This is a genomic window from Synechococcus sp. R50.1 (assembly GCF_047462115.1).
Taxonomy (GTDB): domain Bacteria; phylum Cyanobacteriota; class Cyanobacteriia; order Thermostichales; family Thermostichaceae; genus Thermostichus.
In genome coordinates this window covers 1-57,671 of the sequence record NZ_JANSIN010000006.1, presented here as the reverse complement: position 1 = coordinate 57,671, position 57,671 = coordinate 1, and the positions used below count along the sequence as shown (strand labels likewise).

Annotated in this window: 42 protein-coding genes (1 of these 42 running past the window's edge); 20 read left to right on the top strand and 22 right to left on the bottom strand. The window is 60.1% G+C overall.

All coding sequences use genetic code 11. The features are described 5' to 3' along the window. The 4 genes from NW870_RS03055 to NW870_RS03040 all read right to left on the bottom strand — a co-directional run. Positions 1–1,102, bottom strand: the 5' portion of a protein-coding gene (locus NW870_RS03055) for a M48 family metalloprotease (RefSeq protein WP_414373844.1). The gene continues 1,052 nt to the left of window position 1, outside the view; only the first 1,102 of its 2,154 coding nucleotides appear in the window; its start codon is at positions 1,100–1,102; its stop codon lies beyond the left edge, outside the window. Between the two features lie 102 nt (positions 1,103–1,204). Next, positions 1,205–2,488 carry a competence/damage-inducible protein A gene (locus NW870_RS03050; protein ID WP_414373842.1) on the bottom strand — a complete coding sequence of 428 codons (1,284 nt, stop codon included), beginning with the start codon at positions 2,486–2,488 and terminating at the stop codon, positions 1,205–1,207. A 172-nt stretch (positions 2,489–2,660) separates the two neighbouring features. Then, a complete protein-coding gene (locus tag NW870_RS03045; RefSeq protein ID WP_414373841.1) occupies positions 2,661–3,155 on the bottom strand; it encodes an N-acetyltransferase family protein in 495 nt (164 codons plus the stop codon). 68 nt (positions 3,156–3,223) lie between these two features. Beyond that, complete coding sequence (locus NW870_RS03040) at positions 3,224–3,388, bottom strand: DUF6464 family protein (protein ID WP_238376969.1); 165 nt, start codon at positions 3,386–3,388, stop codon at positions 3,224–3,226. A gap of 296 nt (positions 3,389–3,684) precedes the next feature. Between NW870_RS03040 and NW870_RS03035 the strand changes: the two genes are divergently transcribed. Further along, a complete protein-coding gene (locus NW870_RS03035; RefSeq protein ID WP_414373840.1) occupies positions 3,685–4,767 on the top strand; it encodes an Mrp/NBP35 family ATP-binding protein in 1,083 nt (360 codons plus the stop codon). Here NW870_RS03035 and NW870_RS03030 read toward each other — a convergent pair. From NW870_RS03030 to NW870_RS03015, 4 genes are all read right to left on the bottom strand, one after another. Further along, positions 4,764–5,132 (bottom strand): hypothetical protein, encoded by a 369-nt coding sequence (locus tag NW870_RS03030; protein WP_414373839.1) that lies wholly within the window; start codon positions 5,130–5,132, stop codon positions 4,764–4,766. The two genes, NW870_RS03035 and NW870_RS03030, sit on opposite strands and share 4 nt — an antisense overlap. Before the next feature lie 65 nt (positions 5,133–5,197). Beyond that, positions 5,198–7,129 (bottom strand): BamA/TamA family outer membrane protein, encoded by a 1,932-nt coding sequence (locus NW870_RS03025; protein WP_414373838.1) that lies wholly within the window; start codon positions 7,127–7,129, stop codon positions 5,198–5,200. A gap of 187 nt (positions 7,130–7,316) precedes the next feature. Continuing rightward, complete coding sequence (locus tag NW870_RS03020; protein WP_011432412.1) at positions 7,317–7,661, bottom strand: hypothetical protein; 345 nt, start codon at positions 7,659–7,661, stop codon at positions 7,317–7,319. 242 nt (positions 7,662–7,903) lie between these two features. Further along, a complete protein-coding gene (locus NW870_RS03015) occupies positions 7,904–9,157 on the bottom strand; it encodes an ABC transporter substrate-binding protein (RefSeq protein ID WP_414373836.1) in 1,254 nt (417 codons plus the stop codon). Positions 9,158–9,482: 325 nt separating this feature from the next. On the opposite strand from NW870_RS03015, the gene NW870_RS03010 reads away from it, so the two are divergent. After that, the gene (locus NW870_RS03010) at positions 9,483–10,301 is read left to right on the top strand and encodes an ABC transporter ATP-binding protein (RefSeq protein WP_414373834.1); all 819 of its coding nucleotides are present in this window, start codon (positions 9,483–9,485) and stop codon (positions 10,299–10,301) included. Then, the gene (locus NW870_RS03005) at positions 10,298–11,005 is read left to right on the top strand and encodes an ABC transporter ATP-binding protein (RefSeq protein WP_414373833.1); all 708 of its coding nucleotides are present in this window, start codon (positions 10,298–10,300) and stop codon (positions 11,003–11,005) included. Before NW870_RS03010 ends, NW870_RS03005 begins: the two co-directional genes overlap by 4 nt. A gap of 35 nt (positions 11,006–11,040) precedes the next feature. On the opposite strand, the gene recN is transcribed toward NW870_RS03005, so the two are convergent. From recN to NW870_RS02980, 5 genes are all read right to left on the bottom strand, one after another. Next, positions 11,041–12,771: a DNA repair protein RecN gene (gene recN / locus NW870_RS03000; protein ID WP_414373832.1), complete on the bottom strand. Its 1,731-nt coding sequence runs from the start codon at positions 12,769–12,771 to the stop codon at positions 11,041–11,043. Between the two features lie 195 nt (positions 12,772–12,966). After that, entirely contained in the window at positions 12,967–14,001 is a 1,035-nt protein-coding gene (locus NW870_RS02995; RefSeq protein WP_414350470.1) for a M14 family metallopeptidase, read from the bottom strand. Positions 14,002–14,235: 234 nt separating this feature from the next. Next, entirely contained in the window at positions 14,236–15,705 is a 1,470-nt protein-coding gene (locus tag NW870_RS02990; protein ID WP_414373830.1) for a glutamate-cysteine ligase family protein, read from the bottom strand. Between the two features lie 53 nt (positions 15,706–15,758). Continuing rightward, positions 15,759–17,729, bottom strand: a complete 1,971-nt coding sequence (locus NW870_RS02985; RefSeq protein ID WP_414357914.1) for an alpha-1,4-glucan--maltose-1-phosphate maltosyltransferase — start codon at positions 17,727–17,729, stop codon at positions 15,759–15,761. 123 nt (positions 17,730–17,852) lie between these two features. Beyond that, a complete protein-coding gene (locus NW870_RS02980; RefSeq protein ID WP_414373829.1) occupies positions 17,853–19,205 on the bottom strand; it encodes a TldD/PmbA family protein in 1,353 nt (450 codons plus the stop codon). Between the two features lie 323 nt (positions 19,206–19,528). Between NW870_RS02980 and NW870_RS02975 the strand changes: the two genes are divergently transcribed. Beyond that, positions 19,529–20,854 carry a UbiH/UbiF/VisC/COQ6 family ubiquinone biosynthesis hydroxylase gene (locus tag NW870_RS02975; RefSeq protein WP_414373828.1) on the top strand — a complete coding sequence of 442 codons (1,326 nt, stop codon included), beginning with the start codon at positions 19,529–19,531 and terminating at the stop codon, positions 20,852–20,854. 86 nt (positions 20,855–20,940) lie between these two features. Here the strand turns inward: NW870_RS02975 and NW870_RS02970 are convergent, their stop codons facing one another. Continuing rightward, the gene (locus NW870_RS02970; RefSeq protein ID WP_414329946.1) at positions 20,941–21,291 is read right to left on the bottom strand and encodes a hypothetical protein; all 351 of its coding nucleotides are present in this window, start codon (positions 21,289–21,291) and stop codon (positions 20,941–20,943) included. 238 nt (positions 21,292–21,529) lie between these two features. Between NW870_RS02970 and NW870_RS02965 the strand changes: the two genes are divergently transcribed. From NW870_RS02965 to NW870_RS02955, 3 genes are all read left to right on the top strand, one after another. Beyond that, positions 21,530–21,823 carry a TIGR02450 family Trp-rich protein gene (locus NW870_RS02965; protein WP_414329949.1) on the top strand — a complete coding sequence of 98 codons (294 nt, stop codon included), beginning with the start codon at positions 21,530–21,532 and terminating at the stop codon, positions 21,821–21,823. Between the two features lie 369 nt (positions 21,824–22,192). Then, positions 22,193–22,702 (top strand): 2-C-methyl-D-erythritol 2,4-cyclodiphosphate synthase, encoded by a 510-nt coding sequence (gene ispF / locus NW870_RS02960; protein WP_414373875.1) that lies wholly within the window; start codon positions 22,193–22,195, stop codon positions 22,700–22,702. Positions 22,703–22,918: 216 nt separating this feature from the next. After that, entirely contained in the window at positions 22,919–24,733 is a 1,815-nt protein-coding gene (locus NW870_RS02955; RefSeq protein ID WP_414373827.1) for an ABC transporter substrate-binding protein, read from the top strand. A gap of 129 nt (positions 24,734–24,862) precedes the next feature. Here NW870_RS02955 and NW870_RS02950 read toward each other — a convergent pair whose 3' ends face one another. Both NW870_RS02950 and NW870_RS02945 read right to left on the bottom strand, forming a co-directional pair. Then, positions 24,863–27,028, bottom strand: coding sequence for a glycogen debranching N-terminal domain-containing protein (locus NW870_RS02950; RefSeq protein ID WP_414357002.1), 2,166 nt, complete (start codon positions 27,026–27,028; stop codon positions 24,863–24,865). A 105-nt stretch (positions 27,029–27,133) separates the two neighbouring features. After that, positions 27,134–28,192 (bottom strand): glycosyltransferase family 4 protein, encoded by a 1,059-nt coding sequence (locus tag NW870_RS02945; RefSeq protein ID WP_414373825.1) that lies wholly within the window; start codon positions 28,190–28,192, stop codon positions 27,134–27,136. A 380-nt stretch (positions 28,193–28,572) separates the two neighbouring features. Here NW870_RS02945 and NW870_RS02940 point away from each other — a divergent pair, with 380 nt between their 5' ends. Both NW870_RS02940 and NW870_RS02935 read left to right on the top strand, forming a co-directional pair. After that, positions 28,573–30,288, top strand: coding sequence for a succinate dehydrogenase/fumarate reductase flavoprotein subunit (locus NW870_RS02940; RefSeq protein ID WP_414373874.1), 1,716 nt, complete (start codon positions 28,573–28,575; stop codon positions 30,286–30,288). Positions 30,289–30,583: 295 nt separating this feature from the next. Continuing rightward, entirely contained in the window at positions 30,584–31,981 is a 1,398-nt protein-coding gene (locus NW870_RS02935; protein WP_414373823.1) for an aspartate aminotransferase family protein, read from the top strand. A gap of 35 nt (positions 31,982–32,016) precedes the next feature. Here NW870_RS02935 and NW870_RS02930 read toward each other — a convergent pair whose 3' ends face one another. Then, positions 32,017–32,706, bottom strand: a complete 690-nt coding sequence (locus tag NW870_RS02930; protein WP_414373822.1) for a hypothetical protein — start codon at positions 32,704–32,706, stop codon at positions 32,017–32,019. Between the two features lie 317 nt (positions 32,707–33,023). Here NW870_RS02930 and purF point away from each other — a divergent pair, with 317 nt between their 5' ends. The 9 genes from purF (at position 33,024) to NW870_RS02885 (ending at position 43,625) form a co-directional block, all read left to right on the top strand. Then, positions 33,024–34,652 carry an amidophosphoribosyltransferase gene (gene purF / locus NW870_RS02925; protein ID WP_414356997.1) on the top strand — a complete coding sequence of 543 codons (1,629 nt, stop codon included), beginning with the start codon at positions 33,024–33,026 and terminating at the stop codon, positions 34,650–34,652. A 52-nt stretch (positions 34,653–34,704) separates the two neighbouring features. Further along, complete coding sequence (gene def / locus NW870_RS02920; protein ID WP_414330398.1) at positions 34,705–35,229, top strand: peptide deformylase; 525 nt, start codon at positions 34,705–34,707, stop codon at positions 35,227–35,229. Between the two features lie 11 nt (positions 35,230–35,240). Next, positions 35,241–35,708, top strand: a complete 468-nt coding sequence (locus NW870_RS02915) for a thiol-disulfide oxidoreductase DCC family protein (RefSeq protein WP_414330395.1) — start codon at positions 35,241–35,243, stop codon at positions 35,706–35,708. A gap of 381 nt (positions 35,709–36,089) precedes the next feature. Further along, positions 36,090–38,330: a pentapeptide repeat-containing protein gene (locus NW870_RS02910; protein WP_414373820.1), complete on the top strand. Its 2,241-nt coding sequence runs from the start codon at positions 36,090–36,092 to the stop codon at positions 38,328–38,330. 163 nt (positions 38,331–38,493) lie between these two features. Continuing rightward, on the top strand, positions 38,494–39,690 hold the full coding sequence (locus tag NW870_RS02905; protein WP_414373818.1) for an AAA family ATPase: 1,197 nt from the start codon (positions 38,494–38,496) through the stop codon (positions 39,688–39,690). 333 nt (positions 39,691–40,023) lie between these two features. Continuing rightward, positions 40,024–40,413 (top strand): hypothetical protein, encoded by a 390-nt coding sequence (locus tag NW870_RS02900; RefSeq protein ID WP_414373816.1) that lies wholly within the window; start codon positions 40,024–40,026, stop codon positions 40,411–40,413. 189 nt (positions 40,414–40,602) lie between these two features. Continuing rightward, positions 40,603–40,839 (top strand): gas vesicle protein GvpG, encoded by a 237-nt coding sequence (locus NW870_RS02895; protein WP_011433717.1) that lies wholly within the window; start codon positions 40,603–40,605, stop codon positions 40,837–40,839. Between the two features lie 107 nt (positions 40,840–40,946). Further along, the gene (locus NW870_RS02890) at positions 40,947–41,552 is read left to right on the top strand and encodes a DUF3727 domain-containing protein (RefSeq protein ID WP_414373815.1); all 606 of its coding nucleotides are present in this window, start codon (positions 40,947–40,949) and stop codon (positions 41,550–41,552) included. Positions 41,553–41,795: 243 nt separating this feature from the next. Beyond that, positions 41,796–43,625, top strand: coding sequence for an NFACT family protein (locus NW870_RS02885; RefSeq protein WP_414373813.1), 1,830 nt, complete (start codon positions 41,796–41,798; stop codon positions 43,623–43,625). 47 nt (positions 43,626–43,672) lie between these two features. Here the strand turns inward: NW870_RS02885 and NW870_RS02880 are convergent, their stop codons facing one another. The 5 genes from NW870_RS02880 to NW870_RS02860 form a co-directional block, all read right to left on the bottom strand. Further along, a complete protein-coding gene (locus NW870_RS02880) occupies positions 43,673–48,484 on the bottom strand; it encodes an alpha-2-macroglobulin family protein (RefSeq protein WP_414373812.1) in 4,812 nt (1,603 codons plus the stop codon). Positions 48,485–48,556: 72 nt separating this feature from the next. Next, the gene (locus NW870_RS02875; protein WP_414357726.1) at positions 48,557–49,783 is read right to left on the bottom strand and encodes a type II secretion system F family protein; all 1,227 of its coding nucleotides are present in this window, start codon (positions 49,781–49,783) and stop codon (positions 48,557–48,559) included. 196 nt (positions 49,784–49,979) lie between these two features. After that, positions 49,980–51,122: a type IV pilus twitching motility protein PilT gene (locus NW870_RS02870; RefSeq protein WP_414352159.1), complete on the bottom strand. Its 1,143-nt coding sequence runs from the start codon at positions 51,120–51,122 to the stop codon at positions 49,980–49,982. Between the two features lie 131 nt (positions 51,123–51,253). After that, positions 51,254–53,314: a GspE/PulE family protein gene (locus NW870_RS02865; RefSeq protein WP_414373810.1), complete on the bottom strand. Its 2,061-nt coding sequence runs from the start codon at positions 53,312–53,314 to the stop codon at positions 51,254–51,256. Between the two features lie 156 nt (positions 53,315–53,470). After that, positions 53,471–55,108, bottom strand: a complete 1,638-nt coding sequence (locus NW870_RS02860; protein WP_414373873.1) for an acetolactate synthase large subunit — start codon at positions 55,106–55,108, stop codon at positions 53,471–53,473. Positions 55,109–55,286: 178 nt separating this feature from the next. On the opposite strand from NW870_RS02860, the gene NW870_RS02855 reads away from it, so the two are divergent. Both NW870_RS02855 and NW870_RS02850 read left to right on the top strand, forming a co-directional pair. Then, a complete protein-coding gene (locus NW870_RS02855) occupies positions 55,287–56,339 on the top strand; it encodes a dipeptide epimerase (protein WP_414373808.1) in 1,053 nt (350 codons plus the stop codon). After that, entirely contained in the window at positions 56,339–57,400 is a 1,062-nt protein-coding gene (locus tag NW870_RS02850) for a DUF1611 domain-containing protein (protein ID WP_414373806.1), read from the top strand. The genes NW870_RS02855 and NW870_RS02850 overlap by 1 nt, the downstream gene beginning before the upstream one ends. Positions 57,401–57,671 lie beyond the last annotated feature (271 nt).

Here is a 57,671-nt window from a genome sequence, read left to right as displayed (position 1 = left end):
AGAGCACCGTGTAGATGAGGTAGAGCAGCGGGGCCACATGCCCGATGAGATCCCGCCGTTTGCTTCCCAGTTGGCTCACCTGCTCTAGGGCCAGGTAAACCAGTTGAATCGGGGATCCCAGCAGGGTCATGACCAGGATATCTCCATTAACAATTCGCCCCAGGGCCTGGGCGTAGACGGCGGCAATCTCATCCTCAGAAAGCTGCTGCAACAGGGCTTGGGTGACCACAATGCGGCAGCCATCAGAAAAAGTGCCGTAAACAAAGGCCAGCGGCCCAGCATCCGGGATCACCCCCAGTCGGGGCTGTTTTAGCTGGTTTTGGGCACAGATGCGCTGCAGCAGGCGCGCCGTTTCGGGGCTGTGGCGTTCGATTTCGCCAAGCCTGGCCCAACGCAACTTGTGCAGCCGTTGGTGGAGCTGATCCATCAGCCAGGGGGCAAAAAAGAGAAGGCCTACTCCAAAGTTGACCGCCAGGCTGCCGGCCACCAACCACCGCAGGCCATTGCGCAGCCAGGGCAGCAACCCCTGCAAAAACCAAAGCTGCCGCGGAAAACTCAGCCGGCCAAAATCCAGATGGCTGCCTACCAACACAAAGCTCAGCCACCAAAGGAAGACAATGCCCACCCCCAGGGATCCCCACTTGGCCCAATGCAGGGGGCCGGCCCGCTCCGGCAGGGGGATCTTCATACCCAGTTGGGCGGCCCGTTGACGGGTGGACAGGGATCCCGCTCCAGGAGACGGCTCCTCTGGGGGAGCAGAACGCGGTTCGACAGGTTTGGCGGACGGAGCAGCCAGGGACTCTGTTGCAGTGGGCAGGCGAAGCAAGATCTTCTTGGCCCAGCCTTGCGCCTGGGGGTTGGGGTGTTGCAGCAGCTCTAGGCAGAGGGACCGTGCCTTCTCCGTCTGGCCCAACTGGTGGTAGGCCCGCACCAGGTTCATTTGGGCTTCCAGGGCTTCGCCGTCAGATGAGTCTGCCGGGATCCCTAATGCTTTGTCCTGCTGACGGGATTGGGCCAGGTAGCCTTCAAAAAGTTGGATGGCCTCTTGAAGGCGGCCCTGCCGCAGGGCTTCCTTGCCCGCCTGGACGGCATCGGGGATCATCGGCTTGCTCCTTGCCTGGTAGGGTCTGCTTCTGGAGATCGGTTGGATCCATCTGCTCCCCTAGCTTACTCAGGGATCCAACCCCGAGAGACTGGATCCCCCCTAAAGGGGGTAGCAGAGCAAGCGCCGCCGCAAGCGATCCAGAGCCGTCTGGGCGCTCCACCAACGCACCCCCTCTCTGCCGCGCAGGCTGCCAAACCGGTACTCGTGTACTTCCACCTTCCCTTGCGGATCCGCCAAACCCAGATACACAAGGCCAACCGGCTTGGTGGGTGTCCCCCCATCCGGCCCGGCAATGCCGGTGATGCTCAAGGCCCAGTTGGAGCCCAGGACTTGCTTGGCCCCCAGCGCCATTTGGGCGGCCACCGCCTCGCTCACGGCCCCGTGCTGTCGCAGGGTTTCCGGATTCACCTGTAAAAGCTGCTCCTTGATGCGGTTGTCGTAGGCCACGATCCCCCCCACAAAATAGCGGGAGCTGCCCGGGATCCCGGTCACCAACTGCCCCAGCAGCCCGCCGGTGCAGGATTCTGCCACCGCCAGAGTTTGACCCCGTTGCAGCAACAGCTCCCCCACCACACCGGCCAAGGTGGCGTCATCGCTGCCGAAGTAGTCTTCTCCAGAAATCTGTAAAATCTGCTCCACCACCGGGGCGATCAAGGCTTGGGCCTCTTCACGACTGGGAGCACGTCCGGTAACCCGCAGGCGTACCTCCCCCTGGCTGGCGTAGGGAGCCACCGTAGGGTTTTCCCCCGCCAACAGGGATCCCAGCCGTTCGGCCAGCGTCGATTCGGGAATGCCCCAATAGCGCAGTACCCGGCTGTAGAACACCTCTTTTCCCCAGCCGATGGAGCGTAGATAAGGCACGGCGGTCTCCCGCCACATGTGTTGCATCTCCCGCGGCACCCCAGGGAAGGTGAGAATGTGCAGGTCGGGCCGGGGCTGCCAGATGAGGCCACAGGCGCTGCCAAGCGGGTTGGGCAACACCCTCGCTCCCCGGGGCAGAAAAGCCTGCTTGCGATTGCTCGGCGAGGGCACAAGGCCCCGCTGCCCGTACTTTTGCAGGATCTCTTCCCACACTTGGGGGTGCTCCACCATCTCCGCCCCAAAAAAGGAAGCCAGCGCCTCATGGGTGAGATCGTCCGGCGTCGGCCCCAAACCCCCGGTGATCAGAATCAAGCTGGAACGACCACAGGCCACCTCCAGCGCGTGGTGAATGCGGGCCTCGTTATCCCCCACCACCGTTTGGTAATAGTGGGGGATCCCCAGTTGCGCCAACTCGGCTGCCAAGTACTGGGCATTGGTATTGGTGATCTCTCCCAAAAGCAATTCTGTGCCGATGCAGAGGATCTCAGCCCCTTGGGGAATAGCAGTTTGCGGTGGGATCATGCTTGGCCTCGAGCTCAGCTCAGCCGCAAGAAAAGTATACAAGAGGTCTCGGCCCCCAGATTTCCGGCTGGTCGTCGGCCATTCCCAATTGCGGTGAGACAGCCGGCGGGTTTTCACTTCCCTCTCCCGCTCTGAGAAAATTTCCGCGCCGACTACCCCACAGAAGGCACACTCAAGCTCGACAGGGATCCTCAGCCAGCCGAGCCAAAGCTTCCAAATCAGCACCCACCACGCGGTTGAGAATCCATTCGGGATGTTGCTGGGCACCCATGCGTCGATAGAACTCAATCGCCGGCTGGTTCCAATCCAAAACCATCCACTCCAGCCGCCCATATCCTTTGGCCACCGCCTCCTGAGCCACCCGCGCCAAGAGCGCTTTGCCAATGCCTCTGCCGCGAAACTCCGGCAACACGAACAGATCCTCAAGGTAAATCCCTGGTCGGGTCAGGAACGTGGAAAAATTGCGGAAGTAGAGGGCAAATCCCACCGCTTGCCCCTCCACTTCTGCCAACAACGCCGAGGCCAAAGCCTCTGGGCCAAACAAATAGTGGCGCAACAGATCAGCGGATCCCGTTACCAGGTGGCTCAGCTTCTCGTACTCGGCCAAGGCGCAGATGAGGTCAAACAAAACGGGCACATCTAAAGCGGTGGCAGGACGGATTTCCATACTTTTGCCTGGCTTCACAACCAATTCCTTGAATTTCCTGAGATACCGGCACGAGAACAGACCACAGTTTATTCTTGTTGTGGACAGAACGCCCAGGCAGCATCTTTTGGACGCGCAGCGTGGTGGGGGCAGCGGCAGGGGCCCAGAGGACTCACCGCACAAGGCAGGTAGGGTGACCGAGAAAAGTAACGGCAGAAGGGATCCCAGGCCGAGTCAGAAAAGAGAGTTGGCATGGCCCGGCGCTCGTCCCCGATTGAGAGGCGGCGGGATCCCCTCTTTTCCAGCAGAGGGATCAACTGAGCCCAGAACGTTAGCCCCAACCACAAGCCAACTCCCACTCAGCGCTTGCACAATTGCCCTCCCCCGTCGGCCAACAGCGTTGTCTTCCAACCAGAATCAGCCTCGGCCAGCCTGCTTGCCCAGGACTAGCGTGGCAGCCCGTTTTGGAGCTGTCCTTCCCTGCCGGCAAGAACCCGAGAAAAACCGATTAGAGTGAAATATGGACTGACCCGCTGAGCCTTCCGATTCCATGACCACCTCCACCCTTGATGCTGCTGCCATCCTTGAAGCGTTGCGCCCTGTTCAAGATCCGGAGCTGCGCCGCAGCCTGGTGGAACTGAACATGATCCGGGATATTCGCGTCGAGCCTGGGCGAGTGGCCTTTACCCTGGTGCTGACCACGCCGGCCTGCCCTTTGCGAGAATTCATTGTCGAGGAGTGCAAAGCTGCCATCCGCCAGCTGGCCCCCATCGAAGCCATTGATGTTACGGTAACGGCAGAAACCCCCCGTTCCCCTTCCCTGCCGAATCGCCAGTCCATCCCCGGTGTGCGCAACATCATCGCCATTTCCAGCGGCAAGGGGGGAGTGGGCAAAACTTCGGTGTCGGTAAATGTGGCCGTGGCGCTGGCCCAAAGTGGAGCGCGGGTGGGGCTGCTGGATGCCGATATTTACGGTCCCAATGTGCCGCTGATGCTGGGCCTGCAGGATCGGTCTCTGGTTGTGCAAAAACGGGAGGACGGCGGCGAGGATATCTTCCCCCTGGAAAATTACGGCGTCAAGATGGTGTCGATGGGCCTCTTGGTGGGACGGGATCAGCCGGTGATCTGGCGGGGGCCAATGTTAAACGGGGTGATCCGGCAATTCCTCTATCAGGTGCAGTGGGGAGAGTTGGACTACTTGGTTGTGGATATGCCCCCCGGCACCGGCGATGCCCAATTGACCCTAGTGCAGGCAGTGCCGCTGGCAGGAGCTGTGATCGTCACCACGCCCCAATCGGTGGCCCTGCTGGACAGTCGCAAGGGCTTGAACATGTTTCGGCAGTTGGGGGTGCCCATCCTGGGTATTGTGGAAAACATGAGCTACTTCATCCCGCCCGACCTGCCGGATCGCCAGTACGATATTTTCGGCTCAGAAGGGGGAGAGACCACGGCCCGCGAGCTTGGTGTCCCGCTGCTGGGGCGGATCCCGTTGGAGATTGCCCTGCGCCAAGGGGGGGATGCGGGCCAGCCCATCGTCATCAGCCAGCCTGAGTCAGCCTCGGCCCAGGCGCTGCGGCAAATTGCCAAAACCTTGGCAGGCCGTGTTTCGATGCTGGCTTTGGGGGCAGGCTAGAAGCGCTCTGCTTCCACCAACGAGACCCCGAAGCTGCGTCCTCCCACCACAATCCCCTCTTGGGCTTTACCGCGCACGGTCACTGTGCTGTTCATGGCCGGCAGCCCCTTGTCGGTGATGACCCAAAGGGAACCGCTGTTGTCTTGGAGCTCATACACACCCTGGCCGAACACCCCTATCTGGTTCACCACGCGACCGCGGACATACACATCGGTGTAGCGGGAGGGATTTTGCTCTACGGTGGCGATGGGAGTTGTGCCGATGCCCAGACGCGCCAGTGGCCCACACCCGGCTAGGGCCAGGCTCAAACACAGCAAGAACACCAGGGATCCCTTGGGGAAAGGTAGGCCGAGTCGCTGTTTCATGGGTTGCTTCCATTACGAGCACCTGCTCCCAAGATAGCAAGCCGGCAGGGAAATCCACGGCCAAGTCAGAACTTCTCGCCAATGCCGAAGTGCAGTTGACCTTGGCCGGCTCCGCCTTGCCCAACCGCGTAGTCGATGCGCAACGGCCCCAAGGGAGATTGGATGCGAATGCCGACCCCCAGCCCCAAACCACTGCCCGGCTTGTTGCGCACCGCTGCGGGATTGCCGGCCACGGCAGCTCCACTGCCCAGATCAGTGCCGTAGTCGGCGAAAACCACGGCTCCCACCGGGTCAAAAAGGGGGAAACGCAACTCGGCGGTTGCGGTGGCAAAGCTGCGACCGGAACCGATACCCCCCTCGAAAAAGCCCCGCACCGAGTTGCCCCCACCAATGGCAAAAGCATCGTAGGGAGCCAAGTCGCCGATGGTCGTGCCTGCTCGCACATCAAAGGCCAATACCTGCGGTCGCTCGCTGCGGGTTTCAAACAGGTTGACGGGAATGAACTGGCTGTAGCCGGCCTCGAGGCGGTTGGCATTCAAGCCATTTTGAAACAGACGTACCGACTGTTCTGTGGAGATGCGAAAGACCGAGCCCTGGCTGGGGCTGTTGGGGTTGTCGCGGGCGTCGTTGACAAGGCCGAGGCGCAGGGTGGTGTAGCTGTCTTGGCCGCTCTCGCTGAAGGTAATCGGGTTGCCCAGCACATCGAAGCGCTGCTGCTCCCCGTTGCTGTTGCGAGCTTCTACAAATTGGATGCGGGTGCCCAAGCTGGCCCGCCAATTGCCCCCAATCGGGCGAGAGAAAGTCACCCCGCCGCCAAGACGGTTGATGCGCACGGGATCCCCGTTGGGCAGGGTCAATCCCTCATTGAAGACAAAGCTAGAACTTTGCTGGTTGGAGATGTTGACGTTGTAGGAGGTGGGGATCTCCAGCGTGGCAATCCGCGGGTCGGTGAAGTTCAAATCGAAGAGGGTTTCGTTGGTGCCCACCTGCACGTTGAAGCTGGCACTTTGGTTGTTGCCGCCCAAGTTTTGTTCGGAGACGTTGAGGCCGGCGAAGACCCCTGTGGCGGAGCTAACGCCGATGGTGCCGCCCAAGGTACCGGTGCGACGTTCTTCCACGTTCACCACCACCACCACCTTGTCGGGATCCTGGCCGGGGTTGAGCCCCACATTCACATCTTGAAACAGGTTGAGATTAAAAACCGCCTGCAGGTCTTCCTGGATTTGGTTGCGGTTAAACACATCCCCCGGCTTGGACTTCAACTCGCGGGTGATGATGAAGTCACGGGTTTTGGTGTTGCCCTGAACGCGAATATCCTCGATCACCCCTTCGGCGATTTCCAGGGTGATGGTGCCGTCTTCAGAGGAGCGCACATCCGTCACTTTGGCCAGCACGTAACCCTTATCGGCGTACCACTGCTCGATCTCGGCCACAGCCAGTTGCAGCTCGCCGAAGTTGAGCACCCGCCCTTCCTGGTCGGCAAAGGCGGCCCGCAGCACTTCCGGATCCAGAACTTTCGCCCCTTCCGTGCGCACGGCTTTCAGGATTGGGTTGGGCTTGACCTCAAAGGTGACCCGCACTCCCAAGGGTGTATCGGAAGGCACCGCCCGCACATCGGCAAACAAACCGGTGGCAAACACGGCATTGATGTCTTCCCGCAACTGGGATCGGGTGGAAACCTCGCCGGCGCGGGTGCGGATGACGCTGTAAACCCGGTTGATCAGCTCCGGATCTTCAGTGCCCTCAACCACTACCTCCGCTACCAACACTTCTGGCTCGCCGGCAGTGGGGGGTGGGGTGGGGGAGGGCTGGGCGGGGGTGTCGCCACCGGTGCGCAGGTCGAGGGTGCCGGGCTGAGGAACCGATTGCGCCCAAGCCGGGGATCCCATCAGCAGAGCGCTACGGGACGCTTCAGCAAACGCAAAAGCGGTGCAGAGCACCATCCGGCAGGTGAGAGCTGAAGCCAGCCAAGGGCGAAGTTGCTTGGAACGATTCATGGGGATCCCTCGCACACCAAAAAGCAAGATTGCAAAGCCGGGCCAAGCTTGCGTTAAAACCCGCTGCCGCCCAGCAGCGGACAATTGCCCTGGATTATATCAATCCCCATCCACCCAGATCCGAGCGTGGCCGCGAACCGGATTGCGGACTTGGGCAGTCTGGAGTGCAAAAAGCAGCCTCCCCCGCTCAAGGCAGGCGCAGGGATCCCCTACAGCGCTGGCCGCAAGACCTCGGCTCGACTTCCTCGGCAGCTAGGTTGACTTGGGAGTTGAGGATGACGACGGTGATGGGAGCAGGAGTGGGAGGCAAAGAGCGGCTGCTCCTCCAGCCCCAACTGTCGGCGTACTGTTGTGGGGGAACGTTGGGCAGGATCAGGACGGTGTTTTGCAGGACGTTGCTTTGCAGGGTGGTGGCGTTGCCGTTCAGGATCGCCATCTGCTGGGTGTGGGAAGTCTGAGCCAGGACGGCTGGAGCAAACCCGAAGCCGAGCAGAGCTGCCACTCCGGGGAGGAGGAGTTGGGTGGACAACATCGAGGATTCTCCACAAGACGCCAGGATGCCGACACTTTAGCCTGCTTTGCCCTCCGCTGAGTTGCCGCAAAAAAAGCTACGTGATGGGGAGGGATCCCTGCTGGGGACGTACAGCCGCGCGGCCCAGGCCCACAAAAAAGCCTGCAGAGGGTACTCTGTGCAGGCCCGTCTTGCTCGTCTGGATTGTCTTGATGGAGCTCAGAAGGAGAAACCGACCCCCACTCAGGAGCCGCAGGGGAAAATCAGCTCTCCGGCTCAAACACCTTCAGATCCACCACCTTCCCCCCTTGGAAAGTCCAGTGGGCAAAGGTGCCGGCCACCTCCCCATTCTCATCGAAGTTGATGGATCCAGAGGCGCCGGTGTAGAAGATGTCTTCCCCTTTGCCGATCAGCTCCACCGCCTTGGCCCACTCTCCGGGCAGGATCTCGGTGCCGGGGGGATTGGCCACTTCCCGCAAAGCATCCCGAACAGCAGTGCCATCGGTGCTGCCGGCTTTCTGAATGGCCAGAGCCAGGACAAAAGCGGCATCGTAGGCGGTGTCGATGTAGGGGGTGGGGGGCAGCTCCCCGTAGGCGGCTTTGTAGGCTTCGGCAAAGATTTGGTAAGCCTTGCTATCGGTGAGGGCCTGAGGCGAAACGCCGATGGATCCCTCTAGCTTTTCGGCTCCCACCTGGGCTGCCACATCGGGAGAGCGCATGCCATCGGTGAAGACAAAGCGGTCAAACAGTCCTTCTTCCAAAGCTTGCCGCAAAATGACCACACCGTTTTCGGGGTAGCCAATCAGCACCAACGCCTGGGGATCCCCTTCCTTCAGTTGGGTCAGCTCACTGCGGTAGGAAGCCTTGCCGGGCTCGTAGGGAACCGACTTGGTGATGGTGCCGCCCCGCTTTTCAAAAGCCGTCTTAAAGCTGTCGGCCAGGCCCTGGCCGTAGTCGTTGTTAATGTAAATAATGGCCAGGCGCTCCAGCTTCTCTTCACGGGTGATCTGGGCCAAGGCCACCCCTTGGTAGGCGTCGGAAGGAACCGTGCGAAACAGAAAATCGTTGTCCTCCAGGGTGGTGATGGTGGGGGCGGTGGAAGCGGGGGAAATTTGCGGGATCCGATTGGGAACAGAAACCGTCGTGGCCACCGGAATGGTGATGCCGCTGCCCAAGGCGCCGATGATGCCGGCCACCTTCTCCACGGTGACCAACCGTTGAGCTGCGTCGATAGCCGGCTGAGCCGACGTCTGGTCATCCGCTTCGACCACTTGGGCAGGGGATCCCAAAATGCCACCGGCGGCGTTGATTTGGTCAATCGCCAGCTTGATCCCCTTGAGGCAGTTTTCCCCGAAGGCCTGCAGATCCCCGGTGAGAGACATTAAAGCCCCAATTTTGACCGGCCCTTGAGTTGCCTGCTGAGCCGTGCTGGGCAGCAGAGTGGTGGCAAGAGCAGCAGCCGTCAGGGCAGCCGCCGCTGCAAAGGCCCGTCGGGTGAGTTTATTCATGCGAGACATAGCCGACAACCTCCTGTGAGGGAAGGGAAAGTAGAACTCAGATCCCAAAGGTCAAGTAAAGTCAAGTGTTGAGTCGTAGCAGTCAGACGTTGACTCACCTCAAAGCGTTCCCCACTTCCTCAAGAAAAGATGGCTCCGGGAAACAGGCGGGCCAGACTCAGGATCTCGCCCGTTCCTTGGCTGCTGTAGGGCTGGCTGCGGCCTCCAAAGGCAGTTGCCCCTGTAGGAATCCAGGAAGGATAATGGGCAAACTCGGCCATTGGGCTCATTATATTTTGAGAAATACTGAACTCATCGGTCGGCGGGGTTTTCCCAAGGCAGCGGCGTGATTGTTATCGACGACATCTCCAAGCGGTTTGGCGGCATTAGCGCGGTGGATCACTGTTCCTTCCGCATCGAAACCGGTCGGATTACGGGCTTGATCGGCCCGAATGGGGCAGGGAAGACCACGCTCTTTAACATCATCGCCGGGTTTATTCGGCCCAGCGGCGGGCGCATCTGGCTAGATGGGGAAGACATCACCGGCCTGCCCCCTCACCATCTGTTCCGTCGAGGGCTGGTGCGCACCTTTCAGATCCCGCGGGAGTTTGGCCGCATGACCGTCTTGGAGAACTTGATGGTGGTTCCCCCCAACCAGATAGGGGAAAACCTGTTCGCCACTTGGTTCGGTTGGCGGCGGGTGCAACGACAAGAACGCAACCTGCAAGCTCGGGCCGAAGAGGTTCTGGAACGGCTGAACCTGATCCATCTGCGGGATCAACTGGCCATCACCCTTTCCGGCGGGCAAAAAAAACTCCTGGAACTGGGACGTACCTTGATGACCGATGCGCGGGTGATCCTGCTGGATGAACCGGGGGCCGGCGTCAACCGCACCCTGCTGGCGGATTTGATGCGCTTTATCGAGTATCTCAACCGCGAGCGGGGCTGCACCTTTTGCATCATCGAGCATGACCTGGATCTGGTGACCCGTCTCTGCGACCATGTGGTGGTCATGGCTGCCGGCAAGGTTCTCACCCAGGGATCCATGGAGGAGATCAAACAAAACCCAGCCGTGCGGGAGGCCTATTTGGGATCTGTGGCACTGGCCGACTCCCTAAACCCACCCCAACCCTCCCCTCTGCCTTCGGAGGGATCCCTCTCATGACCCCTTTGCTGGACATCCAAGATCTCTACAGCGGCTACCGGGGGGTGGACATCCTCAAAGGGATCCACCTGAAGGTGAACCCCGGGCAAATGGTGGTGATCATCGGCCCCAATGGAGCCGGCAAATCGACAGTGCTGAAATCCTTATTTGGCTTGGCCACCATCCGCTCAGGCCGAGTGCTGTTTCAGGGATCCGACATCACCCACTTGCCTGCCGAGCAACTGGTGCAGCGGGGAATCGGCTTTGTGCCCCAGACCAACAATGTCTTTCCTTCCCTCACCGTGCAAGAGAACCTGGAGATGGGGGCCTTCATCCGACGCGACAACCCTGCTGCCCAACTGGAGCGGGTTTATGAGCTGTTTCCACCCCTGAAAGAGAAACGACGCCAAGCGGCGGGATCCCTATCGGGTGGACAACGGCAGATGCTGGCCATAGGGCGAGCGTTGATGGTGGAGCCGCAGTTGTTGTTGCTGGATGAGCCGACCGCCGGCCTGTCACCGCTGTACATAGAACAGACCTTCGCCCTCCTGCAAGAGATCAACCGTCTTGGCATCAGCATCCTCATGGTGGAGCAAAATGCCAAGCAGGCCCTGAAGATGGCGGACTGGGGCTATGTCTTGTCCACGGGAGAAAACCGCTTTGAGGATACCGGCCCCAACCTGCTGAGCAATCCTGAGGTGCTGGAGCTGTTCTTGGGTGGTTGAGGCCCTCACCCCCCTCCCCTTTCCCAGAAGGAGAGTCAAGCGGGACTGGCCATTTGCTGCTTGCGCAGTTGAGCTGCTTGGTTGAGAAGAGCCTCCACAAACGTCATCGCTTCTTGGGCAGAGTGACCGGCAGTGAGTTGGGCCAGTTCTTCGCGGCGTTCCCGTTCTCCCAAAAGCTCCACCCGCACAGAAGTTCGTTTTTGGTGCACCACCTTGTGAACCCGCAGGTGGTGATCCGCCAAGGCAGCGATCAGGGGTTGGTGGGTGACGCAGAGGATCTGGTGATCTCGGGCGATGCTGTGCAGCTTGGTGGCGATGGCTTGCGCCACTTTGCCCGACACGCCGGTATCGATCTCGTCGAAAACCATGGTGGCCACCGGATCGATGCGGCTGAATACGGCTTTCAAGGCCAGCAGAAAACGGCTCATCTCGCCGCCGGAGGCGATGCTGGCCAAGGGCTGAAGAGGCTCACCCGGGTTGGGGCTAATCCAAAAACTCACCTGATCCACCCCCTCTGCTGTCGGGGGGCCGGGTTGGATCTGCACCCGGAATTGCACTGCGCTCATCCCCAGCGGGCTGAGCTCTTCTATGAGGGCCTTTTCCAGTTGACAGGCCGCTTGTTGCCGCAGTTGAGAGAGCACCTGGCAATGGCGCTCCAGGTCTTGGGCAGCTTTGTCCAGCCGCACCTGCAATTCCTCTAGGTCGGTGTTGTCTCCTCGCAGTTGGGCCAACTCCGTCTGCACCCGCTCCGCATGGGCCATCACCTCGGCCAAGGTCGGGCCGTATTTGCGGCAGGCTTGTCTGAGTTGCGCCAAGCGCCGTTCAATTTTGTTCAACCGACCGGGATCCGCCTCCAGCGTCTCGCCGTAGCGAACCAGCTCCCGCCCCACCTCCTCCACCTGAATGAGAGCGCTGCTGACCATTTCCGCCAGAGGGGCTAGGTCGGGATCCCGCTGGGTCATGGTCTGGAGCAACCGTTCTACCTGGCCCAACAGATCGGCGATGGCCGGTGAGCCGCTGTCGTTTTGATAGAGCAATTGGTGAGCTTCGTAGCTTTGCTGTTGCAGTTCCACGCGGTGGGCCAGGCGCTCCCGTTCCCGCTCCAGCTTGGCCATTTCGTCGGGATCCTCCAGGCGCAGGGCGGCCAGCTCTTGCGCTTGAAACTCCAGCAGGTCTAGCCGTTGCAGGCGCAGTTGTTGGCTTTGCCGGCGGGATTCCACCTCTGTTTTCAGTTGGTTCCAGGTTTGGTAAAGGGCAGCCACCTCCGCCCGTGTTCGCAACAACTCTTCGCCGCCAAAGTCGTCCAGCCAACGGCGCTGGGTTTGGGGAGATTGGATTTGAACGGTTTGCCCCTGGGCAGTGATCTCTACCAATTTGGCCCGCAGGTTGAGCATCTGGGCTTTGTTCACCAGCACCCCATTCACCCGCAGGCGGCTGGTGAGCTTGCCGTTGCGCAACACCAGCTCGCGACTACAAACCAGGCCCTCCTCTAGGGGTTCGATTTGTTCTTGTTCTAACCAGGCTTGCAGCTCGGGATTGAGATGGAAAATTGCCTCCACCAGACCTCGTTCGCTGCCGGCGCGCAAAGCCAGGACTCCGTCCCGCTGACGCAATCGGGCTGTACCTCCTAGAGCTGCATCCAGAGCATCGAGGATGATGGATTTGCCGGCCCCGGTTTCTCCGGTGAGCACGTTTAGCCCCGCTCGAAAGGGGATCTCCAATTGCTCGATCAGGGCAAAGTTCTCGATCCGCAGCAGGCGCAACATAGGGATCCCGTGGGCTCAGCGTGCCGTTGGCAGTTTTCAGGATAGGGCTTGCAGGGGTCGCTCTGTCCCACGTTAGCGTACTCACCATCCCTCGGCGGACGGGTACAGCGGCCAGCGGGGAGTCTGTTATTGCAGGGGTGGGGAGCACCACCTGTTCTGGTTTGGGGATCCCCTCGGGGAAATTGGCAGCCCGGCTCAGCCGGCCAGGGGGTAGCGCTCCATCAGGTAGCAGAGGCAGTCTTGGCGGATGATGCGGCTATTGAGGGTGAGCATGCCCGGCATGATGGGCACGCTGGTGCGAATTTCTCCATTGCAGGCATAGAAAAAGCGATCCGCCACATTTTGGCCCTGCTCGTCTTGCACCTCCAGGTGGAAGCCGTTGTTCGTCCAGCCAATGGGGGTGTGGGGGGGAAGCTCCCGAAAATTGAGGAGATCCAAATCCGGCGGGAAGCGGATGTGGGAGGGGGATCCCTCTTGGTCGCCATTCTCTTCCCCAAAGCTGAAGCTCACCTGATCCGGGACTTTGACAATGGCGACGCTGTGGAAGAGGTCGATATCTTGGCTGAGGACAGGGCGCTGCGGGATCGCCGACAGGTGAAGGCAGGCTTCCAGAAATTCGTAGGCATGCTGGGTGCCGTGGGGCTGATCCGGCTTGCCGCATTCCAGGGTCACCGCCGGGCAGAAGCGCCCGAAGGCCATGCTCTGCACCCCTTCTGGCTTGGTGAAATAGAGGACGGTGCGCCCAAACAAGGTGGCCAGGTGCAGGGTAGGGGCATCCAGGTGATTGACACAGGCGTAGTGGGGGTTGGTGCCCGTGTTGTTGTGGATATCGACGCTGGCAAAAACGCCCCGCTGCTGCATTTGCTGCAGGACGGCCTGGGCCATGGCATGTTCGGGGGTGGAGCCGGAGCCCCAAATGCGGTTGTAGTCGGGTTGGCCGTCCAGCCGCCGTTGTCCTTGACGGGCTGCCTGAACATTGCCGATGAAGAGGGAAAGGGAGCGGGGCAATTCCCGTTCGCGGCAGCGGTGCAGAGGACTGTAGCGGCGGAGAAGCTGTCGCACCGCCTGCCAGCCGGTGGTTTCGTTGCCGTGCAGCAGGACGGACACAAACAGGGCGGGATCCCGTCGTCCCGGCAGATGGATGAGGGTTGGCCCACCCAATCGGTCGTAAAGCTGATGGGCCTCTAGATCCAGCAGTTGATCCGGTAGATGATCGAGAACGGTGAGCATACTGTTTGGGCTAAGAGGCTCGACTCAAACTTCTGGCTTCTGGCCTCTCTCCCTGGGGTAGGAGGGAGCAGAAGTCCAACGAAGTCCTTGGTCGCGAATGAACCGTTTCGCTGCGGTAGCTCGGGTCGCAACAAGGCCATCTGAGAGAGAGTTTGCCCACTCGAGATGCGGGCCAGGGATCCGTCCTGCCGCCGCGGTGGCCCACCGCTGGTACAACCGGCTGTGGAGAGAGCCCTAGCTGAGATCCCAGGTGTGTACCGGTTGGCCTTGCCGCTGCCGTTCCCAGTAGGCACAGGTTAATTGTTGCATATCTTTACCATGCCGGGCGACATAGCGGCGCTGCCAGGTGGCCCCATTCTGCCCCGACTCGACGCGGGCGCGGAGAATGCCCAGATACACTTGGATATCCTGTTGGGCCAAGTTCAGTTGGGCCAGCCCTCCCTCGGCCAGGGGGAGCAGCTCTTGCAAAAGCAATTGGCGCAGGGATCCCTGCCAACCCTTGAGCCAAGTGATGGGGGCCTCCAGACCCCAGCGGGCCGCCGTGTAGAAATTGGCGCGGCACTGGGCAAAGCTCAGCTCCTGCTCGGGGGGGACGGGCTGGGATCCCAAGGCTTGCACCAGACCAAAGTAGAAGGCCGCATTGGCGATCATATCGGGTAGGGTTGGGCCTGCCGCCGCCACCCGCTGTTCGATGCGCAGATGGGGAACCGGATCCAAGCCGATGAGGGGGCGGTTCCAGCGCCAGATGGTGCCGTTGTGGAGGCGCAGATGGGCCAGCTCCCAGGGAGAGGCGGCCAACGTTTGCGGCAGCACCACCGGGTAGCGATGCACATTTTCCCAAAACAGCTCCATCAGGGATCCCTGTACATAGCCTTGCCCGAAGGTGACGCGGGGGCAGTGGGTGGGGGAGGGCGGGGGTGGCCCATCCAAAGCTTGCTCAAACAAAGGGATGCGGGTTTCTGCCCACAGATCGTGCCCGAACAGGTAGGGGGAATTGGCCGCCAGCGCCACCAAAGGGGCCGAGGCGATGAGAGAAGCGTTGAAGTAGCGGGCTGCCTGGTGGGGGGCCACCTGCAGATGGATTTGGAAAGAGGTGGTTGCCGCTTCCAGCATGATGTCGGGGTGAGCCACCCGCAACAGGGTGGCAGGCCCTTCGATCTCCAGCCCCAGAGACGGGATCCCTGGGGATTGCTCGCGCCGGTGCAAGTTCAGGATTTGCTCATTGAGGGCCAGGTAACGCTTGCGGGGGGAGATCATCTCCAAGGTCAGTTGCTTTTGCTGCACCGTGGGCAAAATCCCGATCATCATCAACCCCGCCTGCAAGTGTTCGGCCACCCGGCAACAGCGATCCCACGTTTGGCCCAGCTCTTGCTGAAACTGCCGCAGAGCCGAGCCGACCAAAACTTGGGGCCGGCTGTTGATCTCCACGTTGAACTGGGCCAGTTCCGGCACCACCAGCGGATCGTTCACCGCTTCCAGGTAGGCTGAGTTTATCGGGGCCGGATCTCCCTGAGGGGTCACCAGCCATGCCTCCAGCTCAAACCCGCCCACCGGGGATCCCTGGGCAAAGGGCTGACAAGCCGGATCCAGCCCCGGCGCACCGGCCAACCAGCGCTCCAGCAAATCCGTCTCTTGCCGGAGTTGAGCGGCGAACTTGGCAAAGTCTTCGGCGCCAAAGCTGAGGCAGGCAATCTCCTGGCCCATCGAGAGAACTCCGCAGAGGGCATGACACCACTGTACTGTCCTTCTCAGGGTCTTCAGCTCTCCAGGAGAAAAATATGGGCAGGCATCGTCCAGGGATCCAACTTGATGTAGTTGGTGGATCCCTGCCAGGAATACTGCTGGCCGTCCAACAGATCGGTCAGCTTAAAGGTTTGCCAATGCTCCAAATCCAGAGCCCCCAAGTTGAGGGTGACCCAGCCGGACTGAATGTGGAAAGGATCCAAATTCACTGCCACCAAAATGCGGTTATCGCCACTGAAGGTGCGCTTGGAATAGCAAATCAGGGCCTCGTTGTCGGTGGGATGAAACACCAAGCTCCAGTCGCTCTGCAGGGCCGGGTTTTGTCGCCGGATCCGGTTCACCTGCTGGATCAAAGGCCGCAAGTTATCCGGGGCATCCAGATCCCAGTGGCGGATTTGATATTTTTCCGAGTCCAGATATTCTTCGCTGCCGGGACGGAGCGGGCGGTTTTCGCAGAGTTCAAAAGCCGGGCCATAGATGCCGTAGCTGGCCCCGAGGGTAGCCGCGAGGATCAAACGCAGCATAAAAGCCGGGCGACCCCCCTTTTGCAAAAACTCGTTCAAAATATCGGGCGTATTGGGCCACAGGTTGGGGCGATAGTACTCCCGCATTGAGCTTTGGGTGAGCTCGGTGAAATACTCGGTCAGGCCCCACTTGTCGTTGCGCCAAGTGAAATAGGTGTAGGACTGGGTAAAGCCCAGCTTGGCCAGCGATTTCATCAGTTTTGGGCGAGTGAACGCTTCGGACAGAAAGATCGTCTCCGGGTGCTTGGCTTTGATCTGACCAATACACCACTCCCAAAAGCCGAATGCCTTGGTGTGGGGGTTATCCACCCGGAAGATCTTGACCCCCTGGTCAATCCAGTATTCGATCACACCTTTCAATTCTTCCCAAAGGGCTTGCCAGTTTTCTGTTTCAAAGTTGAGGGGATAGATATCCTGATACTTTTTGGGCGGGTTCTCCGCATATTGAATGCTGCCATCGGGCCGCTTTTTAAACCATTCCGGGTGCTCTTTTACATAGGGGTGATCCGGAGAGCATTGAAAGGCAATATCCAGGGCGATGTCGATGTGGAACCGTTTGGCTTCCGCCACCAGATGATGAAAGTCGGCCAGGGATCCCAATTGGGGGTGAATGGCTTTGTGCCCGCCTTCCAGCCCGCCGATGGCCCAGGGAGAACCCACGTCCTCTGGCTCGGCGGTCATGGCATTGTTTTTGCCCTTGCGAAAGGTGCGCCCAATGGGATGGATGGGGGGCAGGTAAAGCACATCAAAGCCCATTTCCGCAATCAGCGGCAGCCGCGCGACCACATCTCGGAAGGTGCCGTGGGTGTGTTCGTTGGGGCCACAGGAGCGGGGAAACAGCTCGTACCAGGCACTGAAGCGGGCTTTGACCGGATCCACCCAAACCCGCCGCTCTGGGTAGGTGCTGACAAAAGGGCGCTCGCCGTAAACCTGCATCAGGGATCCCAACGTGGGGGATAGGGCTGCTTCTATGGCGGGATCCCCCCCTTGGCGGAGTGTTTGGGCGTAGTTGCGCAGCTTTGCCTGCAGAGAGTGCTCCGCGCCGCCACCGCGATCGCCGCTTTGCTGTTGGGCGGCCCGCTCGATCAGCTCGGCCCCGATCAGCAGCTCCACAGAAACATCCTGCTCGGCCTCCACCCGCTTGTACAGATCCTGCTGCCAGGTTTTGAAGGGATCCACCCAGGCCAAAATCCGGTAAGAAGCTTGGCCGATCTGAGTGACCTGAAATTGGGCCCGCCAGCGGTCGTTGCCGATGGGATCCATGAAGATCTCCTGCCAACCCTCTGCACCGGCCTCGCGAAAACAGAGCACCGCCGAGAGCTGATCGTGGCCGTCGGCGAAGATGTCCGCTTCCACCACCACATACTCTCCCACCGTCCGCTTGATGGCGTAGCGCCCGCCGTCGATTTCCGGTGTCACCGCCTCGATGATGACGCGCTGCCGACCCTCTACTGGCCACATAGGATCCACCCTCTGTTTGTCTCCTGCCTGTTCGCAGACTGGCTACTCTCCACCCTCTGGTCAGGAAGGCTTGTCCGCCCCCCACGATACCCAGTTATTCAGGACTCCGTCCCGCCGGCGCGACTAGCCAGCCGTTACCGATACATCTTCAATGCGCAGAGCAGGAAAAGCCGTGCTGCCGTTGAAAACGGTCACCTCTTGTGAGATGGCGGAGATATTACGCAAACAATCGTAGAGATTGCCGGCAATGGTGGTCTCCAGGATGGGGCGTTTCTCGCCGCCTTTGACCAAGAAGCCCCCTTTCACCACCCCAGAAAAGTCACCGGTAATGGGGTTGCTGCTGCCGGAGAGGCGGGTGACGATAACTCCCCGATCCATCGCGTAGAGCTCGGACAGGGGGGTTGTCCCTGGGGCCACCCTCAGGCAAGCCGGCCCTACTCCCGGCAGGCTGCCTGCTCCCCCTGTGGCATGGCCGTTGGAGGAAACGCCAGCAGCGCGGGACTCGTAGCTGTTGTACATGAAGTTGCAGAGGATCCCTTCGTGAACCAAGGGGGTGATTTGGCGAGGGATCCCTTCGCGGTCGAAGGGCTCAATGGGGTAGCCGGGCAGGCCCAGGCCTTCAGAAACCACGGTGAGCAACGGGCTGGCGATCCGGGATCCCATTTTTTGCGCCAGAGGGCTTTTGCCTTTGCGCACCGCATCTGCCCCCAGCACAAAGAGGAGATCCCCTAGAAACTCCTCCACCACATCTGGCGGCAGGACAATGGGGCCGCGGAAGCTCTCCCCCTCGCCAGCCCCCAGCGCGCCCACGCATTTCTGGACAAAGCGATCAAAAGCCCGCTCCAGCGCCGGCACCAGATCGGCCCGCTTCTGCACACTGTCGCCGTCGTAGGCAAAGCTGCCCACCTCGTCCCCATCAATGGCCATGCCAAAGAGGGATCCCCCCGCTTCCACGCTGTGATGGTTGGCGCGGATGCCGGTGGAAGAGGCGATAGCCAGGGTCTCTTCCTCAACGCTGAGGGAGCCGCTGTCGATGGTGATGCGAGGGTCTTTGGAGCGCACCCACTCCAGCAATTGGGATCCCAACTGGGTCAGGGTGGCGGCATCCAGTTCCAGCAGCCCCGGATCAAGGGCAAAGGGCACCTGGGGCAAAGGTTGGGGCTCCGGCAGCCCGTTGAGGGGATCCGCCGGCGAAGCCTTGGCCATGGCTACAGCCTCAGCCGCCGTCTCGGCCAGCTCTTCCGGGCGGTTGGAGGTGGCAAAGCCCAGCCTGCCGCCACAGAAAACCCGAATGCCGAACAGGGTCTCGCTGCTGCTGCGGGCCAGGTTGAGGTCATTTTTCTCAAAAGTGACTTCCGTTTCCCGGCCTGAGTTGGCAAACACTTCTGCCTGGTCGGCTCCAGCAGCCAATGCCTTGTGTACACCCTGTTCACAAAGATCCAGCAGGTTTTCCGGGGAAATGATGGAGCTGGGCATAAAAGTGAGATGGCAAGAGGACAGTCCTATTATCGGCTATGGCTCAGGGATGCCTTTCCCAGCCCCCTGCGGCCCATGGGATCCCAGCACCAACCCCTTCGTCCAACAACGTCACTCTGGTGCGCACCTTCCGGCCCGCTCCCCCTGGGCAACAATCAGCAGAGAGCTACCCACAGGGATTCCACCCTGCAGCAGCAAACAAAGGGTCTGAGATCAAAAGGGATCCCTCGTGGCGCTTTGACCCCACTTGCCGCTTGTCCTTAGCGGCCTGCCGGGTGCAGGAACCCTAGAATGGAAGTTAAGCCTACTTGCCGTGAGTGCCCATGAGCCTTTTGCCCACTTCCACTGCCCCGCTCGCCGTTGCCCCGACAACAGCCGAGGACACCGTCCCGCCGAGGCGACTGGATTTTGAAGTGGTGATTGCCGGAGCTGGGATGGTGGGATCCACCTTAGCAGCCGCTTTGGGCCAGGCCGGAATCCGTGTTGGGCTGATCGAGGGGCGGGATCTCTCGCAGGGGGTGGGGGCGGATGGCCGAGCCAGCGCTTTGGCTCTGGGGACAGCCCGCATTCTGCAGCGAATTGGGGTGTGGCCCCTCATGGAAGCCTGGGGAGTCTCTCCCATCCACCGCATTCAGGTCTCTGATGGGGAAGGCCCCTGGGTGGCTCAGCTGCGCCGTGAGATGCTCCAAGCGCCGGCCCTGGGCTACGTCGTGGAAAATCAAATCACCCAAAAGGCTCTGTTGCAGCGCATTCGCGAGTGCCCTTCGGTAACCCTTTTCAGCCCCGCCCAGGTGCAAAGTTTCTCCCCTGCAGCAGATCACCTGCGGGTAGAGCTGCTGGCTCAGGAGGGATCCCGGCAAACCCTGCGGGCTGCTCTGCTGGTGATTGCAGATGGGGCCCGTTCGCGGCTGCGGGAACAGGCTGGGATCCCGTTATCCCGCTGGGGCTATGGGCAGGTGTGCATCGTTTCCACCCTCACCCATGAGCATCCTCACCGGCAGGTGGCCTACGAGCGCTTTCAGGCCAGCGGCCCCTTCGCCATTTTGCCCACCCCCGATCCCCATCGCAGTTGTGTCGTCTGGACAGTTCGCCAAGCGGATCGAGATTGGCTGATGGGCTTATCTGAGGCTGAGTTTCTGCAGGCCATCCGGCCTTGGTTTGGATCCCAGTTGGGAGCGTTGCTGGCGGCCTCTCCCAGAGCCTGTTATGAGCCACAGCGGGCCCATGCCCAAACCTACATCGGATCCCGGCTGGCTTTGGTGGGGGATGCTGCCCATACCACCCATCCGCTGGGGGGGCAGGGAGCGAATCTGGGCATGCGGGATGTGGCGGCCTTGGCTGCCCTGTTGATCGAAGCCAAAATGGCGGGCCGGGATCCCGGCGATCCGGCTTTGCTACAAGCCTACGAGCGCTGTCGCCGCCCAGAAAACGCGCTGGTTCTTTTTGCAACCGATGCTGCCAATCGCCTCTTTTCCAACCGAAGCTGGCCGTTGCTGGTCTTGCGTCGCCTGGGCCTGTGGGGACTGGAGGTTTTGCCGCTGCTCAAGCCTGCCTTGATGCGCCAAGCGATGGGGATCCGCCCTCAACAACCCCAACTCCAACAGCTCCCTTTCCCTACACCCCTGGAACCCTTGCCCACACCTGTCTGAATCCGGCCAACCTGTCACAGCCGGGCTGGGATCCTCACTAAGAGAAAGTCACTATGTCCTCGGCAGGACAAGCGATCCACATGGGATCAAGGCTGCTCCAGAGGTAAGTCTGAAAACAGCAATGGGGCAATATTGGCCGCCTGGTTGATGGGGATCTCGTCGTTGACGGCATACTGATAAAACTGATCCAAGCGCCGACACAAACCTTCTGGGGTCAAAGCCTGCACATTGGAGCTGATGATATAGCTTTGGGAAGGAGAGGCGCGAAACGCTTGAAAGGCTTTGCGACAAAAGTCCTGCTTGGCCTCCGGGTCTGCTTGTCGCCACTCTGGCCCCGTAAGTTTGCCGGACAAAGTGGGGCCGGTTGCCGCTCCCAAGGGCAGGCCTGTTCCCAAGATTAGGCCAGCCAGGATCAGAAACAGAAGGCCCCCCTTCAAGACTGCCTGCCAGAAAGAGAACTGAAGCCGTTGCCGGTGCTGCTCCATGGTTGGATAGGCTGGAGTGGAAAGGGATCCCCTCGATCATACCGATCACACATACCGATCACAGGCGGATCTGAGGGAAACTCAGGATCTCGGCTGGCTTTGCCGCTCCCCTCGATCCCCGCTGCCGTCCTCAGGGATGGCCGGAAAGCTGGGTCCCTTTCATCCCTTACCCGCTCGCACCCTCCGTCCCGTGGCTCGCAACAAACCCCGTCGGAAACAGCCTTTCCCGCACCTCCTCGGCTCCAAATGGACTTCCGTTCAGCCTGTTCTGGGTTGGCGACATTTTCAGGTCACCGCTCGCCAACAAGGGGAAGGAGGGCTGGTGTTTGCCGAGCTCAGAGCCGTCTGCGATCCCCAGGTGCGCCTCTGGGTCAACGCGGCCACCCTGAAGAACCGGGATCTTTGGCAGCCGGGCTGGACGCCTCTCGAAGACGGGATCCCCTGTGGGCGGCAGGATCCCCTTCTGGACAGGGCTGGGGGATAGTTTCTCTCAAGCTGGGGCTCAGGGATCGATTAGGATCATCTCTCTAGTGTGGTGTTTTAATTCGGAAGCTTGAGGAGAAGAAAGCGGGATGGCCAGATGTGACGTTTGCGGAAAAGATCTTATCCTAGCTACAGCGATTATCAGTGGGCCAAGCGCTGCGCCAATCCCTACGGGAAGTCTCACCTCATCTGCTTCGACTGCTACAGTGGTTCGTCTTGTCCCATCTGCTATTCCCCTCTGGAGCCGGCAGAATAGAAAGAGGCGTTCTCAAAAGCTGCTTGTCGGTTACTCGACTCCCATCCCCCTAGCTCCTCGGAGGGGGCGATGGTCGACAAGGGTCTCGATGGTTTTCCCAAGGGAGCCGGAAAAGTGCGGATTGGTCAGGGCTACGACATTCACCGCCTGGTGGCAGAGCGCCCCTTGATCCTGGGCGGGATCCGGATCCCTTACGAAAAGGGGCTATTGGGCCATAGCGACGCCGATGTCCTCACCCACGCCATCATGGATGCTCTCCTGGGGGCTGCCGCTCTGCGGGATATTGGCTACTACTTCCCCCCTGAAGAAGAGCGTTGGAAAGGGGCAGATAGCATCCTTTTACTACAGCAAGTGGTGCAGCTGGTGGGCCAAGAGGGCTGGTGCGTTGCCAATGTAGACAGTGTGGTGGTGGCGGAGCAGCCCAAGCTCAAACCTCACATCCCCGCCATGCAGGCCCGCCTGGCAGAGGCGATGCAGATCTCCCCCAAGCAAGTGGGGGTCAAGGCTACTACTAACGAAAAACTGGGCCCCATAGGTCAGGGAGAGGCCATTGCTGCCTTCGCAGTAGCCCTGTTGCTGGAACAGAGAGGACAAGCTTCCTCTGACCTTCCCATCAGAATCTGAAAAGAACCTGGTCACCCCACTGCCTGAGCTGCCAAACTGGCAAGCAATCGCTCCCTCAAAAACGCAGAATCTGCCCAAGTCGCAGTCAAACCACCCATTACCTGGATCCCCAATTTTCCCTCTGGGAAAGGGGCCGGGAGGGGGGCTACTCCTCTAGGAGAAGGGCTGGGGGTGAGGGCCTCAGCAGCGCGGAGCGCTTGGGCCACAGGGCGCGGGATGCGGGCGAGCCGTCCCAAACTTGCTTGGAACAACGACTTGGCAAAAGAAATGGCGGGCCAAAACAACACCTCGGCAAACCGACTCAGGAGGAACCTTTTTGTCTCTCTACTAGGGATCCTTCTGCTCTGGCTCAGCGCTTGTGCCACGCCCACCCGCCCCCCCCATCTGGTTGCCACGGTGACTTCGGATCCCAAAACCTTCAACACCTATTTGGCCGCCGAAAGCTCTAGCCGCGACGCTATCGCCTACCTAGAGGCGGGCTTGGTCACCTTGGATGAGGATACCCTCTTGCCCAAACCGGAGCTGGCGGAAGGCTGGGAAGTGTCTGAGGACGGCTTGCGGTATGTCTTTACCTTGCGGGAGGGGCTGCGCTGGTCGGATGGAGAGCCTCTGACAGCAGCAGATGTGGACTTTACCTTTAACCGCATCATCTTCAACGAGCGGATCCCGACTTCTGCGCGGGATGTGAAGCGAATTGGAGAAGCCGGAGCATTGCCTCAGGTGCAGGCGCTGGACGAGCGGCGGATTGAGTTCGTTTTGCCGGAGCCCTTCGCTCCCTTTCTGCTGCAGGCCGGATCCCCTATTTTGCCCAAGCACATCCTCGAGCCCACTGTCGAGCAGTTGGACAGCCGGGGCAACCCCCTTTTCTTGCAAACCTGGGGTATCGACACGCCGGTGCAGCAATTGGTGGGGGCTGGCCCCTATGTCATGCAGGAATACACCCCTGGCCAGCGGCTGGTGTACCGGCCCAATCCCTACTACTGGAAGGGGGAAGGGATCCCGCGCATTGAACGGGTAATCCTGCGCATTGTGGACTCAGAGGACACCGCGCTGCTGCAGTTTCGCTCCGGCGAGACCGACGTGTTTTCGGTGCGGGGGAGAGATTTTCAGCTCTTGAAGCGGGAAGAAGAACGGGATCAGTTCACCATCTACAATCTCGGCCAGACATTGAACAACAGTTTCTTTGCCTTCAACCTCAGCCGCGCCCGTAACCCCCAGACCGGGCGGCCTTTTGTGGATCCCGTCAAAAGCCGCTGGTTTAACGATTTGAACTTCCGCCGGGCGGTGGCCCACGCCATGAACCGGCAGTTTTACGTCGATAGCGTCCTGCAAGGGTTGGGCCAGATCCAGCACTCGGTCTTCTCCCCCGCCAGCCCTTTCTACCTCAGCCCCGAAGAGGGCTTGCCCACCTACGACTACAACCCTGAAAAAGCGCGGCAACTGCTCCTCGATGCCGGATACACCTATGATGCGGAGGGCCACCTGCGGGATTCCGAGGGCAACCGCGTCCGTTTCACCTTGCTCACCAACGCCGGCAACAATCAGCGAGAGGCCACCGGCGCGTTGATCAAAGCCGACCTGGAGCGGATCGGCATCACCGTTGATTTTACCCCCATCGCCTTCAACACCCTGGTGCAGCGCACCGATAGCCGCGACTGGGAAACCCTGCTGCTGGGCTTTGGTGGCGGCGGTACCGAGCCCAACAACGGCTCCAACATCTGGCGCAGCGACGGCCGTTTGCACCTCTTTAATCTGGGAGATTTGCCCGGCAACCCGGCAGAAGGGGTTGAGGTCAGCGATTGGGAACGGGAGATCGACCGCATCTTTATCGAAGGGGTGCGGGAGCTAGACTTTGAAAAGCGCAAGGCCCTCTACGACCGGTTTCAAATCATCATCCAGGAACAGCTGCCCCAAATTGGCACTTTTAACCCCCTGGTTCTCTCAGCCCTGCGCAACCGCATTCAAGGGGTGGATCCCCGACCCATTCTGGGGCCATTGTGGAATTTGGATCAGCTCTACATTCAAGAGTAGAACTTCTGATGATGTGGGTGATGTGGGATAGGGAGAGGCTGTCTGAACTGTTGAGTTGTGTCCCTATCGCCACATTTGGCAGGTGAAACTTAGTTGTAGGTTGGGTTGCGGATGTCCTGAATTTTGCAACTATTTCACCGTCAACTCCACGTCCCCCGCACTCCTGAGAATGTTGATCCCCACCCCTCCTGACTGCAGATAGAGACCGATGTCCAGGGATCCCTGGCCCACCTGCACATTCTCAAGGATGACGTGGGGCAGCCACAGGGGCAGAGTGGGCTTGGTCAAATGCACCCGTTGGGCCAGCCCGTCGATCTCCAGCCCCAGACAAGCCTGCAGCAGCAAAAACACACTGGCCGCCGCCCAAGACTGGGGCAGACAGGCCACCGGATAAAGGGTGGGGCCCTCCCGCTGTCGCCGCCGAAAGCCACAAAACAGCTCAGGCAGCCGCTTCAGCTCCAGAAACTGGCTGGCATCGAACAGCGCCGTCAAAACCCGCACCGCTTCGCCCTTGAAGCCATAGCGAGATAAGCCTGCGGCAATCAAGGCGTTGTCGTGGGGCCAGATGGAGCCGTTGTGGTAGGACATGGGGTTGTAGCGGCCCTCTCCCTCCGGCACCGTGCGGATCCCCCAGCCGCTGAAGAAAGCTGGCTCCAGCAGTTGCCGGGCAATGCGGGCGGCGTGCTCGGGATGGGCGATCCCCGAAAACAGACAGTGGCCCATGTTGGAGCTGCGCACCCGGCAAGGTTGCTTCTGGCCATCCAAAGCCAGGGCATAGCCCCCCAACTCTTCGCACCAGAAGTGATCCCAAAACTGCTGCTGCAGCTTTTCCGCTTGTTGCCGCAACTGGGCTGCTTGCTCTTGCCGCCCCAGCAGCTCGGCCATCTCTGCTGCCAACTGCTTAGCTTCGTAGGCATAGCCCTGCACCTCGCACAGGGCCAAGGGGGGTTCTGCCAGGGATCCGTCCGGGTAGAAGATGGCATCTTCAGAATCTTTCCAGCCCTGGTTGCGCAGGCCCCGCCGCGCCTTGCCGGCATACTCCAAAAAGCCGTCCCCGTCCGCATCCCCGTAAGTGTCCATCCAGTGCAGGGCTGCTTCGATGTTTGGCCAGAGCTGCCGCAACAGCTCTAGATCGCCGCTGCGGCGCACGTAGCGCCCTGCCAACACCACAAACAAAGGGGTGGAGTCAATGCTGCCGAAATAATTGCCAAAGGGGATCTCGCGCGTCTTGGCCATCTCGCTGGAGCGCTGCTCATGCAGGATCTTGCCAGGCTCGGCATCGCGGCTGGGATCCACCTCCTGGGCCTGGTGGGCCGCCAGATACAGCAGCACCCCCCGCGCCAAGTCTGGAAACCACCAGAGAGTGGCCAGGGCGGTGATCAGGGCGTCGCGCCCGAAGACCGTGGTAAACCAAGGCACCCCCGCATAGGGATAAAGCCCGTAGGGAGTGCGGGTGAGCATCATCAGCAGATCATCCCGTGAGGCGTTGAGCCAATCGTTAAACTGAGCATTGCCGGTGTCGATCCGGTGGGCTTGCGCCCGCAAGGAAGCCCTTTGCTCCCGCTCCGCCTGCAGAGCCTCCCGGTAGGTCAAAGGGGCAATCTCCTCCCCGCCGTAGCTGCAGATCACCCTCAGCTCCAAATCCCGTTCCTCCTGCGGGGCCAAAGGCACCCACCACTGCGCCAGCTTCTCCGACACTAGCTCCGGCGCCGGCAAAAATTGCAACTGGGTTTGCCGCTCCACTCCATCCAAGCCGCGGTAGCGGAGAACCACTCCCTCAGGGTTCACCTGGGCCGGCAGCACTTGACCCCGCTGGGCCCGTCGGATGCCCCGGATCTCAAAAATATCGGCAAAGTCCGCCTCAAAGCGCAGGGTAATCGGCACGCGAAACGGCTCCGAGCCGTAGTTGTGAATGCGAATGCGCTCGTAGGCTACGTTGTTCCACAGAAAAGTAGTCCGTAGAACATGCAGGGTATCTTGACCGATAAACTGCCCCTCTGAGGTGGTGAACTCCGGGTTGGTCAGATCCACCGCCAAAATATCTTTGTCTTCCCGCACCTCTGAGCTGAGCAGCAGGAACTGCTTTCCCTGCAAGTCCAACACCCAGCGGGACAAAAAGCGGGTGTCGTCCCGGAAGAGGCCATGATCCCGGATGCCGAGGGGGCGCATGTTCCCTCGCCGGTCAAAGATGGCAAAGCAGTTGTCATGCTTGAGAACATGAGAGCGTGCCTCCACCCAAGAGGCGCTGGCCCGGATGTAGTACTGATCTTGAATTTGGATGATGTCTTCTGCCATCTCGGTCTCTTGTTTTCGATTCTCATGCAACCGAAAGAGAGAGGGAGCAAGGTTCAGCTCAGATGGCGGCGATAGTCGACACCGCTTTCCAAGGGCCCTAATAGGCTAGGCTGCCGTCCTCGAGGCCAGTTGCCGCTCGTTTACCAGTTGGTGGTAGAGAGCCTCATAGTCCGACACCATCCTCTCCACGCTAAACCGCTCCTCAAACACCTGCCGCACCCCGGCTCGGCTTAGGGATCCCACCTTCTCCACAGCCTCCACTGCTTCCTCCACCGAGTCGACAATAAAGCCGGAGCGCCTGTCGGCCATTACCTCGGGTACTGAGCCAAAACGGGTGGCAATTACCGGCGTGCCACAGGCCATCGCTTCAATCATCACCAGCCCAAAGGGCTCCGGCCAGCGGATGGGAAACAGCACCGCATAGGCCTTGCCCAAAAACTCGCTTTTCTCTTGGTCGGTGATTTCCCCTATGATCTCCACATTGGGGTGGCGACTGGCCAAAGGCTTAATTTCTAACTCGTAGTACTGGCGATCCACCGCATCGATCTTGATAGCAGCCTTCAGCGGCATCCCAGCCCGGACGGCAATTTCAATAGCCGTATCCAGCCCTTTTTCCGGGGAGACCCGGCCCAAAAAGGCCAGGTAGTCCCCCTTTTCTGGATAGAAACGGTGGAGATCCAGGGGCAAGCCGTGGTAGACCGTCCCCACCCAGCGGGCCTGGGGCAAAGGCAGCCGCTGGGCATTGGAGATGGAGACCACCGGAATGTCCTGAAACTCGGTGTAGAGGGGCTGCAGCTCCGGAATGTCCAGTCGCCCGTGTAGGGTGGCCAAAAAAGAAACCTGCGGGTGGCGACGGGCCAGGGCATAGGGATAGTAGTCGATGTGGCCGTGGATAATGTCAAACTCGTCGGCCATCTGAAAGGCTTTCTCGACCATCAAAACATGAGGAGCCACTGTGTCGATGGCCGTGGGATCCAAACGCAAAGCCCGCTCCCGAAAGGGGATTAGACGCGCTTGGGTTTGGGAGTCGCCGCTGGCGAACAACGTCACCTCATGCCCCCGCCGCACCAGCTCTTCGGTGAGCCAAGACACAACTCGCTCGGTGCCGCCGTAGAGCTTGGGGGGCACACTCTCATGCAAAGGGGCAATCTGAGCAATGCGCATAGCTATCCTCCACACCAAATCATCACCGCTCAGGGCTGTCTGCCAGACCGGGCTCACTGGCATTTCCGGCTGCTCCTAGGGAGAGCTTCTCACCCACGCCATGAGCTGCAACGTTCTTCAAGGGCAAAGCCAGGCCCAACCTTTATCGTAGCCAGCCAAGCCTGTTGGATGGGTCTTGTCGGAAAGCATCTCATTTTCTGGCCTGACAGTTTTTGTCCAGAGGGGAAGGGGCTACACCTCACCGGCGCGTTCGCGCAAGCGTCGCGTAGCGATAACGAGCTATGCCCAGTTGCTGCCGGGGAGGCTGCTGGAGCCGGCCATAATGGGGAAACGCCATCCTAGCTGTGGCGGACATCCTTTGCGAGAGCTTGCCTGCATCCATGCTGGAGCACGACATCGTCATCATTGGGGGAGGGCTGGCCGGTTGCCGGGCGGCTTTGGAAGCTATGCGACGGGATCCCAACCTCGACCTGGCCTTGGTATCCAAAACCCATCCCATTCGCAGCCACTCGGTAGCAGCCCAAGGGGGCATTGCCGCCGCCTTACAAAATGTCGATCCGCAAGATTCCTGGGAAGCCCACGCCTTCGATACCGTCAAGGGATCCGATTACCTAGCGGATCAAGATGCGGTGGAGATTCTGGCCCGGGAAGCTCCTGAAGTGATCATCGACCTAGAACACTTGGGGGTCTTGTTCTCCCGCCTGCGGGATGGCCGCATTGCCCAGCGGGCCTTTGGGGGACACAGCCACCCGCGCACCTGTTATGCCGCCGACAAAACTGGGCAGGCCATTTTGCACGAGTTGGTGAGCAACCTCAAGCGCTTTGGGGTCAAGCTCTACAGCGAATGGTATGTGCTGGATCTGATCCTGGAGGACAACCAAGCCCAGGGCGTGGTGATGTTGGAGCAGGCCAGCGGGCGGCTGGAGGTGGTGCGGGCCAAGGCGGTTATGTTGGCTACAGGCGGCTATGGGCGCATCTACAACTCCACGTCCAACGACTTTGCTTCCACCGGCGATGGCATGGCGATGGTGGCGCGGGCCGGCCTGCCTCTGCAAGATATGGAGTTTGTGCAGTTTCATCCCACGGGCCTGTATCCGGTGGGGGTGTTGATCTCAGAGGCGGTGCGCGGGGAGGGGGCCTATCTGATCAATGGGAAGGGGGAGCGCTTCATGGCCGCCTATGCCCCCAGCCAGATGGAATTGGCCCCACGGGACATCACCTCGCGGGCGATTGTTACGGAGGTGCGGGCCGGGCGCGGTATTGACGGCAAAGATTTTGTCTACTTAGACCTGCGGCATCTGGGGGCAGAAAAGATCCACACTCGGCTGCCCTTCTGTTGGGAGGAGGCCCATCGCCACTTGGGCATCGATGCGGTTGTCGATCCCATTCCAGTGCGACCGACGGTGCACTACTGCATGGGCGGGATCCCGGTGACGGTGGAGGGGCAGGTACTGCGGGATGCCCAAACCCGTGTGGAAGGGCTGTTCGCTGCCGGTGAAACGGCCTGTGTTTCGGTGCATGGGGCTAATCGGCTGGGCAGCAACTCTCTCCTGGAGTGCGTTGTTTTCGGGCGGCGCACAGGGGCAGCCATGGTAGAAGCCGTCAGAGGTCGAGCCTTGCCGAAAGTGGACGAGGGATCCCTACTCAAACAGGCCGCCAGCCGGATTGCCGGGCTCCTGGAACGATCAGGGAAGAGCCGCATTGATCAGGTGCGGCGGCAATTTCAAGATTGCATGACCGAGCATTGCGGCGTCTACCGCACCGAATCGGTTCTCCAAGAAGGGATCCAAACATGGCAACAGATCCGCCAGCGTTACGAGCGGGATTTGCATTTGGACGATCGGGGCAAGGTGTGGAACACCGAGCTGATCGAAGCGCTGGAGCTGGACAACCTCATGACGGTGGGGGCTTTGATCCTCGCCAGCGCCCTGGAACGGCGGGAAAGCCGTGGCTCCCACGCGCGGGAAGATTACCCCCAACGGGACGATCAACGGTTTTTACAACACACCTTGGCTGCCTTTCGCGAGGGATCCCCGCAGATCAGCTATCGCCCCGTGGTGATCACCCGCTTTCTCCCTCAGGAGCGGAGATACTAACTTTTCAGAGGCATCTCAGGCCGATTAGGATTGCCCTAGCATTCCTGTTGGCGAGACGGAGTCTCTTTCCAATGACTGTGGTCATTTCGATTCAAACTAGGACACTAAACCCCTAACTCAATGTTGACTGTGCGCTGCCAGAAGGCTTCTCCCAACAGCCCGGCGTCTCACCCTAACTTGAAACGACTATATCCACAATAACTATCCAATCCAAATCTGCTTTCCAGCAATTATCTAAATCTAGAGATCCCATCTCTGCCAGCTTGAAATCTCATCTACTGCCGGAGGGCCAGCCATGCAAGAAACCCTGGAAAAAGCAGCCGTCGCTCTGCAAGCGGAGCTGAATCTGGAGCCTTTTTGGATGCCCTTTACGGCCAATCGGCAATTTAAAGCCAACCCGCGCCTGTTGGTGGCCGCCCGAGACATGTACTACACCAGCCACGATGGCCGCCAAATCCTAGATGGGACTGCCGGGCTGTGGTGTGTGAATGCTGGCCACTGTCGTCCCCCGATTGTGGAAGCGATCCAACAGCAGGTGGCCCAACTGGACTACGCCCCAGCTTTTCAAATGGGCCATCCCAAAGCCTTTCAACTGGCAGAGCAGCTCATCCAGCTCACTCCTGCCGGACTGGATCACGTTTTTTTCACCAACTCTGGCTCTGAGGCGGTGGATACGGCCCTGAAAATGGCCATCGCCTACCACCGGATACGCGGACAGGGATCCCGGCAGCGGCTGATTGGCCGGGAACGGGGCTACCACGGCGTTGGCTTTGGGGGCATCTCGGTCGGGGGCATCTCCAACAACCGCAAGTTTTTCGGCAGCCTCATTCCCGGAGTGGATCACCTGCCCCACACCCACAACCTGGAGCAAAACGCCTTTAGCCGCGGCCTGCCCCGCTGGGGATCCCACTTGGCAGAAGACTTGGAGCGGATCGTCGCTCTCCACGATGCCAGCACGATTGCAGCAGTAATTGTGGAGCCGGTTGCCGGTTCAACGGGGGTGTTGCTGCCGCCGGTGGGCTATTTGGAAAAGCTGCGGGCCATTTGCGACAAGTACGGCATTCTCCTCATCTTCGACGAGGTGATCACCGGCTTTGGGCGGCTGGGATCCCCTTTTGCGGCCAACTATTTCGGAGTGGTGCCGGATCTGATTTGCTGTGCCAAGGGCCTCACCAATGGCACCATCCCAATGGGCGCGGTGATTGTCAAGCAAGAGATCTACACCGCCTTCATGGAGGCTGCCGGTTCCGTTGATGACCTGCACCGTCCAGAGGACAACAGCAGGACACTCTCCTGGAGCCCCATCGAGTTTTTCCACGGCTACACCTACTCCGGCCACCCGGTTGCCAGTGCCGCCGGCTTGGCCACCCTGAACCTGTATCGAGAAGAAGGCCTGTTCGAGCGGGCTGCCAACCTCGCTCCCCTCTGGGAAGAGGCTCTCCATTCCCTACGGGGCTTGCCTCATGTCATCGATGTGCGCAACCTCGGCTTGGTGGGGGCAATTGAATTGGAAGGGATCCCTGGCCGACCGACAGCGCGGGCTTTTGAAGCGTTTTTGCGCTGCTACGAGCGGGGGGTATTGATTCGCACTACAGGTGATACCATTGCCCTTTCCCCACCTTTGATTATCCAGGAAACCCACATTGAACGCTTAGTCACCACTTTGAAGCAAGTTCTTCAAGAGCTACCTTAGCCCTGAGCATCGACAGGAGAAACGGATCGAGGGAGTTAGGAGCTTCTCGGGCTGGGCGTCGGCGAAGGACTGGGACGGGGAGAGGGACTGGGGCTAGGCGAAGGCGACACCGAAGGAAAAGGATTAGGGGTGCCGGTCGGCGTTGGCGAAGGGGAGGGACTGGGCGCAGGCAACACCCGCAAGGGAGCTTTGGCCGAAGCGATTTGGCCCTGGGTATCCGCCACCATTGCCGTCACTTCATAATCCCCGGTGGGAGCAGAAGCAGGAATGGTAATGGGGATGGTGCCGATGCAGGTTTTGCTGTTGGGCTGACAGCCGACGGCAGCGGCAGTGAAATCAAAGGTGAGGGTGAGGGGGCTTTGCCGGATTTCCACCCGGAAACTGATGCCGGCCCCCAAACCCGCAGGAGTCGTCACGGCCACCAGCACGTTGAAGGGTACTGTCTGTCGCGCGTCCGTCAGCGACACCACGGCAATCGAAGGCGGCTCTGCCGCAAAGGAAGCGGTGGGAGAGGGGCTGGGAGTGGGGAAAGGATTAAAGAGGGGAGTGGAAGTGGGGGTTGGGGTGAGCAGCGGCGTAGGGACAGGACTGGGGATGAGGAAAGGAGTGGGCGTTGGGGCCACCACCGAGATCGGCGTGATGGTAACCGCAGGCTGTTCGCGGGCATCTTCCTGGCAGGCCACCAGTGACAACGACAGAAGAGCGGCCACACTGGTTTTGATCACAGGGGCTGCTAACGTCCAGCTCTGACGGAACCTATGGGGCTGCTGTCTCATGGGCTTTGACTCCTCACAACGCAAAGCTATGGGATCTTGCCGGTTCTAGGAGAGCCGAGCTTCGGTGGCATTCAACTCAAAAACCCGGCCAACCTGCTTCCTCAGCCGCAAAAGCAGGAGCGTCTCACACGCTGCTAACACTATAGATAGAGTCTTAGCTTTTTGCAAACCCCACCTGTGGACTCCCCCTTCGGGGGTGAAGCTAGACAGAGGGGAACGACCTGGGCCGAGTTAGACTGGTAAGCGTGACAGCAAGACGAGGATCCATGGCAGCAAGGGCGGGAGCAGAACCATCTTCTGGCTGTGGAGAAGCAGAGGGGCAGACTGCCGTTGGCGTTGATGCCCTGTACCCCTCAGAAAACATCAGCGGGGCGGGGTATGCCCGGGAAGAGCTGCAAGAGGCTTGCGGGGTCTTTGGCATCCTGGCTCCAGGAGAGGAGGTGGCCAAGCTGGCCTACTTTGGCCTATTTGCCTTGCAGCATCGCGGCCAAGAATCGGCAGGGATCGCCACTTTTGAGGGATCCTTTTGCCGGGTTCACAAGGCGATGGGCTTGGTCTCCCAGGTCTTCGATGAAGTGAACTTGGCCCAACTGACCGGGGATCTGGCGGTTGGTCACACCCGCTACTCCACCACTGGATCCAGCCGCGTGGCCAATGCTCAGCCGGTGATCGTGGAGACTCGCCTGGGGCCGCTGGCTCTGGCCCACAACGGCAATTTGGTCAATGCGGAAGAGCTGCGGAAGGAACTGGAGGCCGCCGACCGGCACCTAACCAGCAGCACCGACTCCGAGTGTATTGCCCACGCCATTGCCCAGGCGGTGAACCAAGGTCAAGATTGGATCGCGGCCACTTGCCAAGCTTTGCGCCGCTGTCAGGGGGCTTTTAGTCTGGTGATCGGCACGCCAGAGGGCCTGATCGGGGCACGGGATCCCTATGGGGTGCGTCCGCTGGTGTTGGGGCTTTTGAGCAGCAACCCCGCTCTGGATGAGCTGCTGCAGTCAGAGATGCTGGAGATCATCTGCAGCGACGGCACCCTCAGCCACCCCGAGGCCGAGCCGCTGCATTATGTATTGGCTTCAGAAACCTGTGCTTTGGATATCATTGGGGCCGACCCTCTGCGGCAGGTGGAGCCGGGAGAGTTGGTGTGGATCAGCCGTCAGGGGCTGCAATCGGTGCGTTGGGCGGAGGCCACCCCCAAGCTGTGCATCTTCGAGATGATCTACTTCGCCCGCCCAGACAGTTGGATGCACGGGGAAAGCCTCTACTCCTACCGGGTGCGGCTGGGAGAACAACTGGCCAAGGAGGCTCCGGCAGAGGCCGACTGGGTGATCTCCGTTCCCGATTCCGGCACGCCGGCGGCCATTGGCTATGCTCGCCAATTGGGGATCCCTTACACCGAAGGGCTGATCAAAAATCGCTACGTGGGCCGCACCTTTATCCAGCCCACCCAATCCATGCGGGAGCGGGGCATTCGCATGAAGCTCAACCCCCTGGAGGACGTGCTGCGGGGGAAGCGGATCGTGATTGTGGACGACTCGATTGTGCGCGGCACCACCAGCCAGAAAATCGTCAAAGCCCTGCGCCAGGCGGGGGCCACCCAAGTCCACATGCGCATTTCCAGCCCCCCGGTCACCCATCCCTGCTTCTACGGCATCGATACCGATAGCCAGGATCAGTTGATTGCTGCCAAGCATTCCGTAGAGGAAATCGCCGAGAAGATTGGAGTGGATTCTTTGGCCTACCTGAGCTGGGAAGGCATGCTGGCTGCCACGGGCCGGGATCCCAACTCGTTCTGCTCCGCTTGCTTTACCGGCCACTACCCCATCCCCATCCCAGAAGGGCTGAAGCGCTCCAAGCTGGCCCTGGAACTGGTGGCTACTGGCAAGAGCCGCTAGGCTGCTCAGGGATCCCCGCTAGACTGAGAAGAAGAATTGCTTGGGGCAAGCCATGACTTTTCGCCTACGCCAATTGGGGGATCCCATCCTGACGCAAGTGGCCGAGCCGGTGACGGAGTTCAAAACGCCGGCCTTGCAGGATCTTATAGAAGGTATGCTGGCTACCCTGAAAGAGGCGCAGGGGGTGGGCTTGGCTGCTCCTCAGGTGGGATCCCTGCTCCAAGTGCTGATCGTGGCCTCTCGTCCCAATCCCCGCTACCCGGAAGCGCCGCAAATGCAGCCTCTGGTGATGGTTAACCCCCGTCTGCTGGCTTGCAGTTCTGACCAGGTGCTGGGTTGGGAAGGCTGCTTGAGTGTGCCCAATTGCCGTGGTCTGGTGGCCCGCGCCCGCGAAGTGGAGGTGGAGTATTACACTCCAGAAGGCGTTCAGCAAAGGGTGGTCTGGCAGGATTTTCCGGCGCGGATCTTTCAGCACGAATACGATCACCTGATGGGTCGGGTGTTCCTGCAGCGGCAGCCTCGGCAACTGCTTACCGAAGCCCAGTACCAAGCCCAGATTTTGGGTCAGCCCGCCTGAGGGATCCCACCATGCCCTACATGGTTATCTACGACGGCCTCTGCAACCTCTGTGCCACCGGCGTTCAGCTCTTGGAGCAACTGGATCGCGGGCAACGGTTTTGCTATGCCCCCATGCAAGATGCCTCTGCCTTGGCCCAATGGGGGATCCCGCCGGAGCAGGTGGAGCTGGGGATGATCCTCATCGACCTGGAGCAGCCGGAGCGCCGTTGGCAGGGATCCGCCGCCGTTGAACAGATTGCTGCTCTTCTGCCGGGCGGGGAGCTGTGGTTGGCTCTGTACCGCAGCTTCCCTGGCTTGAAGGGTCTTGGGGATCGAGGCTACGAACAGATCCGAGATCACCGCTACGAGTGGTTTGGCCGCCGCAACACCTTGTATTTGTCTGCCTACCCTGCTTGTGTTGCCTGCCGGGATCCCTTGGCCGAGGCTGAGGGAAAAGCTGCAGCACCAGCCGCCGGCAAGGCAGAAGCAAGCCGATAGCCAAAATGGAAGTTCCCTCTTCCTCAGCTCGCTATCTTGGATCAGGGAATTTGAAAAAGGATTGAATTCCTGTATCAAAGGTTAACCTTTCTAAGGGAATTCCCTGAACTGGTCTTGACCCTCTCTAAGCCCATAGCAAGAATAGGAACAAAGCAGCCAAAGGGGGGATGAGGCGTGCCTACAGTTACTGATAAAGATCTGGGCAATATCGATTGCAGTTTAGAGATCCTCCAGCCGGTTTTGAGAGGCAAGGATCCCAGAAGCGCAAACGGCGCCATCAAATGTTTTAGCCATTACAACGGAAAAGGCAGAGAGCTTCTCCTCCAAACCCTAAACCAACCTCTGGATTGGGAAAAGCAGTTTGCTCTCTGGACAACCCTAATGGATTCGGGTGATCCCCAACTTATCCAAATCGCGAAAGCCTATCCGGTTACCCTTCGTCCGGTGGGAGATCTGGGGGCAAAATTGGAGGCTGGCGAGCGAGATTTCCGCTGGGCGGATTTGAGAAAGGCCAACCTCAGTCAGCGAGATCTGAGTGGGGCAGACTTGAGAGGAGCAAACCTAAACCGCGCGAGACTGAGCCAGGTGAATCTCAGCCATGCCAACCTGAGCGGAGCCAATCTAACTCAAGCAGACCTCAGCGGGGCCGATCTGAACGGAGCCAACCTGAGCGGAGCCAACCTCCTGGGCACCAACCTCATCGGCGCCAGCTTGCTGGGGGCCAACCTAACGGACGCCAACTTGAGGTGGGTTGTCATTTCTCCCAAAACGCAGATGGATCCCAAGTGGCACCTGGTGTGGACAATCATCAACGGCGTTGCCCAGGGGGAAAGCCTAGCCCAAGCCGACTTGAGCGGAGCCAACTTGGAGCGGGCCGACCTGAGGGGAAGAGACCTGACGCGAGCAAATCTCAGAGGGGCGAGGCTGGCCGCGGCCAACTTGAGAGGAGCCAACCTCAGCCAAGCCAACCTCAGCGAGGCCAACTTGGAGGGGGCCGACTTGACTCAGGCCAACCTGCGGGGAGCCAAGCTGGAGCTGGCGAACCTGCGCAGAGTTCTCGTCTCTTCTGAGACACAGCTGGATCCCAAGTGGCGCTTGGTGTGGGAGCTCGTCAACGGCCGTGCTCAGGAAAAAAAACTGAACCACGTTGACTTGAGCAGGGCTATTCTAGAGCGGGCCGACCTGAGGGGAAGAGACCTGACGCGAGCAAATCTCAAAGGGGCGAGGCTGGCCGCGGCCAACTTGAGAGGAGCCAACCTCAGCCAAGCCAACCTCAGCGAGGCCAACTTGGAGGGGGCCGACTTGACTCAGGCCAACCTGCGGGGAGCCAAGCTGGAGCTGGCGAACCTGCGCAGAGTTCTCGTCTCTTCTGAGACACAGCTGGATCCCAAGTGGCGCTTGGTGTGGGAGCTCGTCAACGGCCGTGCTCAGGCAAGAAACCTGATCTATGCCGACCTGAGCAGGGCCAATTTGAGCCAGGCTGACTTGAGCGGAGTCAAGCTTACAGGGGCGAGCTTGGTGGAGGCTGACCTGAGAGGAACTAACCTCAGCGGGGCAAATTTGAGGTGGGCAGAGTTGGGCAAAGCCAATCTGAGTCAGGCGGACTTGAGAGGCGCCAACCTCAGCCAGACCAATCTGAATAAGGCAAACCTGGAGGGAACCAACCTCTGTGGAGCCAGCCTGATCAAGGCTGAACTGGTCAGGGCCAAACTGGTGGGGGCCAAATTGGTCGGCGCCAAGCTCATTGGAGCCAACTTGAGCAAGGCCAGCTTAGTTGGCACCGACCTGAGGGAGGCTAACCTCATCGGCACCAACCTCAGCGAGGCCAAGCTGGGCAGGTCGGGTTTGAACTTGCTTGATGTCAATGCTCCCAGCCCTCTGCGCTACCTGAGCCAAACGGACTTGAGCGGGGCAGATCTGAGGAAAGCCAACCTGAGCCGGGCAGACCTTAGCCAAGTCAAGCTCATCGGAGCTAACCTAAGCCGAGCTTCCCTAAGCAGAGCCGATCTCAGCGGGGCTGACCTGAGCGCAGCTAGCCTCAACAAGGCCAAGCTAGGAGAAGCCAACCTAACCCAGACCAAGCTGGGCAGAGCCAAGTTACGTAACGCTTACCTCAGCGGTGCCGACCTCAGCGGGGCCAACCTGAGGGGGGCAGATCTGAAATTGGCCAACCTGCGACGCTCTATTCTTTCTCCAGAAACTCAGCTCGATGCCAAGTGGCATCTTGTGTGGGAACTGGTCAATGGTCGGCCCGACAACAGAAACCTGGAGGGAGCCGACTTAAGCGGAGCTAACTTGAACTGGATCGACTTGGGCGGAGTCAAGCTGGTCGGCGCCAATTTAAGCGGGGCCAACCTTATTGGAGCCAATCTCAGCGGGGCCGATCTCAGCCGAGCCAATCTCAGCGGGGCCGATCTCAGTTGGGCTGACCTGAGCTATGCCAACTTGGAAGGCTCCAACCTGGATCATGCCACTGTAGAAGGCGCAAACCTCAAAGGCGCAAGACTTGATTTCAAGTGGAAATGGATCTGGCTGTCCCTCTGGCTTAAAGGTTTGGCGAGCATCTGGTTTGACCACCGCGATACCCTCTACCTACCTCCCCCAACTCCTGCAAAACGCTAGCGGGATCCCCTAGCTGACAACCCATGCTACTTGCCCCTAGCCGGCAGCTAAACTGCGGGGAGTCAACAGGAGAGGCGCTGTACTTAAGGGATCCCTTGACGACAGAGCATTAGCCCTAACTCGTTTTGCCCATCTCCAAGATCATCTCCGCCATACTTATGCCTTGCGCCTCTGGAACCCCTATTTACAGGCACCGGATTTCTTTCCTTTATTCAAAAGCGGCACGGCCTATCCTGCCACTCTTGAGCTGCCGCCGCTTCAAGCCAATAAGAATGGGCAAAGCCACATTCACCTGGTGATTGGCGAAATCGCTGAAGAGGGGTCAACCGAGGTTGTCTGTACTTCCAGCGGTAAAGTCAGCGAAGGGGATATTGATCTCGTTTTGGAAGAGAAAAAACAATACATCCGCCAAACTGAAATCCTGGAGTTTTACAATCCCTCTGAGACTCTGCAAAACGTCGGTGGCCTGGAAAACCTCAAAGCCTGGATTAGGGGGCGCCGCAACAGCTTCAGTGTTCAGGCCCATGCCTATGGCCTGCCGAGTCCCAAAGGAGTTTTGCTGGTTGGCATTCAGGGCACCGGCAAATCCCTATGTGCCAAAACCATCGCCCGCGAGTGGCGGATGCCTCTGCTCAAGCTGGATGTGGGACGATTGTTTGGAGGCATTGTCGGCGAAAGTGAAAGCCGCGTGCGCCAGATGATCCAAATTGCCGAGGCGATGGCTCCTTGTGTTTTGTGGATCGACGAGCTGGACAAAGCCTTTGGCGGTGTCAACAGCGAATTTTCCGGCGATTCGGGCACCAGCAAGCGCGTCTTCGGCAGCCTGATTACGTGGATGCAAGAAAAGACCAAGCCCGTTTTTATTGTCGCCACTGCCAATAATGTCCGCGTCTTGCCTGCCGAGCTACTTCGCAAGGGCAGATTTGATGAAACTTTTTTTGTGAACTTGCCCAACCAGAGGGAGCGCGAAGAGATTTTTCAAGTCCACATCCGGCGGCTACGGCCCAACCGAGTACGAGACTTTTCCTATACCGACCTGGCTATGGCTACAGAGGATTTCAGCGGAGCGGAAATTGAACAGACTATTTATGACGCCATGCACATGGCCTTTAATCAGGATCCACCCCGCGAGTTCACCCAAGAAGATATCTTGACTGCCATTCAGCAAACGGTTCCTCTAGCTGCTATCGCTCGTGACCAAATTCAAAGCCTGAAAGCATGGGCTGCCGAGTCAGGAGCACGTACTGCCTCTCAAGATCAAGAGTTGATGCAGGAGCTACGGGACATGGCTGGAAGGATAAATTCAGGCCTCCTTGAAGTCGATAGTCCTTCATCCTTTTCCCCTCCGCCTCATGCCTGAGCTGTTTTGGCTGGCTCGCTCTGAAATTGGGCAGCCCTGCGTAGGTTTGGACGCATTTTCTCTCGCAAGATGCGGAAAAGCACCGGTCTCCGCTCTGCTTGAATTTGCCGCCTGTAGGTCAGCTCGCGTAAATCCGTCACCCCAGGAAAGCCCCTGAGCTGCTCAGGTGGCCCCTTATTCGATCAACTTCCGGCAGCTCCCAGGCAGAGCACTGGGACTGAATTCCACCCAGCAGAGCGCATGATCCATAGTTTTTGCAATTTCCGTATCGCTGATTACAGATTTTTTGGTAGGATTGATCGGGTAGAGGTACTGATAATGCAGAGCAGCCCTATGAATGCAGCCGCTGAAATGAGGGGAGCCAGTCTCCTTGCCCGTCATCGCCAAAACATGGCAGCTTCCCTGGCCCATCGTTTGGAAGCAGCTATGGCAGCCAACAACACCCACTTGGTGGAACTGCTGAAGCAAGAAGAACGGCAACTGGCAGCCGAGTACGGCGGCAGGGATCCTTCCTCTCCAGCACTATTCAGAGGACTGCGCCACCTTTGGCAGAGCCTGAAGGCAGTCTTGGCGGCCTGCGATGAACTGCGGGTGCGGCAGTGGGTAGATGGCAGCGGCATGGTCTGGTGGTCTGTCCAAGACCCAATCACGGGAGAGCGCCTGTGTACCCATTCCGAGGGGGAGCTCATGGAGTGGATCGAGAAGCACCAGCGAGAGGATTAGTCTTCGCGGCTAGGACTTGCCTGAGCACCAATAGCCAGTGTTTCCCCTGGCGCTTCGTGCGTGTCCCAGTCTTTCCAGCTTGGGGAGGAAGGGAACAAAAAGTTTCACGGCTAGGCCGGGGCAATGGCCACCTGAGAATCCAAATTGATAGGATTACGAAGACTCATCATCTGCTTTAGGGGCCCTGGGATGGTTTGGCAATTGTTGACTTGGCCGGCCCAAAGTTTGCTTTGGCTAGCAGAGCAGATCCAAGAACGCGCCGAAGCACAGCTGGATAGCAAAGAAAACCTGCAAAAAGAACTTACGGCCCTGCAAATTCAGCTAGATTTGGGAGAAATTGACGAAGAAACCTACGCCCGCCGAGAAGAGGAGATTTTATTGGCTCTGGAAGCCTTAACCCAAGCAGAAGGAGAAGCCGAAGCATAGAGTTCTGCCGGTGGGCCTGGAAGGGATCCCTCAGCATTGCAGGGGGGCAGAACATGGGAGAATGAGCTTCTGTACACCCCCGTCTTTCCTACCCTGGGCTGTTTTCAATGACTGAATCCCATGAAACCTTGGTGCTCCGCGACGAGCAAAACCAGCCTCTCAAGTGCGAGATCCTGCGTCAGGTGGTCATCGACGAGCAGACCTATGCTCTGGTGACTCCCGTTGATGCTGTGATCAAAGTGCTGGTTTGGGAAGGGGAAGAAGAACCCAGCCAAGCGGTGAACGGCGATGCCAACATGGAAGGGATCCTGGACGAGCCGGATCCCGAAGAGCTACAGGCTACCCTGCCCACCATCCAGGCTGTCTTGGGGGAGTTGAACCTCACCTTGCAGCAAAATGGCTTCGACATCCTCACAGTTCAGGGGGAATTGCCCCCGGTCGAAGAAGAAGATGTGTTTGAGCTGGGCGAGAGCGAGGAAGATGCCCAGGAGTTTCAACTGCTGGCTACCTTTTTCTACCAAGAGAAGAGATACGGCATCTTTACTCCCCTCGATCCCGCTTTGCTCTACGCCGCTTTGCCCGACGAAGGGGATCCCTACCTGCTCACCCCCGATGAGCCGCCAGAGCTTTTTGATCAGCTCTATGCCCTGCTGCTGGATCTCGATGAGGAATGGGAAGACGGAGATGACGAAGAAGATGAAGACGAAGATTAGGCGGTCAACCCCTTCTGTTCTGCCGAGTTGGATACTCCTGCCCAGCCAGTCGCCTCGGCGGTGCGGAGCACCATAGGGATAGAGGTGGTGAAACTACCCGGTAAAACTTGCCCAGAGTTTTTCACCAGCCACTCCAGACCCGTCTCAACATCTGTCGGGGGCGTCGGATCTGCGGGCCAAGGGTCAGAATAAGCCAGCCTCAGACCAGCCGCCTGAGCATTGCGTAGCGAAGGAGCAACAGGGATGCAGCCGGTTGATTTAACCACCCTGCGTGCTGTGCTCGCCGATCTAACCCAGGCTAAGACAGGTCGGGATCCAGTGTTGCCTGCCCGCGTGGAATGGATCCAACAGACCGATCTGTGGACGGTGGTCATTGGCTTGCGCACCCTCACTGCCCGCCCCTGCTTGCTGTTGTGCTGGCATCCTCAGGCGGCCCGTCTCCACCTCTGTCAGCCTCCTCCCAAAGAGCCGGATGGCTTTCAATTCAGCCAGTTCCTCCAACGGCACCTGAAGGGTTTGGCTCTGACGGAGCTGGCTCTGCTGGACGATTGGGAACGGGTGGTTGACTTTCGCTTTGCCCTTCGGCCTGGGGATCCCCCTCATCGCCATCTCTACCTAGAGGTGATGGGCAAGTACAGCAACGCCATTTTGGTGGACGAGGCGGGCATGATTTTGGCCAGTGGTCATGGGGTGAGCGAGCGCCAATCGCGGATCCGTCCGGTACAACCGGGCCTGCCCTATGAAGCCCCCCCGGCCCTAACCGATCCGATCCCGCAGCGATCCGAGCCCTTCTCCTGCTGGCAAGAGCGCGTTGCCCTGATCCCCGGCCCCATCGGCCAACGGCTGTTGCGCTGTTATCGCGGCCTCAGTCGGCACTTGGTGGAAGCGATGTGCCATCAGGCTGGGATCCCGCCCCAAACCTCCACCGATCACCTCTCTGCCCGCGATTGGCAGGCGCTGTTTGCCAGGTGGCAAGACTGGTTAACCCGTCTGGAAACCGGCCAGTTTGACCCAGCTCCCACTCCCCAGGGATACACCGTTCTCGGCTGGGCAAGCGGTGCCGTTCCCGTTAGCGGGACGGAGTCCCTGCAACAACCTTCTCGACTCAATCTGCACCAACTTCTGGAAGGCTACTACCAGGCTCAGCTTAACCGCGAACAGTTTGAGCGAGAGCGCCACCGTCTGCTGCAAAGGGTATCCACCCTGCTGAAAAAGCTCTATCAGCGGCGAGAGCAATTTGAGGCAATGCTGGCCGACTCCACCCAAGCGGAAGCCTCCAAGCAGGCTGCCGACTTGTTGATGGCCCACCTCCACCTCTGGCGGCCAGGGTTGCATCACATCGAGCTGCCGGATTTTGCCAGCGGCCAGACGGTCAAGATCCCTCTCGACCCCGAAAAAAATGCCATTCTCAATGCCCAAGCCTACTACCGCAAGCACCGCAAACAAAAACGGGCCCAGGATGCTATCCGGCCCCTACAAGAGGCGCTCGGCCAAGAGATCCTCTACCTCGAGCAGGTGGAAGCGTCTCTACAGCAGCTGGAAACCTATCGGGATCCCCAAGACTTGACCACCCTCAAGGAAATTGAGACCGAGCTGATTGAACAGCGCTACTTGGAGAGTCCCACTCGCAACAGCGGGACAGAGTCTCTGCGGGCGAGCTCAAAACATGCCTCACCGGCAACCTTCAACCCCCACCGCTTTACCAGCCCCAGTGGCTTCTCCATTTGGGTGGGGCGCAACAACCTGCAAAATGATCAGCTCACCTTTCGCGTGGCTCAGGAACACGATTGGTGGTTTCATGCCCAAGAGATCCCCGGCAGTCATGTGCTGCTGCGCTTGCCCCCCGGGGCTGTAGCAGAAAGCGAAGATCTGCAGGCGGCTGCTGATTTGGCGGCCCATTTCAGCCGCGGTCGCCTCAGCGAACAGGTGCCGGTAGTCTACACTCGCCCGAAACTGGTGTTCAAACCCAAGGGATCCCCGCCCGGCATGGTCGTTTACAAACAGGAGCAGGTGCTTTGGGGGCGGCCCAGCCATGCGCAGCTGCTCATTGCGTCAGCCCTTGGGCCACACTGACGCAACTGGTTACTTTGTTTCTGGCCAAGTGGGCAGGTTCGAGGCATTCAAGGGAGAACTTCGAGGGAGTAAGCGGCGCTGCGGCCATAGCGGCTGGGGTCGTACATTTCTTCTGCCAAAGCAGGAGCCACCTGGAATTGGCCGGGGATCTCCGGACGGAAGAGATAGACAAACTCATGGCGACCCTGCTTGAGCTCGGTGCTGAAAAAGGCCACGCGGTCATCCCGATTCTCTTGGCGGGTCCAAAACCAGTCCCACCAGTAGTCTGGGGCCAAGCCGGTGAACTTTCGCGGATCCTGGGAGGTGATCTCGGCGCCGCTGGGCAGGGGATCCTCGACCACCACGTAGTGGCTGTCCCGCTCGGCTTCCACCGTCAACCGGGCCAGGAGGATTTCTCCGGCCCTTACTGTGTCGCCAGGGCGCAGCGGCTGCTCTCGGTAGCGGATCTCCCCGTTGGGTTGGAGCTGGGGCTGTAGGCGGAAGTAGCTGCGGCTCACCGCAAAGCCTTGGGCTTGAGAGGGCAGAGGGTTGGGGACGAAGGCTTCTCCCCTCAAGCTGTAGTAAAGGGGGCCAGGGCCAGACTTTTCCAGGCGCAGGCTGCTCAGGTTCCCCACTTCTGCGTCAGCCCAATCCAGCCCATAGCGGGGATCCCCAGCGCCGGCCTGCCAGCGACCGAGAAGGGATCCGGTTGTCCCATCCAACACCCGCACCTCGCCGGGGCTGGGAAGCTGCTGCTGCTGGGCCTGGTAGTAGGCAGATAGGCCGAGGAGAGCATCGGCGGTGGCTTTGGTGGTGCGCCAGCGGTTGTTTTGCCGCTGCTGGAGAAGGGCCTCGGCAATCTGGGCAGCCCGGTCATCCTGCAAGCGAACGGCCAATTGCAGTAGGGGGCCGGCCACCTCCATGTCGTCGTAGGTGGAGCGCTCTTGGGTCGCACGAGTTGGAGCAGCCGGGATAAACCAGCGCCCTTGGGGATCCTGTTGCCGCCGCTCCAGAACCTCATCCAGGGCTGCCTGGGCAAGATCCCTCTGGCCCAGTTGCAGGGCAGCCAGGCCATGGTAGGCCAGGCCAAAGGTGGAGAGCCGCTCCGGCGGCGGCAGGTCGGCAGTCACCAAAGCGGGATCCCAGAGGGCCAGGCTGTAGGCGACAAAAGCCTGCAGATCCGGGGAGAGGGCTTGTGGCTGGGCCAGTTGAGCGGCCAGATAGTCCAAGGCCTGCCGCACCTGCCAATCTTTGAGGGCATAGCCGGCGGCTTGGGCAAGATGATATCCCTGCAGGATGTATCCGGTCAGATAGGGGTTGCTCCGGTCATGGGCCCACCAGCCCCAGCCCCCATCGTAGTTCTGGGATCCCTCCAGTCGCTGCAAGCCGGATCGAAGCACTCGAGGCAGCCGCTCCAGGGTTTGCGAGCGCAGGTTCAAGCCCAACTGCTCGCTGACTTGGGCGACGGCTAGGGCGGGCAAGAAGCGACTCAGGGTTTGCTCGGTGCAGCCGTAGGGGAACTTCACCAGGTAATCCAGCGGCCCCAGCAGGGTTGCTGCCGGGCTAGCGGCCAGTTCCAGGTGAAGCTGCCGGGATCCCGGCACCCAGGTGGCGGGCCAATCCAGCGGCAACTCCAGACTGCCAGACTCCCCTTCACGCAAGCCAGACGGGGTTCCCAGTTGGCCCACTTGGGAGAAGCGATGCGCCGCCCCAAAGGGCTGGCTGGGGATCTGCAGTTGCAATGCATCTTTCAGCCCATTCCCTTCCGCCCAGACCCGCAGAGAGGTATCTCCGGCCCCCAGAACCTGGAGAGGCCATTCCACCCGCCCCGCTCCTTGGGCCGGCACGGTGAGGCGTTGTCGTTCCGGGCCTTGCAATTTCAAGATCCCACCGGCAGGAACAGGAACTTCCAGCCGCACCTCCACCGCTTGGGCTTGACCCGTGCGGTTTTGCACAATGGCCGCCAAGGTGAGCTGATCCCCCACCCGGAAAAAGCGGGGAGCGGCCAAGCGCACCAACAGGTCTTTGCTAACCGAGACTGTGGCAAGAGCGGATCCCACCTGGGTGTCGGCAGTGGCAGCGCGGGCGGTCAAGCGCCAGGTGGTCAGGTTGTCGGGCCAACGCACCTGTACCTGAGCCAGGCCATCGGCATTGGTGACCAGATCCGGGAACCAGGCGGCGGTATCGCGAAAGTCTTCCCGCACTTGGCCGGCCAGCTTGTCAGCACCGCCGGGATATTGCTGAGGGAAAGAGGTAGTGGTGGTAACTTGGTTGTACTGGCGCCCATAGAAGAAGCGGCGAATATCCGGGGTGAAGTCGGGTCGCAATAGGTAGAGGGCATTGTCCACAATCCCTAGGCCCACCTCGGCGCTCACCGGCTGTCCCTGGGCGTCGCGGGTGCGGATTTGGATTTGGGCGGTCTCGCCCGGTCGATAGGTGGGCTTATCGGTTTGCAGCTCCACCTGCAAAAAGCGATCCAAGGGGGAGACCCGCAGCAGGGCCTCGCTTCGGTACAGCCGCCGCTCTGGGCCGATGGCAGTGGCAGTGACGTAGAGATTGGGACGATAGTCGCCGCGGATGGGCAGCCGCAGCGTGGCCGTATGCCCCTGGAGACGCAGCACCTGCACCTGGTGCAGCCGGGATCCCTCAATGCCCACCAGCACCGCCACATCCGGCAGCGGCGAGACTATCAGGATCTGGGCCTCCTCCCCCACCTGGTAGATCTGCCGATCCGCCACCACTTCCAGGCTGGGCAGGGATCCCCAACTTTGCAGGGGGCTGCCCGGCTCCACTACCCAGAGATAGTCCACCTCCTGCACCCGTTCGCGCCAGCGGTGCAGAGCACTTTGACGGCGGGGATCCCATGCCGTCAACCGCACCCGGTAGTCTCCCGGCTCCAGGTCGGCGGGCAAGCTGAGGGTGAGGCTGCCCTCCCCGTTGACGATCTGAAAAGGCTGCCGCAGCAGGGTACCTTGCCGTTGGTAGGTGCTGCTCTTGGGATCCCAGCGCCAGCGCTCCAGGCTCAGCTCTCCGGTGGCGCTGACGGGGCGGCCATCGTAATCGCGGGCTTGCAGCCGGTAGGTGAGGGTATCCCCCGGAGCGGGCAGGTGGCGGTCGGCCTCGGCAAAGAGGGCAAATTCGCCAGCCGTGACCCAGGCCCTCGCCGTTCCGGTCACGGTGCGACGGCTGATGTCGGTCACCTCCACCTCGATGCGCAACTGCTGCACCTCTTGGGGGCCCCAGTAGCTGTCTTCTTCCCAGTTGAGATCCTGCAGCAGGCGATCCAGGCGAAACTCCGCCCGCCCTTGGGCATCCGTCACCCCTTCTCCTTCCGCCACCAACTGGCCGTAGCCGCCGTAGTAGCCCTGCTCCTCTCCCAGGTCGTCGGCGAAATAGTCTTCCTCGGCAGAACGGGGCAACAGCCCATAGCGCAGGCTCCAGTCGGGGCTGCTGTAAACTCGGTAGCGGAGCTGGGCAGCGGCCACCGGCGCGCCGAAAAGATACTCGGCCTCCACCTGCACCTTCAGGGATCCCCCCCGCACCAGCCAAGGTCGGTCGGGCACCACCGCCACCTCAAACTCCGGCTTGCGGTAGGCTTCCACCTGAAAAGAGGTGTATTCGCCGCTGGATCCCTGCGGCCCTGACACCTGCCACTCCAGGCCGTAGCTGCCCAGGGGCGCCTCTTCCGGCAGTTGAAACTCCCCATAGACACTGCCAAAAGCATTGGTGGCCAGGGTTTGTTCGCTCAACACATCCCCGTTGGGGGCCGTAAGGGTCAGTTGCACTGCTTGTCCTACCGGGGGCGGCGTGAGGCGGGTTTGCTCTCGCACCAGGGCGCGGAAATAGACGGTTTGGCCAGGGCGGTAGAGGGGACGATCCGTGTAGGCGTAGATCCGGTGGGGCTGGTTCCAGCCATAGGCGTAGCTGCGGGACAAAGCCTGCAGGGTGTTGTCGGCACTGCGGCCATAGACCACCAGGGAAGAACCCTCTCTCGCCGGCAGGCCAAAGCGGGCTAGCCCCTCTGCATCGGTGGTGGCCGTCAAGGGATCCCCCCACTCCCCGAAAACTTGGATCTGGATCCCGGCCAGGGGACGCAGCTCCCGCAGGTGCACCGCCTGCACCACCAACTGGCTGGCATCCTGCTTCTGGATGAGGCCGAGATCGCTCACCAAAAACCAATGGTCGAAACGGGGCAAGGGTGCAGCCGCATTCAGCGGCTCCCGGCCCTCCGCCTCCACCCAGTAGGCCCCCGGCGGCAGGATCCCCAGCTCCAAGGTTTGGGCTGTCCACCCCTCTCCCGCTCGTCGTGGCACCGGCTGCTGCCAACTGCGCACAAGCTCCCGCCGCAGGGTGGGATACAGAGCCGGATTCAGGGAGCCATAGCCAGCATCCGCCAAATCCCGCAAGAGAGGGGATCCCTGCAGCTCTGTCAGGGAAAAGCGATAGAGGCTGAGCTGCACCGAGCCCAGGCTGGTGGCCCGCCACTGCAGCCGCGCCGGTTCTGCGGTCGTAAACACCTGGCTGGTGCTGTAGAGATAGAGACCGGGGGGGACAAGCTGAGGGCGCAAGGTGGGGATCCGAACCGTTGCCCCCTCCCGCACCAGAACGGATCCCTGGCTGCCCACCGTTTCCAGGCCGGATCCCTGCACCGTCACCTGGTATTCCCCAACAGGCAATCGATCCAAGCGATATTCGCCATCTGAGGCCAAGCTGGCGCTGCGCGTGACCGGGCCGGCTGCAATGACCTGCACATCCCCAGGCGGAGCCTCTGCCGGCAGCTCCACCCGTCCCGCCAGGGATCCCGTCGGCTGTTCGGAAAGCAAAACTGCCAGCCCCACCCCCAACAACAGCACCAGGGCCGCTAACCATCGCCTCAGCATGGGATCCCTTTCCTTTGTTGCTCCTACCCTGTGCCCTGGCCGCCCTGGGGGTTCAAGGGTCAGCCCAATCCACTACTTCACCAACTCGAACACGTTGAACATGGGCAGGTACATGGCCACGATAATGCAGCCCACCATACCGCCCAGGATCACGATCATCAACGGCTCCAGCAGGCTGGTGAGGGCGCGTACCGCCTCCTCCACCTCCAGCTCGTAGAAATCCGCCGTCTTCATCAGCATCGCGTCCAGCTCCCCTGTCTCTTCCCCCACGCTGATCATCTGAATGGCCATGACTGGGAAGACCTTGGCCTTGCCCAGAGCAGGGGCAATCTGCCCTCCCTCTGAGATGGATTGGCGGGCGGCGTCAATGGCGTTGGCCACCACCTGGTTGCCGGAGGTGTCGCGCACAATTTCCAAGGAAGTCAGCACCGGCACCCCGGAGCGGGTGAGAGCGCCAAAGGTGCGGCAGAAGCGAGCCACCGCCGACTTCTGGATCAGATCCCCGAAGAGAGGGAGCTTGAGGGCCAGCGCGTCGATGGTCTCCTTGCCGGCAGGGGTGCGGTAAAAGCGCCGGAAAGCAAAATAGACGGCCCCTAGAAAGCCCACCAGCCCCAAGCTGTACTGGGGCGTGCGCAGGAACTTGCTGATGTTGATGAAAAACTGGGTAAAGGCGGGCAGCTCCCCACCCAAGTCGTTGTAGATGCTCTCAAACGTGGGCAAGATGAACAGCACCATGCCCAAGAAAATCAAGACAGCCAAGATCGTCACCACCACCGGGTAGGTCATGGCTGATTTGATCTGCTTCTGCAGGCGATCCATGTCCTCCAGCAGCTTGGCCAGGCGGTTGAGCACTTCGTCCAGCACGCCGCCCACCTCCCCCGCCTGCACCATGCTGCAGTAGAGGCCGTCGAAGGCGTCGGGATAAGGGCGGATGGAGTCGGAGAGGTTTTTCCCCGCCTCCACCTCCGCTCGGATAGCCCTCAGGTACTTTTTGAGTTTGGGGTTGCCGGTTTGCTCCTCCATGATGGTAAGAGAGCGCACCATCGACACGCCGGCGTTGATCAAGGCAGCAAATTGCCGGGAGAACACTGCCTTGTCGCGAATGTCGATGGATCCCAGCATTGAGAAATCGAAAGACGTATCCAAGGAAAAGAAGGGTTTCTCCTCCTGAATGTCTTCCTGTTTGGCAAAAATCCCGTCTCGGCGCAGCCGTGCACGAACTTCGGTCAAGCTGTTGGCCACCACCGTCAGGCGTACCGGCTGACCGGCCTTTAACCCCCGAACCTTATAGCGCGGCATGGCTGTACCCCCGGCTAGATCGCTCTAAATAACGAAATGGCTTTAAATGTTTCGCAGGTGCAAAAGAGAAGTCAGCCCAAACCTTGGGCAGATCAACAATCTCTCAGCTAGAGCTTAGCCACAAATCAAGTCAGCGGCTAGAGATCGGCAATGAACCCTCACCCGGGGATCCCTGCGCGCCTGGTGGCAACGAGGTTTAGCGACGGGTGGCAACTGCTGGTGGCCGCTGTTGCTGGGCAGCCGCGGCTGGCGAGGGCCCGGTAACGTTGCCCAAAAGCCGTTGCAACTCCTCGGGGCGAGAGGTCTTAGACATGGCCGTATCGAAGTCGATCTTGCCCTGTAGGTAAAGGTTAGCCAGATCTTGCTCCAGCGTTTTCATGCCCTGCTTGCCCCCCGTCTGGATAGCCGAGTAGATCTGGGCAGTTTTGCCCTCCCGAATCAGGTTGGCAATGGCCGGCGTCACCACCATGATTTCCTGCACCAGCACCCGTCCAGGCTCTCCTGGCTTGGGATTGAGGCGGCGGGCCAGAGTTTGGGAGAAGACGGCCTTGAGGGAGTTGGAGAGCTGCACGCGAATCTGCTGCTGCTGCTCGGGCGGAAACACATCCACCAAGCGATCCACCGTCTGGGCGGCAGAACTGGTGTGTACCGTGGCAAAGCAGAGGTGGCCCGTCTCGGCGGCGGTAATGGCCAACTGGATGGTCTCCAGATCCCGCATCTCCCCGATCAGGATCACATCCGGATCCTCCCGCATCGCTGCCCGCAGGGCATTGGCAAAACTCTTGGTGTCTTCCCCCAGTTGCCGCTGGTGGATGATGCTGCGAATGGGGGTGTAGATATACTCAATGGGATCCTCGATGGTGAGGATGTGCTCGGCCCGTTCGCGGTTGATCATGTCGATCATGGAAGCCAGCGTAGTCGATTTGCCAGATCCCGTTGGGCCGGTTACCAGCACCAAGCCCCGCGGCAGGCGAGCTGCTTCCTTACACACATCCGGCAGGCCCAGCTTGTCGATGTTGGGGATCTCAGAAGCCAGGGCCCGCATGGCGCAAGCATAGGTGCCGCGATCGCGGTAGACGTTCACGCGGAAGCGCCCGATCCCGCGCACCCCGTAGGAGCAGTCCAGTTCCCAGTTTTGCTCCAACTGCTTGCGCTGGTTATTGTTCAACATGCTGAAGATCAGCCGCTGCACCTCCTCTGCGGAGAGAGGCTCATGCTCTGTCGGCTCGAGGTGACCATTGATGCGGAAGTAGGGGGGCAAACCCGCCGAAATATGAATGTCGGAACCGCCCTTTTGGACGATTGCTTCCATCAGGTCTTCGATCATCAGTTGGGGCATAGGGTTGGGTTCTCCAAAGGTGAGTAGAGCTATCTATCAAAAGAGCTAGTGGCCAAAGCCATGTCAGAAAGGCAACTGTATAGGACTGTTATAGTCGGCACCCCAACACCGTCAAGGGCCAAGGCGACTTCCTAAAACTTCGGCGTCAGGCAATAGGGGCAATCCATCCAGTCTACATGCAAGGCCGCGCCACAGTTGCGGCAGGTGCTGAGAGCCTTGGCACGGGCCTTCAGCTCACTTTCCAGGCCCTTATCGGTAAGGGTCACCCGATCCACCTCCTCCAGCGTGGTGAGGCCCTGCTTCACCAGCATCAAGCTGTAGGCCAGCAGGGTTTTCATGCCACTTTCCACCGCCGCTTCCTTGATCACCTCAGTGGGGGCTTCTTTGTTGATCAAATCCGCGAGGCGGTCGTTCATGCGCATGAATTCGTACACCCCTATCCGGCCTTTGTAGCCCACGCCCCCGCAGTTCTCGCAGATGGGCTTGCCGGTGGCCTTGCGCTGTTCTACCTCTTTGGGGGAGAGCTTGTTGGCTTTGTAAAAGGTGAGCTGCTCGCCGTCGCCACTGAGGGTAAGGCCGTAGCGGGCCAGCTCCTCAGGTGTGGGGTGGTAGGGGATCCGACAGGCCGTACACACTCGGCGCATCAAGCGCTGGGCCAACACCCCCAGCAACGAGCTGGAGATCATAAATGGCTCGATCCCCATCTCCGTCAGGCGGGCGATGGCACCGGGGGCATCGTTGGTGTGTAGGGTGGTCAACACCAGGTGACCGGTAAGGGAAGCCTCGATGGCGGTTTTGGCCGTCTCGTGGTCGCGGGTTTCCCCCACCAGGATCACATCCGGGTCTTGCCGCAGGAAGGCGCGCAGGATCATGGCAAAGTCCATGCCCTTTTCTCGGATCACCTGCACTTGGGTGATCCCCGGCAGCGAGTATTCAATGGGATCCTCGGCAGTGCTGATGTTGATGCCCGGATCGTTCACCTCCGCCAGAGCCGAGTAGAGGGTGGTGGTTTTCCCGGATCCCGTTGGCCCGGTCACCAAGATTAGGCCAAAGGGTCGCCTGACAATCTCCTTGAAGCTTTCCAAGGTCTCTGGGTCGGTGATCAGCTTGTCCAGCCCCAGTTGGGTGGCGGAGTTGTCCAGGATCCGCAGCACGATCTTCTCCCCATAGCGGGAGGGCAGGGTGCTGACCCGGAAGTCCACCTTGCGCCCCTTGAAGACCCGCCGGATCCGCCCATCCTGGGGCATGCGCCGCTCGGCAATATTCAGGTTGGAGATGATTTTAAAGCGGGCAGTGAGGGCGGGGACGATCTTCTTGGGAAAGTTTTCAAAAGCCTGCCGCAACACCCCATCTTTGCGGAAGCGGATGCGCAGGTATTCTTCTTGCGGCTCGATGTGGATGTCAGACGCCCCGTCCTGCAGGGCCTTGACCAGGATCTGGTTGGACAGTTTAATAATCGGGGCATCATCTGCCGATTTGACCTGCTGCTCCAGGGATCCCTCGCCGGCCTCATCGGCAGTCACATCCTCGATGCTGTCCAGATCGATTTCGGCGGTATTGACCACCACCTCTTCTTCCTGCTGGGCAACAGCGTCGTTGATCCCTTTAACAGCAAGTAAATCCGCCTGCACATCCATGTAGCGGTTGATCAGGGTCTCGAAATCCCGCTGGGTGAAGACCCGCCGCTGCAGCTTCAGCCCCTGGATGCGGAAGCGCCGTTGAATGTCGTCCAGTGCCTGCAGGTTGTCTGGCTTGACCATCGCCACCGTCACTTGGTTATCCTGGCGGCGAATGGGCAAGAACTTGTAGCGGTTGCAGATGTCGAGGGGCAAGATCGAGTCGATCAGCCCGATTATCTCCGAGATCTCCACCGGCTCCAGGTCGATGTCGAGGGAGGGGATCCCGTAGATAATTTTGAGTTCAAAGAGCTGCTGCCGTTTGTAGGCCCGCTCCAGGTCAGGGGTGATCTCTTTGCCCACGATATCCTTGACCACCAGAGCCAGGGCCTTGCTGTTGCCCTCTCGATCCGCTTTGAGAGCGTTTTGGATGTCCTGGATCTGCTTATCGTCGGCAAAGCCCAGCTCCTTTAACTTGCGGCCAAAGGGGGTAATGCTGACGTTGGCGATGGCCAGAGCTTTGCTGGCAGCGCCGGCGCGGCGCGAGGTAAAGGGAGGGGAAGGAAGATCGCTCATGCTGGCGGGTCACCCACAATGCCTCTATTTCACTGCACTTGGCTGCTAAGGGTCAACGGTAAAGATACATAAGTCTGGACTGCCCAGATGCCGCCAACCCTGGGCTTACTATGCCCCAACTCGGCTCAAATCTCGCATTCACATCCATCTCGTCCCCTAAGCCTCGCAGACCAACGCTTGCGACCGCTGGGTTAGGTAAAGGTTTTCGCCGTAATCGACAGGGCAGTCGATGAGGGTGGGCACCGGCTGCTCGAGGGCCTGCTTCAGGATGGGGATCAGCTCGGCAGCCTTTTCGACACGGTAGCCCTTGAGGCCCATGCTCTCCGCCAGCTTGACGAAGTCTGGATTGCCGAACTTGACGAAAGCAGCCTCGTTGTATTGATTGTGTTGCTTCCACTCGATCAGCCCATAGCCGCCATCGTTGAAGATGAGGGTGACAAAGGGAGTGCCCACCCTGAGGGCAGTTTCCAGCTCTTGGCAGTTCATCATGAACCCTCCATCTCCGGTTACGGCCACGATGCGCCGGTCGGGATGCACCAGTTTGGCGGCCAAGGCCCCCGGAATGGCGATGCCCATGGCGGCAAAGCCGTTGGAGATGAGACAGGTGTTGGGTTTGTCACAGTGGTAGAGGCGGGCCATCCACATCTTGTGGGCGCCGACATCGGAGATGACGATGTCTTCCGGTTGCAGGACTTGGCGCAGGTCGTAGATCAGCTTTTGGGGCTTGATCGGGTAGCTCTGATCTTGGGCATAGCAGGTGTACTCGCGGACGATGTTCTGCCGCAGGCTGATGCCATAGGGATCCGGCTTGCCCGTGCGATCGCAGCGGCGCAGGATCTCCATCAGGGAGTCGGAAATGTCTCCCACCACCTCCACTTGCGGAATGTAGCTGCTGTCGATTTCTGCGGGCAGGGCAGCGATGTGAACGATGGGGATGGTGCCGTCGGGGTTCCATTTCTTGGGAGAGTACTCGATGAGGTCGTAGCCGACGGCGATCAACAGATCGGTTCGGTCGAAACCACAACTGACCAGATCCCGCTGCTGTAGGCCAACGGCCCACAAGGACAAGGGGTGGGTGTAGGGGATCACTCCTTTGCCCATGAAGGTGTTGACCACGGGGATGTTCAAGCGGGTGGCAAATTCCGTGAGGGCGCTGCTGGCTTGGGCGCGAATGGCCCCATTGCCGGCCAAAATCAAGGGGTTGCGGGCGCGGGAGATCAGGGACGCCGCTTCGTTCAGGCTTTGATAGGAGGCGTAGGTTTTGTCCAGGCGATCTCTCCTCAAGGGAGTGCCGCTGGCTTCCATGGCGGCGATGTTTTCCGGCAAGTCGATGTGGACGGCCCCGGGCTTCTCGGTTTGGGCCAATTTGAAAGCCTTGCGCACGATCTCCGGGGTGATGCTGGGGCGCACGATCTGGGCATTCCACTTGGTGACGGGGGCAAACATGGCCACCAAATCCAGGTATTGATGGGATTCGATGTGCATGCGGTCGGTGCCGACTTGGCCGGTGATGGCCACTAGGGGTGCTCCATCCAGGTTGGCATCGGCAACTCCGGTCATCAGGTTGGTGGCGCCCGGCCCCAAGGTGGAGAGACACACCCCCGCTCTGCCCGTCAGCCGGCCATAGACATCGGCCATGAAGGCGGCCCCCTGTTCGTGGCGGGTGGTGATAAAGCGAATTGAGGAGCGGCGCAGGGCTTGCAGGACTTCCAGGTTTTCTTCGCCAGGAACGCCGAAGATGTACTGCACCCCCTCATTTTCCAGGCAGCGAACCAGCAGTTCGGCGGTATTCATGGTGGCAAGGGTATGGAGAACGGTGGATCTGGATCCCACCATAGACGGCGGACGGGGCAAGGGATAACTTGTTTTCTGGGCTTGGGGACGGGGGCAGGCTGGGCTGGGAACCAAGCTAAGCTCAAAGGGGCGGCCCAGGCCCAATTGCCCCTCCAAGCTTCCTCTTCTGGAGATGCCCATGCGGCTCTACGTCGAACCTTTCACCGTTCACAAGCGCTACGCCTTGACCATCAGCCGAGGTACCCACAGCGAGACAACCCTGGCTTGGGTGCGAATTGAGGAGGAGGGAGTTGAAGGGTGGGGAGAGGCTTGCCCTTTTTCGGTGAGCGACGACTACCACCAGTCTCTGGACGACATCCTGATGGGCTTGGACGTGGCCAAAGGGATCCTGCGCCGCCACTCCCCCTGGGAGCGCCAGCCAATTGAGGCAGAACTGCTGCGGGCCGGGATCCCTTCGGCAGCGCGGGCAGCGGTGGATATGGCCCTGCACGATTGGATGGGCAAACGGCTGGGGAGGCCCCTGTGGCAGTTGTGGGGGCTGGATCGCTCCCGCATTCCGCCCACGACGATGACGATCGGCATCTCCACCCCGCAGGCGGCCCGCCAGCGCGCCTTGGCCTGGATGGAACAGACCCAAGCGCGGGCCTTTAAGATCAAGCTGGGCAGCGGCTCAGGACTGATGGCGGATCAGAACATGCTGATTGCTGTACAAGAGGTGATCCCGCTGGGATCCCTGATTACAGTGGATGCCAACGGCGCTTGGACGGTGGAGCAAACCCTGAGCATGAGCAACTGGCTGGCGGGGCAAGGGGTGAGCTACCTGGAGCAGCCTTTGGAGAGGGGGCAGGAAGCGAAGCTGATCACCCTCTGGCACGAGTCGAAGCTGCCCATTTTTGTGGATGAGAGCTGTATGGACAGCCGCGATATCCCCCCTCTGGTGGATCGCGTCCACGGGATCAACATTAAGCTGATGAAGTGCGGAGGCCTCAGCGAAGCCTGGCGCATGATCCACACCGCCAAAGCCCACGGCCTACAGGTGATGTTGGGCTGCTACAGCAACACAGCTCTGGGGAATACAGCGGCAGCCCACTTGGCTCCCCTGGTGGATTACCTGGACTTGGATAGCCACCTCAACCTCATCGACGATCCCTTTGCCGGGGCCATCCTGCAGGAGGGCTGCCTGCTCCCCACCGACCGACCGGGTTTGGGGGTAGAGCTGCGGGAGGAATAATGGGAAGGCCGGAATCCCTGTCCAGCGAAAGTCGCGTGGCCATCCTGCTCCACGGGGGATTGCTGGGGGAGCATGGGAAAACGGGGCTGGGGCTGCTGCGCTACGGCTCCTTCCCGGTGGTGGCGGTGATCGACCGGGAGCAGGCGGGGGGATCCCTGGCCCATCTGACCGGAATAGCCAAAGACATCCCCATCGTGGCCTCGGTGGAGGAGGCGCTGGCCCACCGGCCTGAAGTTCTGGTGATTGGGATTGCCCCTTCAGGGGGGCAGTTGCCGCCAGCATGGCGGGAGGAGTTGGGCCTGGCCCTGCGAGCTGGCCTATCTCTGGTGAATGGGCTGCACACGCCTTTGGCCGAGGATCCCCAGTTTCGGCAGTGGTTGCAGCCGGGGGCCTGGATCTGGGATATTCGCCGCGAGCCCCCCAACCTGTCGGTGGGGAAAGCCCTGGCCCGCACCCTGCCCTGTAAACGGGTGTTGACGGTGGGCACCGACATGAGCGTGGGCAAAATGTCCACCAGCTTGGAGCTGCACCGGGCCAGCCTGAGACGGGGCCTGCGCTCCCGCTTTTTGGCCACCGGGCAAACCGGGATTCTGATCGGCGGCGAGGGGATCCCTTTGGATGCGGTGCGGGTGGACTATGCCAGTGGGGCGGTGGAGCAACTGATCATGCGCTATGGCTCTGACCACGACATTCTGCACCTGGAAGGTCAGGGATCCCTGCTCAACCCCGCCTCTACGGCCACCTTGCCTCTGTTGCGTGGATCCCAGCCCACCCACCTTATCCTGGTACACCGCGCCGGCCAGACCCACATCAAGGGGATAGACTACGTGCCCATCCCGCCCTTACCCAAGGTGATTGAGCTGTATGAACAGGTGGCGGCAGCTGCCGGGGCCTTTGCCCCCGCGCCCGTGGTGGGGGTTGCCCTCAATACCTTCGGCTGGGAGGAAGAAGCAGCCCTAGAGCAGATCCGCCGGGTGGAAGCCGAGACCGGACGGCCCTGTACGGATGTGGTGCGTTTTGGGGCGGATCCCTTGTTGGAGGCAATTCTGGCGGCAGGATAACTCAGTTTGCAGACAGCGGATCCACTCCCATTGTCCATCTGGGAAAAACTCATCATCTTCAACAGGTGAGCGATTCAGATGGTTCCCGGTGCCGTTGTCTTCTCTGAGATGCGATCTCCTCAGCCAGGTATTCTCGATCCAAGTCGCTCCCATTGGCCGGGGGCCAGGAACTGGGCTTGCTCCGTGTTCAGAGAAGAGCATGACTCTAGTCAATAATAAGCTCAACTATACTGAAAATAATGTATAATATGTTCAGTACGGATTACTACCA

Excerpts from the sequence above, each read along its gene's own strand:
- NW870_RS03050 (WP_414373842.1), bottom strand. The coding sequence starts at position 2,488 with ATGATCCCACCGCAAACTGCTATTCCCCAAGGGGCTGAGATCCTCTGC.
- NW870_RS03045 (WP_414373841.1), bottom strand. The coding sequence starts at position 3,155 with ATGGAAATCCGTCCTGCCACCGCTTTAGATGTGCCCGTTTTGTTTGAC.
- NW870_RS03040 (WP_238376969.1), bottom strand. The coding sequence starts at position 3,388 with ATGCCAACTCTCTTTTCTGACTCGGCCTGGGATCCCTTCTGCCGTTAC.
- NW870_RS03035 (WP_414373840.1), top strand. The coding sequence starts at position 3,685 with ATGACCACCTCCACCCTTGATGCTGCTGCCATCCTTGAAGCGTTGCGC.
- NW870_RS03030 (WP_414373839.1), bottom strand. The coding sequence starts at position 5,132 with ATGAAACAGCGACTCGGCCTACCTTTCCCCAAGGGATCCCTGGTGTTC.
- NW870_RS03025 (WP_414373838.1), bottom strand. The coding sequence starts at position 7,129 with ATGAATCGTTCCAAGCAACTTCGCCCTTGGCTGGCTTCAGCTCTCACC.
- NW870_RS03020 (WP_011432412.1), bottom strand. The coding sequence starts at position 7,661 with ATGTTGTCCACCCAACTCCTCCTCCCCGGAGTGGCAGCTCTGCTCGGC.
- NW870_RS03015 (WP_414373836.1), bottom strand. The coding sequence starts at position 9,157 with ATGTCTCGCATGAATAAACTCACCCGACGGGCCTTTGCAGCGGCGGCT.
- NW870_RS03005 (WP_414373833.1), top strand. The coding sequence starts at position 10,298 with ATGACCCCTTTGCTGGACATCCAAGATCTCTACAGCGGCTACCGGGGG.
- recN (WP_414373832.1), bottom strand. The coding sequence starts at position 12,771 with ATGTTGCGCCTGCTGCGGATCGAGAACTTTGCCCTGATCGAGCAATTG.
- NW870_RS02995 (WP_414350470.1), bottom strand. The coding sequence starts at position 14,001 with ATGCTCACCGTTCTCGATCATCTACCGGATCAACTGCTGGATCTAGAG.
- NW870_RS02990 (WP_414373830.1), bottom strand. The coding sequence starts at position 15,705 with ATGGGCCAGGAGATTGCCTGCCTCAGCTTTGGCGCCGAAGACTTTGCC.
- NW870_RS02985 (WP_414357914.1), bottom strand. The coding sequence starts at position 17,729 with ATGTGGCCAGTAGAGGGTCGGCAGCGCGTCATCATCGAGGCGGTGACA.
- NW870_RS02980 (WP_414373829.1), bottom strand. The coding sequence starts at position 19,205 with ATGCCCAGCTCCATCATTTCCCCGGAAAACCTGCTGGATCTTTGTGAA.
- NW870_RS02975 (WP_414373828.1), top strand. The coding sequence starts at position 19,529 with ATGAGCCTTTTGCCCACTTCCACTGCCCCGCTCGCCGTTGCCCCGACA.
- NW870_RS02955 (WP_414373827.1), top strand. The coding sequence starts at position 22,919 with ATGCGGGCGAGCCGTCCCAAACTTGCTTGGAACAACGACTTGGCAAAA.
- NW870_RS02950 (WP_414357002.1), bottom strand. The coding sequence starts at position 27,028 with ATGGCAGAAGACATCATCCAAATTCAAGATCAGTACTACATCCGGGCC.
- NW870_RS02945 (WP_414373825.1), bottom strand. The coding sequence starts at position 28,192 with ATGCGCATTGCTCAGATTGCCCCTTTGCATGAGAGTGTGCCCCCCAAG.
- NW870_RS02940 (WP_414373874.1), top strand. The coding sequence starts at position 28,573 with ATGCTGGAGCACGACATCGTCATCATTGGGGGAGGGCTGGCCGGTTGC.
- NW870_RS02935 (WP_414373823.1), top strand. The coding sequence starts at position 30,584 with ATGCAAGAAACCCTGGAAAAAGCAGCCGTCGCTCTGCAAGCGGAGCTG.
- purF (WP_414356997.1), top strand. The coding sequence starts at position 33,024 with ATGGCAGCAAGGGCGGGAGCAGAACCATCTTCTGGCTGTGGAGAAGCA.
- def (WP_414330398.1), top strand. The coding sequence starts at position 34,705 with ATGACTTTTCGCCTACGCCAATTGGGGGATCCCATCCTGACGCAAGTG.
- NW870_RS02915 (WP_414330395.1), top strand. The coding sequence starts at position 35,241 with ATGCCCTACATGGTTATCTACGACGGCCTCTGCAACCTCTGTGCCACC.
- NW870_RS02910 (WP_414373820.1), top strand. The coding sequence starts at position 36,090 with ATGGATTCGGGTGATCCCCAACTTATCCAAATCGCGAAAGCCTATCCG.
- NW870_RS02900 (WP_414373816.1), top strand. The coding sequence starts at position 40,024 with ATGAATGCAGCCGCTGAAATGAGGGGAGCCAGTCTCCTTGCCCGTCAT.
- NW870_RS02895 (WP_011433717.1), top strand. The coding sequence starts at position 40,603 with ATGGTTTGGCAATTGTTGACTTGGCCGGCCCAAAGTTTGCTTTGGCTA.
- NW870_RS02890 (WP_414373815.1), top strand. The coding sequence starts at position 40,947 with ATGACTGAATCCCATGAAACCTTGGTGCTCCGCGACGAGCAAAACCAG.
- NW870_RS02885 (WP_414373813.1), top strand. The coding sequence starts at position 41,796 with ATGCAGCCGGTTGATTTAACCACCCTGCGTGCTGTGCTCGCCGATCTA.
- NW870_RS02880 (WP_414373812.1), bottom strand. The coding sequence starts at position 48,484 with ATGCTGAGGCGATGGTTAGCGGCCCTGGTGCTGTTGTTGGGGGTGGGG.
- NW870_RS02875 (WP_414357726.1), bottom strand. The coding sequence starts at position 49,783 with ATGCCGCGCTATAAGGTTCGGGGGTTAAAGGCCGGTCAGCCGGTACGC.
- NW870_RS02870 (WP_414352159.1), bottom strand. The coding sequence starts at position 51,122 with ATGCCCCAACTGATGATCGAAGACCTGATGGAAGCAATCGTCCAAAAG.
- NW870_RS02865 (WP_414373810.1), bottom strand. The coding sequence starts at position 53,314 with ATGAGCGATCTTCCTTCCCCTCCCTTTACCTCGCGCCGCGCCGGCGCT.
- NW870_RS02860 (WP_414373873.1), bottom strand. The coding sequence starts at position 55,108 with ATGAATACCGCCGAACTGCTGGTTCGCTGCCTGGAAAATGAGGGGGTG.
- NW870_RS02855 (WP_414373808.1), top strand. The coding sequence starts at position 55,287 with ATGCGGCTCTACGTCGAACCTTTCACCGTTCACAAGCGCTACGCCTTG.
- NW870_RS02850 (WP_414373806.1), top strand. The coding sequence starts at position 56,339 with ATGGGAAGGCCGGAATCCCTGTCCAGCGAAAGTCGCGTGGCCATCCTG.